This window comes from Streptomyces sp. NRRL F-5727, from assembly GCF_000719555.1.
GTDB lineage: Bacteria > Actinomycetota > Actinomycetes > Streptomycetales > Streptomycetaceae > Streptomyces.
This window is the reverse complement of the sequence record NZ_JOGX01000006.1, coordinates 1-55,961: the sequence shown is the minus strand read 5'-3', so window position 1 is coordinate 55,961 and position 55,961 is coordinate 1. Positions and strand designations below refer to the sequence as shown.

Here is a 55,961-nt window from a genome sequence, read left to right as displayed (position 1 = left end):
CGGTAGAGCGCGAGGGGGCCCTCCCGCCACTCCCAGACGGTGAGCCGCACCGCGGGCGCGCCCGCCGCGGCGGCCCGGCGCAGCGCCTCGCCCATGAGCGCCGCGGCGAGCCCCCGGCCGCGGGCCTCCGGCTCGACCCACACCCGCTTGACCTCGGGGACGGCCCCGGCCTTCAGGACGAGACAGCCGACGGCCTCGCCCGTCTCCGGGGCCGCGGCGAGCAGCACGGTGTCGGCGGCGAAGGCGGTGACGGGGTCCTCCGCCTCGGCGCGGCGGGCGGCCGGCAGATCGGCCGGCCCGGTCACCGCGGCGCCCTTCTCCGCCTCGGTGGCGAGGTGGTAGGCGGTGAGCAGGGCGGGCAGGCGCGGGTGGGCGGCGTTCTCCTCGATCAGTGCGTTCATGGCCCGAGCATCACACCGGAACATTTCCTTCTTGTGACGCGCCCGAGGGGCGGGGACGGATGCCGTCCCCGCCCCTCGGGCGTCGGAGCCGGTCAGGGGGTGTAGGTCTCGGCCGCCTCGGAGACGAAGGGCTGCCGGACCGTACGCATCCCGCCGGGGACCTTCTTGTCGGGCTGGAGGATGACCGACTGGCGGGACGACGGCGCCTTCGGGTCGCTGAAGTCGTGGGTCATGCCGAAGCCGGGGTCGTGGGCGCTGAGGATGAGGAGCGCCTTGGCGACGCCCTCGCGGCTGAGGTCGCCCTTCTCGCACGCCTTCCTCAGGATCTCGCCGAAGGCGGACACGGCGGTCCAGCCGGCGACGACGCCGTTGTCGAGGCCGTCGTCCGGGTAGGCGGCCGCGTAGTCGGCGGCGAGCTTCTTGGCGACCGGGGTGTCGGCGCCGACGGGGAGGCTCGGGGAGGCGAACCAGTACATCTTCTCCAGGGCCGGTCCCGCCTGGGTGCCGAGGAGCTGCGGGGCGAAGGCCGAGTTGTTGCCGACGACGGGGACGCGGAGGCCGGTCGCGGCGGCGACGCCGACCAGGGAGGCGGCCTGGCGGGGCCCGGCGCTGACCAGGACGGCCTTCACGCCGGCCTGCTTGAGCGCGGCGACCTGCGCCGACATGTCGTTGTCGGTCGGCTTGATCTTCTGCTCGACGACGGTGAGGCCGGCCTTCTCGGCTGCGTACTTGGAGCCCTTGAGCGCGTTCTCGCCGTAGTCGCCCTCGAAGTAGACGTGCCCGAGCTTGTCGCCCTTGGCGAGGCCCTTCTCGGTGACGAGGAAGTCGACCGCGTTGATCGTCTCGACGTCGTAGGTGGCGCCGAGGACGCGGATGTACGGGGAGCCGAGCAGCGAGGCCGACCACGCCTGGGGCATGACCAGGCCCTTGTCCTGGCCGTCGACGCGCTGCTTGACGGCGGCGACGAACGGGGAGCCGATGAACTGGGGGTAGCCGACGACCTTGGGCTCCAGCTCGGTGTAGGCGGCGAGCGCCTTCTGCGGGTCGTAGCCGTGGTCGCGGACGGTGAGCTCCAGCGTGCGGCCGCAGATGCCGCCGGCGGCGTTGACCTGCTTCACGTACAGCTGCTGGGCCTGGGTGACGCTCTTGCCGAGGGTGGCGTAGACGCCGGTCATGTCGGTGAGCGCGCCGAGCGTGATGGTGGTGTCGGTGACGCCCTCGCCGGTCTTGATCCCGCCCGCGCCGGTCTGCTTGCCGTCGCCGGTCTTCGCCTTGGAGCTGCAGCCCGCGGCGGTGAGCGCGACCAGCGTGGCGAGCGCCGCGGCGAGGCCCCGCACGGCCGCCTGTCGTCTGTGCTTCATCGTGTCTCCCCTGAGGGTCGGTGGATCGGGGTTCGCGCGACGAGCCTCGCGAGGCCGCCGGGCAGGAAGAGGACGACGCCGACGACGGCGGCGCCGTAGAGGTAGCGGGCGGCCTCGCCGGGGGCGACGCCACCGGTGCCGGGGGCGGAGACCAGCGGCAGCGCCTCGGCGTACCGGCCGAGGACCTGCGGGAGCAGGGCGACGAAGACGCCGCCCGCGACGGCCCCGGCGACCGAGCCGAGGCCGCCGATGACGATCATCGCCAGGTACTCCAGGGAGAGCGCCATGCCGAAGTACTCGGGCACGGTCCGCTGGAAGACCAGGGCGAGCAGGACGCCGGCCAGGCCCGCGTACATGGAGGAGAGCACGAAGACGGCGGCCCGGTGCCGGGCGACCGGGATGCCCATCACGCCGGCCGCGATCCGGTGGTCGCGGATGGCGTTCATGGCCCGTCCGGGGCGGCCGCGGAGCACCCCGCGGGCGAACAGCACCCCGCCGAGCAGCAGGACCAGACCCAGGTACCAGAGCTTCTCGACGGAGCCGAACGGCACCTGGAGGACGAGGAGTTCGGCGTCGTCGAAGGTGAGGCCGAAGAGGTTCAGCGGGGGGACGGCCCGGCCGTTGTAGCCGCCGGTGAGGCCGTGGGCGTTGAAGAGGACGTGCTGGCCGATGAAGATCAGCGCGAGGGTGGCGATGCCGAGGTACGCGCCGTGCAGCCGGCCCGCGATGGGGCTGAACACCCCGCCGGCGAGGCCCGCGAGGCCGACGGCGAGGACGGCGGCGAGCCAGCCGGGCAGGCCGAGGCCGGAGAGCCCGTCGGTGCCGTCGCCGGCGAGGGCGCAGTAGCCGTAGGCGCCGACGGCGAGGAAGAAGGCGTGGCCCATGGAGAGCTGGCCGGTGGCGCCGGTGAGGAGGTTGATGCCGATCGCGCCGAGGGCGGCGGCCATGGCGAAGAGCCCGGCCTGGAGCCAGAACCGCTCCAGGTAGAAGGGGAGGGCGAGGAGGACGAGGCCGCCGAGGCCGGCGGCGGCCCGGGCGTACGCCCTGGCGGGGGTCCTGCGGGGCTCAGACACGGGCGAGCTCCTTCGTGCCGAAGAGGCCGGCCGGGCGGATCAGCAGCACCGCGACCATCACCAGGTACGGGGCGAGGTCCCCGATCCCCCGGCCGAGGAAGGCCAGGTCGGACTGGTAGCCGGTGGCGAGGGACTCGGTGACGCCGACGATCAGGCCGCCGGCGAGCGCGCCGGTGGTGGAGTCGAGGCCGCCGAGGATCGCGGCGGGGAACGCCTTGAGCGCGGCGAGCGAGGTGCCCCGCTCCAGGCCGGGGGTGGGGAAGACGGTGAGGAAGAGCGCGGCGACCGCGGCCAGGGCCCCGGCGACCGCCCAGGCGCCGAGCGAGACCCTGCCGAGCCGGACGCCCATCAGGGCGGCGGTCTCCTGGCTCTCGGCGGCGGCCCGCATGGCCACGCCCCAGGAGGTGTGCCGGAAGGCGAGGAGGAAGGCGGTGATGAGGAGGGCGGCGGCGAGCAGGGCGGCGATCCGGGTCTCCGCGATCGTCACCGGGCCGAGGGTGACGACGGCGTCGCCCCACGGGTCGCCGAGCGAGAGGATGTCGGTGCCGATGCGGCGGGTCAGCTCGGTGGCGAGGAGGATGTCGACGCCGATGGTGACGATGGCGAGGACGCTGTGGTCAGCGCCCCGGTGGCGGCGCATCACCAGGAACTCGACGGCGGCGCCGACGACGGCCGCGCCCGCCGTCCCGGCGGCCAGCGCGGGCCAGAAGCCGAGCGGTTCGTGGAGGACGGCGACGAGGTAGCCGCCGGCCAGGAGCAGCGAGGCGTGGGCGAAGTTGACGACCTCCGTGGCGCGGAAGATGACGACGAAGCCGAGGGCGATGAGGGCGTAGATGGAGCCCAGGGAGAGCCCGTTGATGAGGAACTCGGCGAAGGTGCTCACGCGGCGGTCTCCTCTCCGAGGTAGGCGCGGACGACCGCCGGGTCGTTCTGTACGTCGGCGGGGCTGCCGTCGGCGATGCGGCGGCCGAATTCGAGGACGGTGACGGAGTCGGCGAGCCGCATGACGAGGCCCATGTCGTGCTCGACGAGGAGCACGGAGATGCCGAGGCCGTCGCGGACGCCGGCGATGACGGCGGCGGTGCGGCGGCGCTCGTCGGCGGTCATGCCGGCGACGGGTTCGTCGAGGAGGAGCAGGGTGGGCTCCATGCAGAGGGCGCGGGCCAGTTCGGCGAGCTTCTGCTGTCCGTACGGGAGGGAGCCCGCGGGTTTCGCGAGCTGGTCGCCGAGGCCGACGAAGTCGGCGATCTCGCGGACGCGGGCCCGGTGCCGGGCCTCCTCGCGGGCGGCGGACGGCAGCCGGAGCCCGGCGGCGAGGAAGCCGGTGCGGGTGAGCCGGTGGCGGCCGAGCATCAGGCTGTCCTCGACGGTGGCGCGCGGCGGCAGGGCCAGGTTCTGGAAGATCCGGCCGACGCCGAGGCCGGCGATCCGGTGCGGGGGCAGCTCGGTCAGCTCGTGGTCGCCGAGGCGCACGGAGCCGGAGGTGGCCCGGTACACCCCGGAGAGCACGTTGAAGCAGGTGGACTTGCCGGCGCCGTTGGGCCCGATGAGGGCGTGCACGGTGCCGGGGCGGACGGTGAAGTCGACGCCGTCGAGGGCGGTGAGTCCGGCGAAGCGGACGGTGAGGCCGGTGACGGTGAGGGCGGGCACGTCGTCGCGGGCCGGGGCGGCTCCGGGGCCGGGGGTGCGCGGGGCGGGGACGGTCGGCTCGTCCGGGGTGCTCATCGGGGGGTCTCCTTGCGGCGCGGGCCGCGGGGGGTTTCGTCCCAGCGGGACAGGACGGGGTGGGCGGCCCTGGCCCGGGCGGCGTCCTCCGCCGCGTCGGCGTCGACGACGCCGAGGTAGCGGCGGCGGACCTCGTCGGAGGCGGCGAGTTCGGCCGCCGGGCCGGAGAGGGTGACCTCGCCGACCTCCAGGACGTACGCGTGGGAGGCGAGCCGGAGGGCGAGCGCCGCGTTCTGCTCGACGAGCAGCACGGCCGTGCCCTGGGCGTTGATCTCCCGGACGGCGTCCGCGATCCGGGCCGCCATCAGCGGGGCCAGGCCGAGCGACGGCTCGTCGAGGAGGAGCAGTTCGGGGGCGGCCATCAGGGCGCGGCCGACGGCGAGCATCTGCTGCTCGCCGCCGGAGAGCAGCCCGGCGGGCTGCCGGGAGCGCTCCGCGAGGACGGGGAAGAGTTCGTGGACCCGGCGCAGGGCGGCGGCCTTCGCGGCGCGGTCGCCGCGCCGGGCGAGCCCGCCGGCCCGCAGGTTGTCCTCGACCGTCATCCGGGCGAAGACCTGCCGGCCCTCGGGGACCTGGCAGACGCCGGCGGCCACGACGCGGTCGGGCGGCAGCCCGTCGAGCGGCCGGCCGGACGCGGCGACCGTGCCGGAGACCACGGCGCCGCCGTGGAACCGCAGGGTCCGCGAGACCGCCCGCAGCAGTGTGGACTTGCCGGCGCCGTTGCCGCCGAGGACGGTGACGACGGCGCCCGCGGGCACGGTCAGCGACACGCGCCTGAGCGCGTGCACCGGTCCGTATCCCGCCGTCAGATCCGTCACCGTCAGGGCGGGTGCGGTACCTCCCATGACTCCCCTTTCCCCGGCCGCCGTTGTTACTCGTGCGTGCTACTCGGCCGTTCGGTGGCGCTCACCCCAGCACCGCGCGGACCGCCCGTCCACGCCCGGCGGGAGAATCGCTGCCGGTGACCAGCGGGGCCGCCGGGGGGCTGTGCATGCGCACAACGCTGCGCGTCAGGGCGTTGCCGTGGGGCGCGGGGCGGTGGATGCTCCCGGCATGGGACGGCGCAGACGGCGGACCGGTGACGACTGGAAGGTGCTCGCGCGGGCGTGCACGGCGCTTCTGGAGCGGGTGCCGGAACTGGTGGACGAGCATCTGACGGAGCTGCACGCGTACGAGCCCGCCTACGGGCGGATCGTGCCCTACGACCAGCACTGGCAGGAGGCTCAGGAGGCGATGCGGATCGGGATCGAGATGATCTCGGCGCCCCGGCACTCGCCCCGGCGGGACCTGGAGCACGCGGAGCTGCTGGGCCGGCGGCGGGCCGAGCAGGGCATGCCGCTGGAGCTGGTGGTGCACGCGTACCGGCACGCCGGGCATCTGGTGTGGGACGCGCTGATCGAGGGCGCGGGCCCCGACGCGGCGCAGCTCGCGGCGCTGATGCAGTCGGCGACGACGGTCTGGTCGGCGGTGGACGCGCAGGCGGACCGCGCCTCGGAGGCGTACCGGGCGACCGAGGCGGAGCTGCGGCGCCGCACGGACGAGCAGCTGCAGGCGCTCCTGGACGCGCTGCTGCAGGGCCAGCGGGCGCCGGAGATGGTGGCGCGGGCGGCGGCGGGCCTGGACCTGCCGGAGCAGGGCCGGTACGCGGTGGTGGTCCTGCGCCCGGACCGCCGGGAGGAGCGCGAGCCCTTCCACCGCCAGGTGCGGGCGGAGGGGCTGCGGTTCCTGTGGCGGATGCGGGCCGACTGCGAGATCGGGGTGGTGGCGCTGGCCGACGGCACGGGCCTGGACGCGCTGGCGGACCTCCTCGACGGGCGGGCCCCGGGCCCGGGCGGCATCAGCCCGGTCGTCACGGGCCTCACCGAACTGGGCCGTGCCCGCCGCCTCGCCGAACTCGCCCTCCGCACCTGCCCGCCCGGCTCGCGCCAGGTCGTCCGCCTGGACCGCCGCATGACGGGCGCGCTGATCGTGGGTCAGCCGGACCTGGCGGACCTCCTCGTCACGGACGTCCTCGGCGCCCTCCTCGAACTCGACCCGGCGGACCGGGCGGTGCTCCTGGAGACGCTGGACGCGTGGCTGGAGTGCGAGGGCTCGGCGGGGCGGGCGGCGGGCCGCCTCTACTGCCACCGCAACACGGTCTTCAACCGGCTGCGGCGGCTTGAGCAGTTGACGTCCCGGTCGCTGTCCCGGCCGCGGGACCTCACGGAGATGACCTTGGCACTGGACGCGTTCCGGCTGACTGCGTCAGGGTGAGCGGATGACGTCCGAGACCTCCCCTCCCGCGCCTCCTCGCCCGCGCAGACCTCCCCTGTCCCGAAGCACCCGCATGATCCTGCGGGTGACGACGGCACTGGCGGTGGCCGCCGGGGCGTTGGCATGGGTCGCCGCCGACGTGCTGATCGTCCCCGCCGATCGGCGAAGTCTGGACGTCGCGAACGTCGAGGGCGTCTGGACCGAGGAAGACGGTGGAGGGCGTCTCACCATACGCGGGGACGGCACCGCGTCCCTGACGGGAGCGTCGTTGTCCGCATCCTGCGAGTGGCTGATGGAATCGGTCGCCCAGCCGGCCGGCCTCACGTGGAAGTTCGGCGACATCGATGAGCCACGGGCGCTCTTCATGAGCTTCCAGGATCCCGCTGCCCAGAGCTGCAGCCTCTATGTCGACGTCGACGGCACCGGCGAACGGGCGACCGTTCACCCGGACCACTGGGCGGACGCCGACGGCAATCGCTACAGCGACTACGTACGCGAGCCCCGTTGACCTGGCAGGATCCCCCCGTGACCATGACGACGAACACGCGTACGACAACCATGCGGCGGCGGCCGGTTGCCGCAGTGGTGCTGATCGCCGTGGGGCTGCTGGCCCCGGTGGTCCAGACGCTGGGGTCCCTGGTGGCGGAGTCCACGCGGCTGGTGGTTCTGCTGGCCGCGTTCGGGGCCCCCTGGCCGTACTGGCTCGCCATGGCGGTGCTGTGCGCGGTGGGCGTCCGGCTGGCGGGCAGGCGGGGGTGGGCCCGTGAGGGGCTGGTCGCGGTGTGCGCGGCGGCGGCCGTGCTGCTGGTGTTCCTGCGGGTGGTCCTCGGCGACTTCCTCTCCCCCGGCTGGGAGGAGTCGGAGCGCTGGGCCGCGCCGGAAGGCGTGGAGCGGTACGTGACGGTGGAGACGGGCGCCGCGCTCATCGACCCGCTGTGGCGCGTGACGGTGGTCTCCGGGTCGGGTCTCACCGCCCGAAGCCATCCGGTGGCCATGTACGGGGAGCGCTCGGGCTTCGTCGCGGTCGCCTGGGACGGGCCGGACGCCCTCCTGGTCACCGGCAGCGACGGGACGACGCGGATCACGCTGGACCCGTCGACCGGCGCTCCGGACCGGACGGTCGACGCGGGCTGACGGCCGCCGAGGCCGGGCGTCACGGGACGCCCGGCCGTGGAAGGGCTACGCCAGGAAGTCCCGCGCGATGTGCGAGGCGACCTCCTCCAGGAGGGGGCCCGCGTTCGGGATGGACTTGGCCGGGTCGGGCTCCAGGGCCGAGAGGGGGTAGGCGCGGCGGATGCCGGCCGCGCCGAGGGTCTCCGGCGGGAGGGCCAGGCGGCCGCAGACCGCGACGACCTCCTTGCCGGCCGCGCGGGCCGCCGCCGCGACGCCCGCGGGGGCCTTGCCGTGGAGGGTCTGCGCGTCGAGGGAGCCCTCGCCGGTGATGACGAGCGTGGCGCGCTCCAGCGCGGGGGCGAAGCCGAGGACCTCCAGCATCAGCTCGATGCCGGGGCGGAAGCTCGCGCCGAGGAGGAGGGCGCCGTAGCCGATGCCGCCCGCGCCGCCCGCGCCCGGGGAGGCGGCGAGCTCGGTGGCCTTCGGGCCGATCGCCCGCTCCAGGACCTGCGCGTAGTGGGCGAGGGCCGCGTCGAGGGTCTCGACGTCCTCGGGCGTGGCGCCCTTCTGCGGGCCGTAGACGGCGGGCGCGCCCTTGGGGCCGGTCAGCGGGTTGTCGACGTCGCTGGCGAGGATGAACTCGACGCCGTCGAAGCGCGGGTCGAGGGCGGTCAGGTCGGCGGAGGCCAGCTCCGCGAGGGCCGCGCCGCCGGGGCCGACCGGGTCGCCGGCCGCGTCGAGGAAGCGGGCGCCGAGCGCGGCGAGCATGCCGGCGCCGCCGTCGGTGGTGGCGCTGCCGCCGACGCCGAAGACGATCGTGGTCGCGCCCGCGTCGAGCGCGGCCCGCAGCAGTTCGCCGGAGCCGTACGTCGTGGCGGTCAGCGGGGCGAACGTGCCGGCGGGGAGGAGCTGGAGGCCGGACGCCTCCGCCATCTCGACGACCGCGGTGGTGCCGCGCAGCGCGAACGCGGCGGTGACGGGGTCGCCGACCGGTCCCGTGACCCGTACCTCCCGCCGCTCGAACCCGGCCGCGACGGCCGCCGCGACCGTGCCGTCGCCGCCGTCGGCGACGGGCAGGGCCTCGACCGAGAGGCCGGGGACGACCCTGCGGAGTCCCGCCGTGACCCGCTCCGCGACCTGTACGGCCGTGAGCGAGCCCTTGAACTTGTCGGCCGCCACGAGCACGTGAGCGACCTGAGTTGCTGCTCCGTCCGTCACCTTGCATCCCTTGCTTTCGAACAGGCAGTCGCGCCAGGGCCGACCCTATCCGCACGGCCAGACGGCGTGCCACCCCCGGATGAGAGGAAATGTCCGACCATAGTGGGCTCACATGAGCACGGATATGAACGAACGGCCGTCCCCGGATCACGTACCGGAACGGCACGCGCCCGACGCGCAGGTCATCGGGATCGGCGTGGCCGCCGTCGTCGGGGTGGTCGCCTGGGCGGCGCTCGGCAAGGACTCCTTCGACAGCGCCTCCTCCGCCGCCCTCTCCTGGGTCCTCGACAACTTCGCGTGGCTGTTCGTGGTCGGCGCGGACGCCTTCCTGGTGCTGTGCGTGGTGCTCGCGCTGAGCCGGTTCGGCCGGATCCGGCTGGGCGCGGACGACTCGGAGCCGGAGTTCACCAATCTGGCGTGGATCGCGATGATGTTCAGCGCCGGCATGGGCATCGGCCTGATGTTCTACGGCGTCGGGGAGCCGCTCCAGCACTTCCTGGACCCGCCGCCGGGCGGCGGCCCGGCGGGCACGGGCGCGGCGGCCCGGACGGCGATGGAGTACTCCTTCTTCCACTGGACGCTGACCCCGTGGGCGATCTACGGCATCGCCGGCCTGGCGCTGGCGTACGCGGGCTTCCGCAAGGGCCGGGGCAACCGGCTGAGCAGCGCCTTCGTCCCGCTGCTCGGCGCCCGCCGGGCCGCGTCCTGGCAGGGCAGGGCGATCGACCTGCTCGCCGTCTTCGCGACCGTCTTCGGCACGGCGACTAGCCTGGGCCTGGGCGCGCTCCAGGTCTCCGAGGGGCTCGACCTCACGATGGGCGTCGAGGACTCGACGGCCACCCAGCTGATCATCATCGCCTCGCTGTCGGCGGCGTTCGTCCTGTCGGCCTTCTCGGGCCTGCACAAGGGCGTGAAGTGGCTGTCGACGCTGAACATCGTGCTCGCCGCCTGCCTGGCGCTCTTCGTCTTCCTGCTCGGCCCGACCGTCTACGTCCTGGACACGATCCCGGCCTCGGTCGGCGGCTACCTGCACCAGCTGCTGCCGATGGCGAGCCGCACCGGCGCCTTCACCGACCGCGAGTGGCTGGGCGCCTGGACGATCTTCTACTGGGCGTGGTGGCTGTCCTGGGCGCCGTTCGTCGGCACCTTCATCGCCCGGATCTCGCGCGGCCGGACCATCCGCGAGTTCCTGGTGGGCGTGCTGCTCGTGCCGTCGGGGGCGACGGTGGTCTGGTTCTGCGTGATGGGCGGCACGGCGATCCGGCTGGAGTCCACCGGTGAGGCCGATCTGGCGACCGCCGTGCAGGACGGGGCGGAGGCGTCGCTCTTCGCGATGCTGGAGGCGCTGCCGCTGGGCACGGTCACCTCGGTGATCGCGATGCTCCTGGTGATGACGTACTTCGTGACCAGCGCCGACTCGGCCTCCCTCGTCATGGGCTCGCTGACCAGCCGGGGCTCGCTGCACCCGCCGACCTGGCTGGTGGTGACCTGGGGTGTGCTGATGGCGGCCGTCGCGGCGGTGCTGCTGGTGGCGGGCGGCCTGAACTCGCTCCAGACGGCGACGATCCTGGTCGCGCTGCCGTTCGTGGTGGTGATGCTGGTGCTGTGCTGGGCGCTGGTGCGCGAGCTGCGCGAGGACCCGGGCGCGGGCCCGGCCCGGCACCACGCCCTGCACGGGATGCGGGACGCGGTACGGGCCCTGGTCGGCGAGGCGCTGACCGAGCAGGGCGGCGGGACCCGGCACCACCGGCTGCACCGCGCGGCCCGCTCCCGCGCCGACGCCGAGGGCGGCGAGCCGCCGCGGGAGGGAGGGGCGTGACGGGCTCCACGGCGCCTCGGCCGGCGCCCGCCGGACCGGATCTCGCCGACCGGATCCTCGGCGGCTGGACCGGGCGGATCGCCGGGAACATGCTCGGCAAGCCGGTCGAGCAGGGCGAGCACTGGACGCGGGAGCGGATCGACGCCTATCTGCGGCTCACCGGCGCACTGCCGCTCACCGACTATCTGCCGCCCCCGCCGCCCGGCGCGGAGGACTTCGGGCTGCGGCCCGAGTGGCCCGCGTGCGTGCGGGGCGGGATCCGGGAGAGCTGCCGGGACGACGACGTCGACTACACCCTGCTCGGGCTGCACCTGCTCGAGACGTACGGCTTCGGCTTCACCACCGAGCAGGTGGGCGAGCTGTGGCTGCTGCGGCTGCCGTACCTCCAGACGTACACCGCCGAGCGGGCCGCCTACCGGAACCTCGCCAACGGGCTGCGGCCGCCGCTGACCGCCACGTACGACAACCCCTACCAGGAGTGGATCGGGGCGCTGATCAGGGCGGACGTCTACGGCTGGACGAGCCCGGGCGACCCGCGCCGGGCGGCCGGCCTGGCCCGCCGGGACGCGGTGGTCTCGCACACCGGGAACGGGGTGTACGGGGCGATGTGGGCGGCCGCCCTGGTCGCCGCCGCCTTCACCGCGCCCGACGCCCGCTCCGCCCTGGTCACGGCCCTGGAGGTGGTGCCGCCGGGCAGCCGGCTGGCCCGGACGGTGCGGGAGACGATCGCGCTGTACGAGGCGGGGCTCGACTGGTCGGCGACGCTCGACGAGATGGCGGCGCGCACGGCGGGGCTCGGCTGGATCCACGTGGTGCCCAACGCGGCCGTGCTGACGGCCGGGCTGCTCCACGGCCAGGGCGACTTCACCCGCACGATCGCGCTGACCGTCCGCGGCGGCCTGGACACGGACTCCAACGGGGCGACGGCCGGATCGGTGGCCGGGGTGCTGTGCGGGGCGGCGGCGATCCCGCCGCAGTGGTCGGCGCCGCTGCGCGACCGGGTGCGCAGCGCGGTGTACGGCTTCGACGGCGCCGGGATCGGCGAACTCGCCGAGCGGACGCTGCGGCTGGCTACGCTGGTGCCGTGACCGTCACCGATTACGCCACGTACATCGCCGGCCTCCCCCGGGTGCTCGCCGCTGCCGCCGCGCTCTTCCGGGACGCCCGGGGCCGGGTCCTCGTCGTGAAGCCGAACTACCGCGAGGGCTGGGCCCTGCCCGGCGGCACGGTCGAGTCGGACACCGGCGAGACGCCCCGGCAGGCGGCCCGCCGCGAGACCGCCGAGGAGATCGGCCTGGACGTGCCGCTGGGGCCGCTGCTCACGGTGGACTGGGTGCAGAGCACGCTGCGGCCGCCGATCGTGGCGTACGTGTACGACGGCGGGGTGCTGTCCGAGGAGCGGTTCGCGGAGATCCGGCTCCAGGACGAGGAGTTGCTCTCCTGGAAGCTGATCGAGCGCTCCGAGGTGACGGCGCACCTGCCGGGCAGCCTGGGCCTGCGGGTGCTCGCCGCGCTGGACGTGCTGGCCGGCGGACAGGGGCCGGCGGAGCTGGAGAACGGCCTCCCGGCGGCGAACTGAGACGTCGTCAGGTCGATGTGATCAGCGGGGGTTTGGAGTCGTCGCCGTCGCGGTCGTAGAAGCCCGTGAGCGCGACGGACATCAGCAGCATGGCGACGGCCGTCAGGACGAGCGCGCCGACGAGGACCCCGAGACAGCCGCCGAGGAGCAGCCGGGTGCGCCGGTCGGGGTCCGGGTCCGGGTCCGTCGGCACCGTCATCCCTGCGGGGGCTCGGGCGGGAGCATCTCGCCCGTGCGGTTCGCCTCGTCGCGGGTCGCGGTCCGTGCCTCCGTGCGGTGGCCGCGCGCGATGTAGTCGCGGACGACCGCCTCCACGGCGTCCTGCGGACTGCCGACGCCCGCCAGGACCATGACTTCCACGACGAGTTCGGCGTCGAGCGCGATGTTCACCTTGGCCATGGGCGGAACCTAGCACCGGGAAACCCGGTCGCGGGAGCCCGTCCGGGCTGCCTACCCTCCCGGCATGACGATGGTCGCGATCCTCAGCGGTGCCGGTATCTCCACGGACTCGGGCATCCCGGACTACCGGGGGCCGAACGGACTGTGGCGGCGGGCCCCGGAGGCCGAACGGCTGGTCACCTACGGGCCGTACATGGCCGACCCGGAGGTCCGCCGCCGCTCCTGGCTGATGCGGCGGGACACCTCCGTGCTGACGGCGGAGCCCAACGTCGCGCACCGGGCGATCGCCGCGTTCGAGCGGACCGGCCACGCGCTGCGGGTGATCACGCAGAACGTGGACGGGCTGCACCAGGCGGCCGGAGTGCCGGACCGGAAGGTCCTCGAACTGCACGGCACCGTGAGGTCGGTGGTGTGCACGGCCTGCCACGCCCGCTCGCCGATGGCGGAGGCGCTGGAGCGGCTCGACGCCGGCGACCCGGACCCGGCGTGCCGGGCCTGCGGCGGGATCCTGAAGCCGGCGACCGTGATGTTCGGGCAGCGGCTCGACCCCGTGGTGCTCGCGCACGCGATGTCGGTCGCCAAGGCGGCCGAGGTGTTCGTCGCGGTCGGTACCAGCCTCCAGGTGCAGCCGGCCGCCTCGCTGGCCGGGATCGCGGCCGAGCACGGGGCCCGGCTGGTCATCGTGAACGCCGAGCCGACCCCGTACGACCCGCTCGCCGCCGAGGTCGTGCGCGAGCCGATCGGCACGGCCCTGCCGGCGCTGCTGGAGCGGCTGGCCTAGAACAGGGCCCCGGGGAGGCCCCCCGACTCGAAGGCGAGCAGCCGCTGCTTGCGGTCCAGGCCGCCGCCGTACCCGGTGAGGCTGCCGCCGGAGCCGATGACGCGGTGGCAGGGGACGATGACGCTGACGGGGTTCTTGCCGTTGGCGAGGCCGACCGCGCGGGAGGCGCCCGGACTGCCGAGGGCCTCGGCGAGCTCGCCGTACGTGCGGGTCTCCCCGTACGGGATGAGCCGGAGCTGCTCCCAGACGCGCAGCTGGAACGGGGTGCCCTCCAGGTGGAGCGGCAGGTCGAAGTCGGTGAGCTCGCCCGCGAAGTACGCGTCGAGCTGGCGGATCGCCTCGCCGAAGGGGCGCGGGTCGGGCGCGCCGAAGGTCTCCTCGGGCGGGCGGTGGCGCTGGCCGGTCATGTGGACGCGGCTGAGGACGCCGTCGACGGCCACCAGGGTCAGCGGCTCGTAGGGGCTGTCCACGACCGTGTGCACGACCGTGCGGGACGCCGCGGTGCGGGGCATGGCGGAACTTCCTTACGCGGGGAGGTGGTTGATCGGGTGGGAGTCGGTCGCCCACAGGTACTGGACGGCGTAGGCGCGCCACGGCGCCCAGTGGGCGGAGCGGGCGGTGAGCGCGGCGGGGCGGCCGGGCAGGCCCAGGCCCTCGGCGGCGCGGCGGACGCCGAGGTCGCCGGGGAGGAAGGCGTCGGGGTCGCCGAGCGCCCGCATGGCGATGACCTCGGTGGTCCAGGGGCCGAAGCCGGGCAGGGCGAGCAGCCGGGCGCGGGTCTCGGCGCGGTCCGTGTCGGGGCCGAGGGCCAGCTCGCCGTCGGCGAGGGCCCGGACCAGGGTGAGCAGGGTGGCGCGCCGGCTGCGGGGCAGGGCCAGGGTCTCGGGGTCGAGCCCGGAGAGCGCCTCGGGGGTCGGGAAGAGGTGGGTGAGGCCGCCCTCGGGGTCGTCGACGGGGACGCCGTGGGCGGTGACGAGCCGGGCGGCGTGGGTGCGGGCCGCGGCCGTGGAGACCTGCTGGCCGAGGACGGCCCGGACGGCGAACTCGGCGGGGTCGACGGTGCCCGGGACGCGCCGCCCGGGCGCCTTGTCGACGAGCGGCGCGAGCAGCGGGTCGGCGCGGAGCCGGTCGTCGACGGCGACGGGGTCGGCGTCGAGGTCGAGGAGGCGGCGGCAGCGGCTGATGGCCTGGGTGAGGTCGCGGGGGTCGGTGAGCGAGAGCCGGCAGGCGATGTGGTCGGGGCGCGGGGCGAGGGCGACGATCCCGTGCCCGTACGGGAGGGCGAGGGTGCGCCGGTAGGCGCCGTCGCGCCACTCCTCGACCCCGGGGACGGCGGTGGCGGCGAGGTGGCCGAAGAGGTTGGACGGTTCGAGCGGGGCCCGGAAGGGCAGCCGCAGGCTGATCACGCCCGGGGTGTGCGGCGCGGCGGGCCGGGCGGCGCGGGCCCGCAGTTCGCCGGGGGTGAGGGCGAAGACCTGGCGGACGGTGTCGTTGAAGGAGCGGATGGAGGAGAAGCCGGCGGCGAAGGCGATCTCACCGAAGGGCAGCGCGGTGGTCTCGACGAGGGTGCGGGCGGTCTGCGCGCGCTGGGCGCGGGCCAGGGCGAGCGGGCCCGCGCCCAGCTCGGCGAGGAGCTGGCGCTCGATCTGCCGGGTGGACCAGCCGAGCCGGCGGGCGAGCCCCGGCACCCCCTCCCGGTCCACCACCCCGTCCTGGATGAGCCGCACGGCGCGGGCGACGGCGTCGGCGCGCACGTTCCACTCCGGGGAGCCGGGGCTGGTGTCGGGGCGGCACCGCTTGCAGGCCCGGAAGCCGGCCCGCTGGCAGGCGGCGGCGCTGGGGTGGAACTCCATGTTCTCGGGCTTGGGCGGGACCGCCGGACAGCTCGGCCGGCAGTAGATCCGAGTGGTGCGGACGGCGGTGAAGAAGACGCCGTCGAAGCGGGCGTCCTTGGACTGGACGGCCCGCACGCAGCGCTCGGTCTCGGTGTGCATGGATCCAGGATCGGGGATCGGCGGGCGCCCGGCTGGCAGAAAAGCGACATGGACGTTCAGCCGGCGACGGGCACCGTCCGGTAGTGGGTGGTGAGCCGCCCGTCGTCACCGAGGACGTGGAAGGCGACCCCGGGCGGGGTGTCCAGGTGGACGTACGGGCTGTCCGGGCCCGGGGGCTCCCAGGGCAGCCGGGTCGTGGAGACGGTGCCGGGGGCGACGAGCAGGGGGCGGCCGGCGAAGGTGGTGGCGGCGGCGGTGTGGGCGTGGCCGGCGAGGAAGGCGGTGAGGTGCGGGTGGCGGTCCGCGAGCGCGGCGAGCCGGTCCTCGCCGAACTGGCGGATCTCGTCCACGTACGGGAGGTGCAGCGGCACCGGCGGGTGGTGGAAGGCGACGAGGACGGGGATGTCGCGCGGGGTGTCGGTGAGGACCCGGTCCAGCCACTCCAGGGTGCCGTCCTCCAGGTGGCCGTCGTGCTTGCCGGGGATGGAGGAGTCGCAGACGGCGAGGACGAAGCCGTCGCCGCGCAGCACCTGGTCGACGGGGGCGGCCGGGGCCGGGTCGCCGTCCTCGTGGAGCAGCGGCCCGAGGCCGGCCCGGAAGGCGGCGCGGTCGTCGTGGTTGCCGGGGCAGACGACCAACGGGTGGCGGCCGGTGAGGAGTTCACGGGCGCGGTCGTACTCGGCGGGGGCGCCGTGGTCGGCGATGTCGCCGGAGACGAGGACGGCCGCGAGGTCGTACGGCAGCTCCTCCAGGTGACGCAGGACGGCGCGGGTGCGCGCGGTGGCGCGCTCCTCCGTGTCGATGTGGATGTCGCTGACATGGGCGATGACGATCACGCGGTGGCCTCCGGCGGTCGGGTGAACGGACGTTCACCCGACGGTACGGCGATCCCGCGCCGGCGCGTAAGGGCCACTCGGCGACGGGTGGCCGGCCGCTCACTCGAAACGGGCGGGGTCCCCGGCGCCGACGCGGACGACCTCGGGATCGCCGCTGGAGAAGTCGACGACGGTGGTGGGGACGGTGCCGCAGTCACCGGAGTCGAGGACGGCGTCGACCTGGTGGTCGAGCCGCTCCTTGATCTCCCAGCCCTGGGTCAGCGGTTCCTCCTCGTCGGGCAGCAGGAGGGTGCTGGAGAGCAGGGGTTCGCCGAGTGAGGCGAGCAGCGCCTGGGTGACGACGTGGTCGGGGATGCGGACGCCGACGGTCTTCTTCTTGGGGTGGAGGAGCTGGCGGGGCACCTCCTTGGTGCCCGGCAGGATGAAGGTGTACGCGCCGGGGACGGCGGCCTTGACGGCGCGGAAGACCCGGTTGTCGATGTGCACCAGCTGCCCGAGCTGGGCGAAGTCGGCGCACATGAGGGTGAAGTGGTGCCGGTCGTCGAGGCGGCGGATCTCCCGGATGCGGTGGAGCCCCTCGTGGTTGCCGATGCGGCTGCCGAGGGCGTAGCAGGAGTCGGTGGGGTAGGCGATCAGCCCGCCCTTGCGGATCGAGTCGGCCACGCCGTCGATGATGCGCGGCTGCGGGTTCTCGGGGTGCACGTCGATGTACTTCGCCATGGGCCGAGTCTAGGTTCCGCGGAGGTCCTGGTTCCTGAGGTGGCGCCAGACCGCCTTGGCGGCGTTGTGCCCCGACATGCCGTGGACGCCGGGCCCCGGCGGCGTGGCGGCCGAGCAGAGGAAGACCGACGGGTGGGGGGTGCGGTACGGCCACGGGGAGAGGGTGGGGCGCAGGACGAGCTGGAGGCCGCGGGCGGCGCCGCAGGCGATGTCGCCGCCGATGTAGTTGGCGTTGCGCGCGGCGAGTTCGGGCGGTCCGGCGGTGGCGCGGGCGAGGATCCGGTCGCGGAAGCCGGGGGCGAAGCGCTCGATCTGCCGCTCGATGGCGTCGGTGAGGTCGCCGCGCCAGCCGTTGGGCACGTGCCCGTACGCCCAGAAGACGTGCTTGCCCTCGGGGGCGCGGCTGGGGTCGACGAGGCTGGGCTGGGAGGTGATCAGGAACGGCGCGTCGGGGGCGGTGCCGGAGGACGCCTGGCGCAGCGCGGTGTCGATCTCGCCGGCGCTGGGGCCGACCTGGACGGTGCCGGCCCGGCGGGCGGCCTCGGCGGTCCAGGGCACGGGGCCGTCCAGGGCGTAGTCGATCTTGAAGGCGGAGGCGCCGTACCGGTAGTGGGCGTAGTGGTGGGCGCCGAAGCCGGTGATGCGGGCGAGGGCGGTGGGCGAGGTGTCGAAGAGGTAGGCGCGGGCGGGCGGCAGGTCGTCGAGGCGCTTGACCTCGAAGCCGGTGTGGACGGTGCCGCCGAGCTCGGTGAGGTACGCGGTGAGGGCGTCCGGGATCGCCTGGGAGCCGCCCCGGGGCACGGGCCAGCCGACGGCGTGCGCGGCGACCGCGAAGACCAGGCCGACGGCGGAGGTGGCGAAGCCGTCGAGGGGCGCGATGACGTGCCCGACCAGCCCGGCGAAGAGGCCGCGGGCCTTCTCGTCGCGGAAGCGGCGCAGCAGCCAGGTGGAGGGCGGCAGTCCGGCGAGGCCGAAGCGGGCGAGGCCGACCGGGTCGCGGGGCAGCGCGGTGAGCGGCAGCTGCATGAAGTCCCGGAAGAGCGTCTCCCACCGGCCGAGGAAGGGGGTGACGAGCCGGCGGTACGTGCCGGCGTCGCGCGGTCCGAGGGAGGCGGCGGTCTCGGCGACGGAGCGGGACAGGACGGCGGCGGTGCCGTCGTCCCACGGGTGGGCCATGGGCAGTTCGGGGTGGAGCCACTCCAGGCCGTACCGGTCGAGCGGCAGCGTCCGGAAGACGGGCGAGCCGGCGCCGAGCGGATGGACGGCGGAGCAGGGGTCGTGGCGGAAGCCGGGGAGGGTGAGCTCCTCGGTACGGGCTCCGCCGCCGACGGTCTCCTTGGCCTCGAAGACGGCCACGGAGTGGCCGCGCCGGGCCAGTTCGACGGCGGCGGTCAGACCGTTGGGTCCCGCCCCCACGACGACGGCATCGAGCAGCGACGTCACCTCGGACTCCTCCCGTCGGCCGCCGGTTCGGCAGGCCCAGGATAGGCCCGTGTCCCCCGGTGGCGGAGCGGCCCCTCGGGAGCCGCCGGTTCCGCCGCCGGACCGGCGTGGCGGCCCCGGTGCGGGAAGGACCGGTTCCGCGGCTCGGCGGCGTGGCGGCCCCGGCCGGGGGCGGGCCGGTTCCGCGGCCGGGTGGGCCTGGTGAGCATCCGTCAGCCCTCGGCGGGGGCGCCGACGAGGAGGGCGCGGATCCGCTCGGCGGTGGCCGCGTCCCGCGCCACCGTGAACGGCAACGTGTTCCCCCCGGAGATGCGGAACGGCTCGCCGGTGACGGTGGTCTGCGCGCCGCCCGCCTCGGCGACCAGCAGCAGCCCGGCGGCGTGGTCCCACGCGAGCTCCCAGCTGAAGGCGGTGGCGTCGAGGGTGCCGCGGGCGACGGCCAGGTACTCCAGGCCGGCCGAGCCGCACGGCCGGGGCCGTACGCCCTCGGTGACCAGGCCGAGCAGGGCGCGCTTCTGGTCCGGGGTGGTGTAGTCCGGGTGCGAGGTGGCGACCTCCAGGACGGCGCCCGGGGCGGGCGAGCCGGACCGGAGCGGCCGCCCGTCGAGCGTCGCGCCGCGCCCCCGCACGGCGACGGCCAGCTCGCCGAGGGCGGGCGCGTACGTCCAGGAGGCGAGGATCTCGCCGCGCCGGGCGAGCGCGACCAGGGTGCAGAAACCCGGATCGCCGTGGACGAACTGACGGGTCCCGTCCACGGGGTCCACGATCCACACGGGCGCGTCGCCGCGCAGCGCGCCGTACAGCTCCGGGTCGTCGTGCACGGCCTCCTCGCCGACCACGACGGAGCCCGGCAGCAGGGCGGTCAGCGCCCGCGTGAGGTGCTCCTCGGCGGCCCGGTCGGCGACCGTCACCAGGTCGTAGGGCCCCTTCTTCTCGGTGATCTCGTGGTCGGCGAGCTGTCGGAAGCGCGGCATGATCTCCGCCGCGGCCGCCTTGCGGACCGCTTCCTCCACCTCGGTCGTACCGCCGTCGAGGACGTGCTCAAGGAAGGATTCGATCATGCGTCCAGCTAAGCACGCGCCTCCGACAACCGGTACGGGGCCTCGGGGGTCCGGCTCGGGGAGGACCGCGGCGCGGGGGATGACCAGGCGGGCGACGCGCGTTATACGCAGGTCTGTCCGAGTCGCGGGGCCGAGAGACCAGGGTCCCGGCCACATCTGGGAAGGGAACGAGACCGTGCACGGTGAGTACAAGGCGCCCGGCGGCAAGCTCGTCGTCGTCGATCTGGACGTCGAGGACGGGGTGCTGCGCGACGTGCGGGTGGCCGGGGACTTCTTCCTGGAGCCCGACGAGGCGATCCTCGCGATCAACGGCGCTCTGGAGGGCGCCCCTTCCGCCGCGGACGCCACGGAGCTCGCGGCCCGGATCACCGCGGCGCTGCCCGAGTCGACCGTGATGTTCGGGCTGACGGCGGAGGGGATCGGCATCGCCGTCCGGCGGGCCCTGGCCCACGCGACCGAGTGGAGCGACTACGACTGGCAGCTCGTGCACGCGGGCCCGCAGGCGCCGGCCCTGCACATGGCGCTGGACGAGGTGCTCACCGCCGAGGTCGCCGCGGGGCGGCGGGCGCCGACCCTGCGGGTCTGGGAGTGGGCCTCGCCGGCCGTGGTCATCGGCAGCTTCCAGTCGCTGCGGAACGAGGTGGACCCCGGCGGGGCGGCGAAGCACGGCATGACGGTGGTGCGGCGCGTCTCCGGCGGCGGGGCCATGTTCGTGGAACCCATGAGCACGATCACCTACTCCCTGTCCGTGCCGGAGTCCCTGGTGTCGGGCCTCTCCTTCGCCGACAGTTACGCCTACCTCGACGACTGGGTGCTGGGCGCGCTCGGCGACATGGGGATCAGGGCGTGGTACCAGCCGCTCAACGACATCGCCACCGAGGCCGGGAAGATCGCGGGCGCCGCGCAGAAGCGGATGGTCGGTCCGGACGGCGGCCCGGGGGCCGTGCTGCACCACGTGACCATGTCGTACGACATCGACGCCGACAAGATGCTGGAGGTCCTGCGCATCGGCCGGGAGAAGATGTCCGACAAGGGCACCAGGAGCGCCAAGAAGCGCGTCGACCCGCTCCGCCGGCAGACCGGCCTCGCCCGGGAGCAGGTGATCGAGAACATGATCGCCTCCTTCCGCGAACGCTACGGGCTGACCGCCGGGGAGGTCACCGAGGAGGAGCTGGCCCGGGCGGAGGAGCTGGTGCGGACGAAGTTCGCCACCGAGGAGTGGACCGCCCGGGTGCCCTAGCCGCCGGGCGGGCGGGGGCGGTTCCGGCCGGTGCCGCCGCCCTCGGCCGGTGACCCGTCCGTCATCGGCTCGTTGACGTCGTGGACACGCTGCGTCGACGGCCACGGAGGGCACATTGGGACGGGCGAGAGCACTGACGGCGGCGCTCCTGGGGCTGTTCCTCGCGACGGCGCCGGTCGCGCCGCGCGAGGCCGGGGCGATCGTCGGCGGCCGGGAGGCCGCCCCCGGGGCGTACCCGTACGCGGCGGCGCTGGTCGACGTCGAGCGGCACCGCCAGTTCTGCGGCGGCGCGCTGATCGGCCCGCGGCACGTCCTGACGGCCGCGCACTGCCTGACCGGCTCGTACGGCGACACCGGCCGGGTCGCGGTGCTGCTCGGCGAGCACGACCTGCGGACGGCGACCGAGTCCCGCCACGCACGCGTGGCCCGCCCGGCCCGCTTCACGCTGCACCCCCGCTACGACCGCCGCACCCAGCACGACGACCTCGCCGTGATCACCCTGGCGGACCCGGTCCGGCCGGACGCCGGCGTCCGCCCCGTCCCGCTCCCCGCACCTGACGAATCGTTCACCCACACCCGCCTGGAGGCCGTCGGCTGGGGCGCGACCTCCTTCGGCGCGGACCCCTCCCCGGTGCTCCGCGCGGTCACCCTCGACACCCTCGCCAACCCCGCCTGCGCCCTCCGCGGCGTCGACGGCCTCACCCCGGCCCAGCTCTGCACCTGGACCCCCGGCCGCGACACCTGCGTCTACGACTCCGGCGGCCCCCTGGTCCACCGCTCCCCCACCGGCCGCCCCACCCTGGCCGCCCTGGTCTCCTACGGCCGCGGCTGCGCCACGGACACCCCCGCGGTGAACACCAGGATCACGGCCCACCTCCCCTGGCTCACCCGCGTCACGGGCCTGCGCCCGCCGGCGTCCTGAGCGGTTCCGGGCATACGGCGACGAGCCGTGCACTCCGGTGGTCACCGGCCTGCACGGCTCGTCGTCGATCGTGTCCGAGGGGGGACTTGAACCCCCACGCCCGATAAAGGGCACTAGCACCTCAAGCTAGCGCGTCTGCCATTCCGCCACCCGGACAAGGTGTTGGCCGCTGCTCGTTCCCTCGCGGCGACGAACATCAATCTACCAGGTGTCCGAGGTGCTTCTCACCCACGTTTCCGGTGGTCAGGACGTCAGGAGGGCTGCCCCGCGATGTTGACCATCCAGTTGATGCCGAACTCGTCGGTGCACATGCCGAAGACGTCGCCCCACATCTGCATCTCCAGGGGGACGGAGACCGTGCCGCGTGCGGCGAGCTTGTCCCAGTAGCCGCGGAGCTCGGTGTCGTCGTCGCCGCTGAGGCTGATGCTGATGTTGTTGCCGACCGTGTGCTCCATGCCCGGCGGGTTGTCCGAGACCATCAGCGTGAAGCCGGCGGGCGTCTCCAGCATGCCGTGCATGATCTTGTCCTCGTACCCGGGCGGCGCCTGGTCGAACTGGGCGAAGGTGTTGATCTCCGGCGAGCCGCCGAACACCTCCTGGTAGAAGTCGAGGGCCTGCTTCGCCGTGCCGGTGAAGCTGATGTACGGGTTGAGCCGGGACGCCATGGGTCACTCCTCTGCGGAACGCGGGGGGGGGAGGGAGGGGGACAGGTGGACTCGGGCACCTCGGGTGACCGACGTGCGCACCGACCCTAGGCACCCCTTCCCGCCCCGCGGGCGTGCCGCGCCGGAGGGGCGCGGCACGGCCACCGGAGCGGCCGAGCGGGGGCGGGGGGCCTCAGCTCTCCCGGTAGGCGACGCGCGAGGCCGCGGCGGCGAGTTCCCGCTGCCACCCGGGCGGGAGGGCGGAGCCCGCGAGGGCGGCCCGGGCGCGTTCGACGAGCCGGTCGATCCGCGCCTCGACCCGCGCGTGCACGGCGCCGCCGGACAGCAGCTCGCGCAGCGGCTCCGCGTCGCCCCGCTCGACCAGCTCGCGGACCCGCGCGTCGGACCGCATCGCCAGGGCGAGCAGCAGCGTCGTCTTGCCGCGCCCGAAGTCCTGGCGGACCGGCTTGCCGCTCGCCGTCGCGTCCCCGAAGGCGTCGATCAGGTCGTCCCGCAGCTGGAACGCCTCCCCCAGGGCCTCCCCGTACGCCTCGAAGACCGGAGCGAGATCGGTGCGGCCGGCCAGCAGCGCCCCGAGGGTCAGGGGGCGGTGGACGGTGTACCGGCCGGACTTCAGCAGCGCGATGTGCCGGGCGAGTCCGGCGTCGGGGGTCGGCTCCGCCGCGGCCGTCACGTCCATGGCCTGGCCCGCGATCAGCTCGCCCTTGAGCGCGAACCACTCCTCGGCGACGGCCCGGGAGGTGCCGGACATCAGGTGGTCGGCGTACGCCCAGGCGAGGTCGCCGGCGAGGATCGCCACCGACTCGCCGTACCGCCGGGACTCGCCGAACCAGCCCCGGTCGCGGTGGAGGCCGGCGTGCAGCGCGTGCACCGTCGGCCGGGCGCGGCGGCGGTCCGCGTCGTCCATCACGTCGTCGTGGACGAGGGCGGAGACGTGCAGCAGTTCCAGCGCCATCGCGGCACGGACCGGGACCTGCGCGGGACTGCCCCCGGCCGCGAGGTAGCCGCTGAGCAGGAAGCGCGGCCGCAGCCGTTTGCCGCCCGCCGCGACCAGCTCGGACACCGCGAGGGCCGGCTCGGCGCCCCGGCCGTCCTTCCGCGCCCAGCGGAACCGCTCCCGCGCGAGGTAGCTCCGCAGCCCGTCCTCCACCTGCTCCATCAGCGCCCGCAGCTCTTCCGGTCCGGACGCGTCCCGGGCGGCGGGGACGGTGTGCGGCAGGGTGCCGGTGTCGCCGGTCACCGGCGGCGCTCTTCCACGCGCATCCGGGACTCCCGCGGCCGCAGGGTGGAGCCGGCCACCGGGCGGGGCGGCCGGCCCGTGAGGGACCGCATCCGCCAGCGGCCCATGAGCGAGGCGAGGGTCAGCGTGATCTCGGCGTAGGCGAGGGACTCGCCGATGCACTTGCGCACGCCGGCGCCGAACGGCAGATAGGCGTGGCGCGGGACGGAGGCCGCCCGCTCGGGGAGCCAGCGGTCCGGGTCGAACCGGTGGGGGTCGGCGAAGACCGCGGGGTCGCGGTGGAGGGCGTACGGGCTGAAGAACACGTCCGCGCCCGCCGGGATGCGCCAGCCGCCGAGGTCGACCTCGCGGGTGGCCCGCCGGGTGAGGATCCAGCCGGTCGGGAACATCCGCAGCAGTTCCTGCACCACCTGGCCGAGGTACGGCAGCCGGGGCAGGTCCGCGTACGCCACCGGCTCGCCCTCCAGCACCTCCTCGAGTTCGGCGTGCACCCGGCGTTCGACGTCCGGCCGGGCGGCGAGCACCTGGAAGGCCCACAGCAGCACGGTGGCGGAGGTCTCGGTGCCGGCCACCATCATCGAGCGGACCTCGTCGTGGATCTGTTCGGTGGTCATGCCCTCGCCGGTCCGCTCGTCCCGCGCCGACATGAGCATCGACAGCAGGTCGCCCTGGTCGAGATCGCCGGCCCGGTAGTCGGCGATGATGGCGTCGACCACGTCGTACAGGCTCCGCAGGGCCTCCGCCTCGCGCCGGTTGACCGGCAGCGGGAGGCGGTGGACGAACTCGACCGGGATGAAGGCCCGCCGTCCCACGCCGGCCACCAGGGCGGGCAGGCAGCGGCGGATCTCGGCCGCGGCCTCGGGGGTGACGGCGGAGAAGAGCGTCCTGGACAGGATGTCCATGGTCATGTCGTTGAGCTGCGGGCCGAGGTCCACGACCTGGCCGTCGCGCCAGGTCGCGGAGACCGCGTCGGCGGCGTCGAGCGCGGCCCGGGCGTACAGGCCCATCCGGGTGTGGTGGAAGGCCGGCTGGGACAGGCGGCGCTGCCGCAGGTGGAACTCCCCGTTGGAGGCGGCGAGTCCGTTGCCGAGGAGCTTGGTGGCCTGCTCGAAGAGCGGCCCGCCCTTCTCGAAGCCGCTCTGGTGGGTGATGAGCAGGTCCTTCATCAGCTCCCCGGTGCTGACCATGTAGGCGGGCCGGGGGCCGATCAGGAAGCGGGTGACGGCGCCGTGGTCGCGCAGCCGCTCCACGAAGTCCAGCGGTCGCAGCGCGAGCCAGGGGGCGTGCCCGACCAGCGGGAGGCCGCCCGGGAGGGTGCGCGGCGGGGCCGGGGTGGAGGTGGTCCGGGTCATGAGGTCCGTCCTGTCCGGTCGGCCACGAGGAGGAGATCGTCGCGTTCGGCGTCGCGCACGCTCAGGTAGTCGGGCCGTCGGCCCGATCCCGATCGCGGGGTGTAGCGGGTCGTGGCGAGGGACCAGTCGTAGGTCACCCGCATCTGGCGGGTGAGGGCGGTCAGATGGCGCAGGGCCGCGGTCCGCTCCGCGGGGTCGCAGGCGAGCCGGTCGCACACCCCGGGCACCGTGCCCGCGGTGTGCCGGAAGCGGGCGACGAGGCCGTCCACCCGGCGCCGGACCTCCTCGATCACCTCGGCGCGCGGGCGGCGGGTCTCGTGTTCCAGGACGAGGACCAGGTTGTGGGTGTCTCCCCGGGCCTCCTCGTGCTCGATCGAGTGGACGTCGTTGCAGTGCGCGATGATGTCGATCTGGAGTTCGGCGAGCCGGCGCACGGCCGGGTCGGCGAGGACCCGTTCGGGCACCTCGTAGCGTCCGGCGCGCTCGGCCGCGTCCAGGTAGACGTACATCGCCATGGTCTCCCGGCGCAGGGCCAGGTAGCCGGCCAGGTCGGGTACGGTCCCGGCGCGGCGGGCGGCGGCCTCGGCGAGGAAGGAGCGCAGGAAGCGGCCCCAGCCGTGGCCGGCCCGGGTCCGCCACGCCGGGGACATGGGTGCCCGCATCCGGGCCCACAGGTCGGCGGTGGCGCCGGCGAGGGCCTCGGCCCCGGCGGGGGCGGCGGTCGGCCCGGTGGCCGTGGTCACCGAGGTGAGCGCGGCGACCGCGGCGGCGGCGAACTCCGGGTCGTCCCCGGCCGGTCCGTCGAAGAAGTCGTCGCAGACCGCGGTCCAGGTGATGAGGTCGGTCATCACGTCCAGGTCGGTTCCGTCGGCCTCGGGGGCGAAGCCCGTGGCGACGTCGGCGAGGCGCATGGCGAGGAAGTACTCGCCGGCGGCCCGGGTGGGCGGGATCAGGCCCTGCGCGGTGGCCCAGGCAACGCCTCGGCGCCGGGCCCGCCCGAGGGCCCCGGGGCGGACGGCGACGGCCGGGAAGGGCAGGAGGAAGTCCACGTCGGTCGGCATGGGTCAGCCCTCGGCGCCGACGACGGCCCGGGCGGCGGCGGACCGGCGCGGGAGGCGTATCGATCCGCGAGTGACATCTCGGTCGATCTCGGACATGAGCGGGAAGAGGAGGACGGCGCGTGTCACAGAGGGTCTCCCAGGGATGGTGGTCGCGTGCGCGGGCACGCGTCTCCGGCCGGTCGCGCCTCGCGCTCCGGCGGTGTGGTGGTTGAGGAGGGCGGGGACGGGCGCGTCGCGGGCCCCGGAGCCGGCGGTGGGACGGGCGCGTCGCGGGCTGCCGGAGCCCGGGCGGCGGGGACGGCCGCGCCGTGGGCCGCCGGAGCCCGCGAAGGACGGCTGGAGCCGGTGGCCCCGGCCGGTCGGGTGACCGGCCGGGGCCCTGGCGTCGGACGCGGGGCGGGGCGGGACGCGCGGGGCGGGACCGCTACGGCACGGTCACGGCGCGGGTCAGCTCGGTGTACGCCTTCGACAGCGTCGAGGTGACCTCTCCGACCTTGTAGGTCCGATCGTCCACGGCGCACACCGGCTGCACCTCGTAGGCCGTGCCGGTGAGGAAGAGCTCGTCGGCGCGGTCCAGTTCCTCGGGCCGGATGTGCCGTTCGTGGACGGCGATCCCCAGGCCCTCGGCGAGGGACAGGACGGTCTGCCGCGTGATGCCGTCCAGGAAGGTGTCCGGGGTCGGCGTGTGCAGGGCCCCGTCGATCACCAGGAAGAGATTGGCTCCGGTGGCCTCCGCCAGGTGGCCGCGGAAGTCCAGCAGGAGCGCGTCGTCGTATCCGGCCGCCTCCGCCTCGTCCCGGGCGAGGGTGCAGATGTTGTACAGCGACGCCGCCTTCGCCCGTACCGGCGCGGTGTCGGGGGACGGACGCCGCCAGCGGGACGTGCGCAGCCGGATGCCGCGGCTGCGCGCGTCGTCGGAGAACACGTGCGGCCACTCCCACGCGGCGATCGCGACGTGGACGGACGTGCCCGCTCCGGAGACGCTGATCTGCTCGCTGCCCCGCCAGGCCACGGGCCTGATGTACCCGTCGGCGATGTCCTGGCGCCGGATGGTCTCCCGCATGGCGGCGTCCAGCTCCGTGGCGTCGAAGGGGACGCGGAAGCCCAGCTCCCGTGCGGAGGCGTGGAACCGCTCGAAGTGCTCGCGGGGCTTGAAGGCCCGGCCGTCGTAGACGCGGATGCCCTCGAAGACGCCGCCGCCGTAGTGCAGTCCGTGGGACAGGACGTGCAGGCGGGCGTCGCGCCAGGGCACGAACGCCCCGTCCAGCCAGATCACGCCGTCACGGTCGTCGAACGCGGTGGTGGTCATGCCTGCCCCTCGTGGCCGTGGTCGGCGACCTCGGCGTACTCGATGCGAATGGACCGCTCCAGGAACCGGTGGAACTCCTCGGTCTCGGCGGGGCTCCCGTGCCGGGACAGCACGAACGCCGGATAGCCGGTGAAGTCGGGGTAGGGCCGCACGACGTCGCCGGGGAAGAGCATCTGCACGACGTGGTCGACCCTGGGGTCGTCGCGCAGTTCGTCCAGGCCGTGGATCGCGGTGATCCGTCCGTACCCGCCGCAGGGGACGATGTAGTTGGCGGCGGCCCCCACCGGGGTCGGCAGCCCGCCGGAGACCGGCGTCCCGGTGTCGATCCCGGCGGCGATACGCAGGGCCTGCGCGGCGAAGTCGATGCCGGTCACCCCCGAGACGACGTGGTGGGAGACGCCCGAGCCGCCGATCCGGGCGCCCATCTCCAGCAGGTACGGCGTCGTGCCGCCGCGCAGCCGCAGCTCGGTGTGGGTGGGGCCGTCCGTGATGCCGAGGGCCTTGTGGGCGGCGGTCACCTCCCGCAGGATGTCGTCCCGGACCGCCTCCGGCAGCACGGCCGGCGCGCGGTAGACGCCCTCCTCGAAGTGCGGCCCCTGCGGGTCGCCCTTGTAGCCGATGGTCAGGATCCGTACGTCACCGCCCCGGGCGAGCGACTCGACGGCGAACTCGGGGCCGTCCAGGTACTCCTCGACCACCAGGCCGTCCGCCTGCCCGAACCTGCCCGCGCTGGTCCGCCACACCTCGTCCACGACGCTCCGCAGGCTCTGCGGGGTCTCCGCCTTGGTGACGCCGAGGCTGGAGAAGCCGTGGGCCGGCTTCACCACGACGGGGAAGGTCAGCCGTGCCGCCTGCTCCCAGTCGTCCGGCCGGTCCAGCCGGACGAAACCGGGCACGTTGAGGCCCGCCGCGGCCAGGCGCTCCCGCATGACGCGCTTGTCCTGCGCGCCGAGCGCCACGTCGCGGCCGATGCCGGGCAGCCCGAGGAGTTCGGCGGCCTCGGCGACGAACGGCACGGCGGGGTCGAAGAGGGTGACGATGCCCTGGAAGGGGCTCTCCTCGTGCCGCCGCCGCAGGGCGTCCAGCGCGTCGGCCCGGTCGGCCTCGATGTCCAGTCGCAGGAGCTCCACCACGGCGGGCGGCAGCCGGTCCTCTGACACGGTCTCGTCGGGCCGGGGAACCAGCACGAGGTCGATGCCGGCCCGCTGCGCGCCCTCGAAGATCCAGGGGAGGGAGGCGCGCTGGTAGACCAGCACCAGGGTGGGGTGGGGGCTGTCCGTCGTCATCTCAAGGTCCTTTGCCGTCACGATGTTTCCTGCCGGGCGCGCGTCCCGGCCGTTTCCCCGGTGGACTCCTCGTCCGCCGCCGCCCCGGTCGGGGCGCGCCCGGTCGCGGGGGCGCCGCCGATGGTGAGCCACACGCCGCCCGCGCACAGCAGGAGCAGCAGGAGCACGAGGGGTCCCGGCGCGGTCTCCCGGCCCAGGGCCCACTCGCCCAGTCGCACCAGGAACGGTACGGCGAGCGCGACGGCGGAGGTGAACAACGGCCCCTTGCGCCGGATGAGTTCGTGCGAGACGAGGAAGACGGGGGCGGTGAGGAGCACGCCGAGGGCGGCGATGCCGCCCCAGTCGGCCGCGGAGACTCCGCCGAGCGGGACGAACAGGGCGACCGCGAGACCCAGCATGACCGTGCCCGCGCCGGTGATGGCGGGCAGGGACGCGACCGGTGACAGGTCCGCCATGCGCCGCCGGTAGACGTAGCCGTACACCGCGTAGGTGAAGGTGCCGCCGAGTGCCAGCAGTCCCCCGCTCACCAGGGCGCCTCCGCCGGTCCCGGAGCCCCCGCCGTCGCCGGCGGAGGCGTCGGCCAGGGCGTATCCGACGGCCGCGACCACGGCGAGCACCGTGCCCAGGACCTTGCGCCGCGTGGACGGCTCGCGGAACGCGACGGCGCCGATCACGAAGGTGAGGCAGGGCAGCAGGGAGACGATCAGGCCGACCCGGGAGGCTCCGATGAAGCCGGTGCCGAGCAGGGTCCCGGAGTAGTACGCGAAGAAGCCGAGGAAGGCCAGCAGCGCGACGCTCCCGCCGCGGGCGGTCGCGGTCCGGGCCTCGGACCGCAGCCGCGGGTGCAGCAGGGCGACGACGGTGATGGCCGCGAAGCTGGCCGCCGTCCGCCCCGCCGCCACGAGCAGCGGCGGGGCGCCGTCGACCAGGTGGCCGGCCAGCAGCCAGCCGGCCGCCAGCAGGACGATCATCAGCACCGACAGGGCGGGCACCACGAGGGGCCCGCCCCGGCGGGTGCGCGGGGACGCTTCCGTCACCATTCCGCGCGCTCGAACTCCAGCGCGGGCATCCGGTCCAGGCCCTGCTTGGCCCGCAGCAGCACCCGCTGGTCCTCGGTGAAGGCGTACCGCTGCCGCGGCGCGCCGGCGGGCGCGGGCTCGGGGGCCGGCAGGTACCGGCGTACCAGCTCCCTGGCCGCCGTGCGGTACTCGTCGTCGGTCGTGACCTCCGCCTCCAGCTTCTCGACCGTGGTGACGAACTCCCGCAGCGCGTCGAGGGCCTTGGCCCGGTCGAAGCGGAGGAGGGCGCCGTCGGCCGGTGAGCCGGCCAGGGCGCCGTGCTCGCGCAGCCAGGAGTAGAGGAAGACCCCGGTGCCCGAGTCGAAGTTGCGGGTGGCGTCGTCCGCCTGCGGGTAGCGGAAGATCCGCTCCAGCAGGATCATGTCGGTCTGCTCGGCGGCGAACGGGACGACGTCGCCGTCCTGGCAGGCGAGGACGGTCTTGGCGTCGACCTTGATCTCCTCCAGCAGGCCGACGAACCAGTTCATCTTCAGCGAGATGTGCTCGTCGAACGGCCAGAGCCCCTGGTAGTGCATCGAGTCGTGCAGATAGCCCCAGATGGCGCGTGCCTCGAAGCACACGTCCGCGTCCAGACCCGTGGACGCCCGGGGCAGGGAGTCCGGCGTCAGGACGGCCTCCGCTCCGGTGAGCGCGTACGTCTCGTGGATCTTCCGCATCTTGTTGTAGAAGAACATGGCGTACGGCTGCTCGGTGATCTTGTCGTGAGCGGCCACGTTCTCCGGGAAGAACACCAGGCAGTTGCCCTGCCGGAAGCCCGCGCTGCCGGTGATCAGCACCAGGGATTGGCAGTTGTTCTTGGGGTGCGGGTACGACACGGCCAGCTCGGGCAGGGCGGCGGGCTCCTTGCGCAGCGCGAAGAAGCAGTCCAGCCGCTTGCCGACGGGCGGTGCGCTGTTGGTGCTCTGCAGCGGCGCGAGGAAGAAGACGGCCTCGCCGTCCTCGGGGACGCGCAGGGCGTCCCGCGAGCGGGCGAAGTGGGGCCGGGTGTCCAGGCCGGCCGCGAGCCAGTCGTCGACGTCGGCCGCAAGGGCGCTCGCCTGCTCGTCGCCGCCGCGCCGTCCGTACCAGGCGCACGCCTCGTCGCGGATGCGGCCGAGCAGCGCGCGGTCCGCCTCGGTGGCGTCGGGGACGGTTCCGTCGTCCGCCTGCCGTTCCCGGAAGCGGTCGACCATCGGGATGAGGGAGCCGGTCAGTTCGTCGGCGTCGGCCAGCAGGCCGGCCGGGACCGGAGCGGTCGCGAGGGTCACAGCGCGGCTCCCACCGGGACGGGCCGCTCGCTCTCGGCGTCGACCGCCAGCACCTGGTGGACGGTGAACACCATGGGCACGGCGCCGAAGTCCCGTACCACGCGCAGTCCGTGGTTCTCGGCCGCCACGATGGTGGTGATGCAGCCCTCGACGCGCCCCTCGGCGCAGTCGATGGCCGCCTGGGAGTTGCTCAGCACCTCCCGCACCTCCGCGCCGGCGGGGATGAGTCCCTTCGGGGCCGGGTGGGAGGCGACGGTCGCCGGCCGGGCCGTGCCGCTGGTGGCGAGCACCATGTTGTGCGTCGGCATGACGAAGCTGTCGATCATGTGCAGGCGGTGCAGGTTGCCGAAGACCAGCGTGTGCAGCGCGGGGTAGACCGCGCAGGCGACCAGCGCGTGCTCTCCGTCGTCCGGAACGGCGTCGAGCGCGGACTCGATCGACGCGTGCAGCTCCACCGTCCCCTCGATGCCTTCCCGACGGAGCCATTCGTGGGACGCGGCTTCCAGGTTGGTGCCGTGGGGACCGAGTGTGTGTAGGTGCCGGACGCGTTCCGACTGATTCTTCGCGGGCCTCATGGGCTCCCCCGTAACAAGCGGAAAATCAACGTCCTCATCAGGTGTCTCCTGTGAGGCTTGCGCAGGCAGGCAACCATGCCGCACGAGAATGATCAAGTGTTGCCTAACGCGATCTCGGATGGCGAGATTAGCGCCGTGAAGTGTCGTCTTTGCCTCAACTCGACTACAGAAGAGGGTGGTTGAGGTGCGCGTGTGTCCACCGCATTAGCCGACCTGACAAACTATCGGATCGCCGGTCTCGCCATGTGAAATCTGTCAGGTGAAGTCGGCCGAATCCCCTCCCCCGTGTGTTTTGATCTCCGGCGATCACTCCGTCGGTGACATACGGATATGACTTTGGGGGGCCGCTCTTGGTGGCAAACAAATCAGGCGGCGCAATCACCCGGAACTTCGACGAATGGCTCCATCTCGCCGGTCTCGACCGGCCCGGTCTGGCCGCGCTCGTCGCCGGCCTCGCCAACGCCCCGGACGTGGCGCACGAGCGGAGGGAGCTGGCGCGCGCGGCGATGGTGTGGCTGTGCGCCCCCACCGACGGCCGGATCCCGCTGCTCCTGCTCGACGTGCTGAAGGAGCACAGCCGCACGGTCAGCGAGGAGGCCCGGCGATCCGTCCTCCACGCGGGCCGGCTGAGCCGGGCCACCTCGGCCCTCGTCGCCCGCGCCACGGCGGACGAGCGCCCGGCCCCGGATCCCCGCGCGGACAACCTGACCAGCCGCGAGTACGACATCCTGCGGCTGATCGGCAGCGCCCGGACGAACCGTCAGATCGCCACGCTGCTGCGCATCTCCGAGAAGACGGTGAAGAACCACATCACCTCGCTGTTCGCCAAGCTCCAGGCGTCCGACCGCACCGAGGCCCTGGTCATCGGGCTGCGCCGGGGCCTGCTGTCGGTGGAGGACCGGCAGGGCGGACAGGACCGGCCGGGCGGGCAGGACCAGGGTCCCAGCGGGCCGGGCGGGAACGTCCTCGCCCTGGAGCCGAGAGCCGCCGACTGGGACTCCCGTCCCATGGCCGGCTGACGTGCCGGGTCACCACACTGGGACCCGTTCCGCGCAAGCCGACCAGGAGGGGGACCGCGTGGCCCAGGGGGAGCAGTACGTGGTCATGGTCAACGACGAACTGCAGTACGCGACCGTCCCGGTCACCTGGCCGGCCTCCCGCGGATGGCGCGCGGTCGGTCCCGCCGGCACCGCTGAGGAGTGCGCGGCCCGGGTCGACGCCCTGTGGACGGACATGCGTCCGCTGTCGCTGCGCCGCGCCATGGCGGACGACGCCGCCGCCCGGGAGGGGCGGTGACGCGGACCGCCGTACCGAAGCTCGCCGACACCGACCTCACCGACCCGGTGGTGCACGCGGAACGGGACCTGCGGCCGCTCTGGCGGCACCTGCGGCGCCACCGGCCCGTCGCGCACCACGCCACGCCGGACGGCCGGGGCTTCTGGGTCGTGACCCCCCACCAGCTGGTCGAGGAGGTCTGCGTCTCCGCCGAACGCTTCACCTCGGTCCGGGGCAACACGCTGGGCACGCTGCTCGCGGGCGGCGACCCGGCGGGCGGCGGCATGCTCGCCGTCTCGGACGGCCCCCGGCACCGGAGCGTCCACCGCGAGCTGATGCGGGCGTTCACCGCGCAGGCGCTCGCGCCGTACCGGGAACGGATCGTCGCGCGGATCGACGGCCTGGTCCGCGCGGCCGTGGCCCGCGGCGAGGCCGACTTCGCCCGGGAGGTCGCCCGGCCGATACCGATGGCCGCGGTCTGCGACATGCTGGGCGTGCCGGAGGGGGACCGGGAGGCGCTGTACGCGGACGCCAGCCACACCCTCGCCTCGGAGACCCCGGTCACCGACGACGTCTCCACCCGGCTGGCCCGCCAGGAGATCCTGCTGTACTTCGCGCGGCTGGTCCGCTCCCTGCGCGGGGAGCCCGGCGACGACCTCCTCGGCCTGCTGGTCCGGATGACCGAGAGCGAGATCGGGCTCACCGAGGACGAACTGCTCTACAACTGCTACAGCCTGCTCCTCGGCGGCGAGGAGACCACCCGCTACACCATGAGCGGCACCGTCCAGGCGCTCGCCGACCACCCCGACCAGTGGCGCCGGCTCGTCCGGGGCGAGGTCGCCCTCGACACGGCCGTCGAGGAGCTGCTGCGCTGGACGACGGCGCCGATGCACGTGGGCCGCACGGCGGTGCGCGACACGGAGCTGGGCGGCGTACGGATCGCCGAGGGCGACATCGTCACGGCCTGGATCAGCGCCGCCAACGACGACGAGACGACGTTCGACGAGCCGCGGCGGCTCGACCTGGGCCGCACGCCCAACCGTCACCTCGCCTTCCTGCGTGGACCGCACACCTGCCCGGGGGCCCGGCTGGTCCGGATCGAGATGACCGCCCTCCTGACGGCGCTCGTCACCCACGCCGACGGCTGGGAGATCACCGGGAGGGCCGTCCCGGTCTACTCGACCTTCATGCAGGGGCTGAGCAGCCTGCCGGTACGGTTCGTGCCGCGCGTCGGCCCGCGCCCCCGGCCCCCGAAGCACGCCGACGACGCGGAGTGAGAGCCCCATGACGACAGACAGCCCGCTGCTGCACGAGCGGTTCGCGGCGGTGGCCGCGGCCCACCCCGACGCGCCGTCGGTCACCTGCGGGGACCGGACCCTCACCTACGCCGAGCTGCGCCGGCGGGTGGAGCGGCGCGCCGCGTGGCTGCGCTCGCTCGGCGCGGGCCCCGAGCAGATCATCGGAGTCCACCTGGACCGGGGCATCGAGGCCGTGGTCTCGATGCTGGCCGTGGTGGAGGCGGGGGCCGCGTATCTGCCGCTGCCGCTGGACTACCCCGAGGCCCGGCTGACGCTGATGGCCGGGCAGTGCGCGGTGCGACTCGTGCTGAGCAGCGCCGACGGACCGGACACCCCTTTCACCGACCCGGTACGCACCCTGCTCGTCGAGGACGAGCCCGCCGAGCCCGCCGGGCCGTCCGCCGCGTCCGCGGCGCCGCGCCCGCACCCCGACAACCTGGCGTACGTCGTCTACACCTCGGGCAGCACCGGCACCCCCAAGGGCGTGGGCGTGACGCACCGCGGCGCCGTCAACCTCGTCGACCCGCGGCAGACCTACGTCGACTTCGGCCCCGGCGAGTCCTTCCTCCAACTCGCCCCGCTCGCCTTCGACGTGGCCGCCTTCGAGATCTGGGGAGCCCTCGCCTCCGGCGGGCGGCTGGTCGTCGCCGCCCCCTCGTACCAGGCCATCGAGGAGCTGCCCGACCTGCTGGTCCGGGAGCGGATCACCACCGCGCTGATCACGACCACGCTCTTCCACGTGCTGTGGGACGCCCGCCCCGACGCCTTCGACAGCGTGCGCCGCCTGATCGTCGGGGGCAGCGTCATGTCCATGGACCGGGCCCGCGCCTTCACCGCCCGGCACGCCGCACGCGGCGCGGACCACCTGCTCATCAACGGGTACGGCCCCTCGGAGGCCACGACCTGCGTCAGCGCCCACGCCATGGGCCCCATCCCCGACGACGAGACCAACCCGCCGCTCGGCACTCCGCTCGACGGCGTCACGCTGCGGCTGCTCGACGAACACGGCCGCGAGGTCGGCCCGGGCGGCGAAGGCCAGATCCACACGGGAGGCGTGGCCGTCACCCGCGGCTATCTGGGCCGCCCCGGCGCGACGAGCCTGCGCTTCCTGCCCGACCCGTACGCGGACGAGCCCGGCGCCCGGATGTACGCGACCGGGGACCGCGGCCGCATGCGCGCCGACGGCCTCATCGAGTACCTGGGGCGCTTCGACGACCAGGTGAAGGTCCGCGGCCACCGGGTGGAACTGGGCGAGGTGGAAGCGGCCGTCAACAGCCATCCGGACGTACGGGACGCCTGCGTGGTCCTGGTCCGGGAGGACTCCGGCGCCGAGCGTCTGGTCGCCCACCTCGTCCCGGCCGGCCCGCTCGGCGAGCCCGGCCGGCGCGCCTCCCTGGCCGCGCACCTCGCCCGGCTCCTCCCGGAGTACATGCGGCCCGGCGGCTACGTCGAGCACGACGTCCTGCCCCGGGGGCTGCACGGCAAGGTGGACCGGGAGGCCCTGGTCCGCCTCGGCCACGCGCCGGCCACGCCGGACGGGGAGCACAACGAGCCCGCCTCGTGGGTCGAGTCCGCCATGGCCGAGGTCTGGAGCGAGCTGCTCGGCGTGGCGCAGGTCTCGCGCGACGACGACTTCTTCCAGCTCGGCGGAGACTCCCTGCTCGCGGTGAAGGCGGTGATGCGCGCCGAGGACCACGGGCTGCCGCTGACCCTGACGCTCGTCCTCACCCGTCCCGTGCTCGGCGACCTGTGCGCGGAGCTGGAGAAGAGGCTCGCCGACGGCCCGGGCCCGGGGCGTGGACCGCACACCGGCTGAGGCTCCCGTGACACGGCTGCGGCGCACACTGGGACTGCGGGAGGCCCTCGCGATCGGCATCGGGGGCACCGTCGGCGGCGGCATCTTCACCCTGGTCAAGGTCGCCGCGGACACCGCGGGCCCCGCCGCGCTCGTCGCCTTCGTCCTGGCGGCCGCCGTCTCCGTGCTGATCGCCCTCCCGTACGCCGAACTGGCCTGCCGGCTGCCCGTGGCCGGCGGCGGCTACGCCTTCGCGCGCGAAGTCCTCGGCGAACGCTGGGGATTCGCCATGGGCTGGATCTACTGGGGCGGCTATCTGATCGCCTCGGGCTACATCACCATCGGCTTCGGCGAATACCTGCACGCCGCCACGGGACTGCCCGCGCCCCTCGGCGCGGTCGGCCTGGTGGCGCTGTGCACGGGGATCAACCTGCTCGGCGCCCGCCTCGCCGGATGGGCCCAGACAGGGGTGCTGCTCGTGGCGGTCGGCGGCTTCACGGCCTTCGCCCTGTGGGGACTCGGCGAGGTCGGCACCGCGACCCTCACGCCGTTCGCCCCCCAGGGCGTGTCCGGGATCCTGCTGGCCACCCCGGTGGTCTTCCTGGCCTTCGGCGGCTTCGACATGGTGGCCGCGGCGGGCGAGGAGATCCGGCGCCCGGAGCGCAATCTGCCGCTGGCGATCCTGCTGACCCTCGCCGTCGTGCTCGCGCTGTACCTCCTGGTCGCCCTGGTCGCCTTCGGCACCACCCCGACCCGGGTGCTCGGGTCCTCGGCCTCACCGCTGGCGGACGTGGCCCGCGGCTTCGGCGGCGAGCCGGCCCGGTGGACGATGCTCGGCTGCGCCCTGCTCACCCTCGCGGCGGCCGGCAACGCCCTCCTCATGGTGACCTCCAGGGCCCTGTTCGCCATGGCGCGGGACGGGCTGCTGCCCCGCCGCCTCGCGGCCGTCGGGCCGCGCTCCGGCGCACCGCGCGCGGCGGTCGCCGTCGACGGCGCGCTGCTCGCCGCCGTCGCCCTCACCGGCAGCGTCTCGCTGGCGGCGACGGCCGGCGGATTCCTGTACGTCCTGCACTTCCTGCCGCCGCTCCTCGCGCTGGTGCGGCTGAGACGCGATCCGACGGCCCCCGCGCCCGCGTTCCGCACCCCCGCGCCCCGGGTGCTGCTGCCGCTCGCCTTCCTCGCCGTCGTCGGCATGCTGGCGGCGACCGGGCCGCGCGGGGCCACCGCCGGTCTGGTGTGGCTCGCGCTCGGAGCCTGCGTGTACGGGGCGCGCCGCGCCCTGGCCGGCCGGGACCAAGGTCCCGGCCGGGGCGACCGCGCGCGCCCGACTCCCCCCGGCGGCGGGGCGGCAGGGACCTGAGTCCCATGGCACCGCCGACGCCCCGTCACCAGACTTGACGGTGCGGCGCTCCGACGCCCACGAGGCCGGAGCCGCGCCCCCTCACCCCACCCATCACAGCGGGCGTCGGCCCGCGCAGCTGTCAGGAGGCAGTGGAGTGCTCGAAGCGGTCCCGGAAGCAGCCACTCCACCCCTCGGACTTCCGCCCCTGGTCCGGATGCTGGCCGAGCACGCGACCCGGCGCCCCGGGCACGTGGCGGTCCAGGACGCGACCGGCGCCGTGAGCTACGCCGACCTGTGGGCCCGGTCGGCCGCGCTCGCGGACCGACTGCGCTCCGCCCGGGTGGCGCGGGGGGACGTCGTCGCGGTCTGCCTGGAGCGCTCCGCCGACACCGTGACGGCCTGCGCCGGGGTGCTCGCGGCGGGTGCCGCGTATCTGCTCCTCGACCCGGACCAGCCGCCCGGGCGGGTACGGGAGCTGCTGGCGCGGAGCTCGGCGACGGCCCTGGTGAGCCGGCCGGAGCACGTGCGGCGGCTGGGCCTGGAGACGTACGACCCCGTGGACGTCGAGGCGTTCCGTGACGTCGTCGGCTCCGACGCCGCCCCGCCCGCCGCCGTGGGGACGCCGGACGGCCCCGACTCCCCCGCGGACGAGGACGACTCGCTCGCCTATGTGAACTTCACCTCGGGATCGTCCGGCCGCCCCAAGGGCGTGCTGATCGGCCACCGCGGTCTGCGCAACCTCGTCGACTGGTACCGGGAGCGCTACCGGGTCGGGCCCGGCGACCGGACGACCCAGCTCGCCCGGCCCACGTTCGACGCGTTCGTCCTGGAGACCTGGACGGCGCTGGCGGCCGGCGCCTCCCTGCACATCGTGCCGTCCGAGGCGATCACCGATCCCGAACGCCTGCGGGACTGGTTCCGCGCCGAGGGGATCACCGTCGCGTTCGCCCCCACCGCCCTGGCGGAACAGCTCCTCGCCCTGGAGTGGCCCCGTGCGGAGGAGGGCTGCGCGCTGCGGGACCTCCTGGTCGGCGGCGACCGGCTGACCCGCCGGCCGCCGGCCTCGCTGCCCTTCCGGGTGCACAACAACTACGGCCCGACGGAGAACACCGTCGTCGCCACCGTCGGCCTCGTCGAACCGGAGCCGCACCCCGGTCCGCCGTCCATCGGCAGGCCGCTCCCGGGGGTCACCGCGCACGTCCTGGACGCCGCGGGAGCACCCGTCGCCGACGGCGAGCCCGGACGGCTCCATCTCGGCGGCGTGGGGGTGGCCCTCGGCTGTCTGGACGACGAGGACGCCTCCCGCTTCACGCCCGACCCCTGGGCCGCGGCTCCCGGCGGGCGCCTGTACGACACCGGCGACCGGGTCGTCCGCGACCCCGACGGCCGGCTCCACTACCTGGGCCGCGAGGACGACCAGGTGCAGATCCGCGGCTTCCGCGTCGAACCCGCCGAGGTCGAGGCGGCGCTGCGCGCCGACGAGGCGGTCGACTCGGCCGTGGTGGTCGCCACGACCGGGTCGGAGCCCCGGCTGATCGCGTACGCCGTCCTGCGCGACGCCGCCGCGGACCCGCGGGAGATCCGCGCCCGGCTGGCGGACCGGCTGCCCGACTACCTGGTACCGGCCCTGGTCACCCCCGTGGCCGCGTTCCCGCTGACCTCCCGGGGCAAGGTGGACCGCGCGGCGCTCGCCGCACGGCCGGTGAGCACCGGCGCCGAGCGGGCCGAGCGGCCCGAGGCCGGTCCGCTGTCGCTGCTCGCCACGCTCTGGGCCGAGGTGCTCGGCGTGCCGTCGGTCGCCCCCGACGACGACTTCTTCGAGATCGGCGGCGACTCGCTGCGGCTCATCCGGCTCGTCGGCAAGGCCCGCCGTGAGGGCCTGAAGATCGACGCCGAGGACGTGTACACCCACCCCGTCCTGTCCGACCTGGCCCGTGCCCTCTCCCCGGCACGGCCTGGCGCACAGGGCACACCTGCTTCCGCGGAGGATTCCCCCCGGTGAACACCGCCACCCGTACAGCCAAGGTGACGTTCGTCGAGCTGTCGGTCTACGAGAACACGGTCCCCCTCGTCTCCGGATACCTCCAGGCGTACGCGGCCCAGGACCGTGCCGTCGCCGAGGCGTGCGACTTCTCCTTCTTCGCGCGCGGGCTGTCCGAGGACCCGGACGCGCTCCTCGCCGACCTGCTGGCGTCCGACAGCGACGTGTACGCGTTCAGCTGCTACATCTGGAACGCCGGCCTGGTGCGCCGGCTGCTCGCCGGACTCCTGGAGCACCGCCCGGACGCCTGGTTCATCCTGGGCGGCGCCCAGGTCATCAACCACGGCGAGCAGTACATCCCGGCCGGGGCGCGCCGCGTCGTCGTCTGCAACGGCGAGGGCGAGCAGCCGTTCTACGAGTTCCTCCGCCAGATCCTGCTCCCGGAACCGGATCTCGCCGAGGTGTCCGGGGTGAGCTACCGCGCTCCGGACGGGGAGCTCGTCACCAACGACAAGCCGCCCCGGATGAAGACCCTGGACGACGTGCCGTCGCCGTTCACGACCGGCCTCTTCGACGGCGGCGAGTACACCTTCACCGTCCTGGAGACCAACCGCGGGTGCCCCTTCCACTGCGGCTTCTGCTTCTGGGGCGCGGCCACCAACTCCAAGGTGAACAAGTTCGAGGAGGAGCGGGTCCTCGGCGACATCCGGTGGATCGCCGAGCACGGGGTGTCGAGCGTCTTCATCGCGGACGCCAACTGGGGGCTCTCGCCGCGGGACGTGGAGCTGAGCCGCCACATCGTGCGCTGCAAGGAGGAGTTCGGCTTCCCCACGTCGCTGGTGATCGCGGCGGCGAAGAACCGCCCCGAGCGGGTCGCGGAGATCACCGAGATCCTGGTCGGCGGCGGTCTGGTGACCAGTCAGCCGATCTCGCTGCAGACGGTGAACTCCGAGGCGCTGGAGCTCATCGACCGGAAGAACATCCGCGAGTCCACGTACACCGACCTCCAGGCGAAGCTGAACGCGAAGGGCATCAGCTCCTTCATCGAGCTGATCTGGCCGCTGCCCGGCGAGACCCTGGAGACCTTCAGGGAGGGCGTGGCCCGGCTGTGCCGGCTGGAGGCCGACACCCTCACGGTCTACCCCCAGCTCCTGCTGCACAACACGGCGCTGTACGACCAGCGGGAGATCCTCGGCATCGAGACGGAGCGGGCCCCCGACCCGGTCGCCGAGGCGGACGTGGTGGTGGCCACCAAGTGGGTGACCCGCGAGGAGTGCGCGGCGGGGACCTGGTTCTACTACCTGGTGCAGAGCCTCTACAACGCCCGGGGCGCCTACTGGCTGGCACGCCATCTCGACCGGTCGGGCACCCAGTCGTACGAGGACTTCTTCTCGGCGGCGACCGAGCACTGGCAGCGCTCGGAGAACGGGCTGAGCCGGTTCGTGGCCGAATCGGTGTCGACGGACGACCACTACGACCTGCTGAACATCGGCAAGGCGGCCCATCTGGTGCTGCACTCGCACCGGGAGGAGTTCGACCGGCTGCTGGTCGACTTCGCCCGGAGCCAGCCTTGGTGGTCGGACCCGAAGGCGCGGCTCGCCCTCGACCTGGACCTGGTCGCGCGGCCGTACATCTACCGCGAGGCGGTGCGGGCACCCGGTGTCCCGCTCAGCGAGGCGCGGGTGGTGGAGGTCACCGACACCTCGCTGACGATCGCCCTGCCGGAGGCGGGCCGGGAGCTGCCGGCGGAGCTCGGGCTGCTGCCGGCCGGGGCGGGCCCGGCCGAGGGGCTGCACTTCGAGCACCCGGCGTACGGCAAGATGCCGGTCCCGCGCCGGCGCACGATGGAGCAGAACGCCGGCTACTGCCATGTGATGATCCAGCGGCTGCGCACGCTGCTGCCCGTCTGCCGGGTCACCGGTGAGGGAGGGGACGGCGGTGCGGCGTGACATCTTCGGCCCGGACCACGAGGCGTTCCGCCGGACGGTCCGGGAGTTCGTCGCGCGGGAGATCACTCCGCACCTGGCGGCCTGGGAGGAGGCCGGGGTCGTCGACCGGTCCGCCTGGCTGGCCGCCGGCCGGCAGGGGCTGCTCGCCCCGGACATGGACGCCGAGCACGGCGGCGGCGGGGTCGACGACTACCTCTACCACGTGGTCCGCACCGAGGAGCTGGCCCGGGCCGGCACGCTCAGCCCGGCGTTCAACCTGCACAGCGAGGTGGCGGGCGGGTACTTCGCACAGCTCGCCACGGACGCGCAGAAGGCGCGCTGGCTCCCCGGCTTCTGCTCGGGAGAGCTGATCGCGACCGTCGCCATCAGCGAACCGGAGGCGGGCAGTGACGTCGCCGCGATCCGTACGACCCTGACGGAGGCGGCGGACGGCTCCTTCCGCCTCTCGGGCCGGAAGAGCTTCGTCACACACGGCCTGCTGGCCGGTCTGGTCATCGTCGCGGCGCTCGATCCGGCCGTACGGAAGCCGGACGGGCGGCCCGCCGCGACGCTCGTCGTGCTCCGGCCGCCGGCCCCCGGACTCGCCGTCGGCCGCCCCATGGACAAGATCGGGATCCATTCGCTCGACACCGTCGAGCTGTCCTTCGACGGGGTCCGCGTCGAGGCGTCGGACATCCTCGGCCGCCGCGGCCTGGGCTTCCTCTACCTGATGCAGAACCTTCCCCGGGAGCGCCTGTCCATCGCCGTCACCTCGCTGGCGCTGGCCGAACGGGTCTTCGAGGAGACCCTGAGGTACTGCGGGGACCGGGAGGCGTTCGGCCGACCCATCGGGCAGTTCCAGCACAACCGCTTCCAACTCGCCGAGATGGCCACCGCGTTGCGCGTGGCTCGGGCCTTCACCGACCGCTGTGTGCTGGAGCACGGCCGCGGCGAACTGGAGGTGGACGAGGCGTCCATGGCCAAGTGGTGGAACTCCGAGCTGTGCAACGACGTCATCGGGCGCTGTCTGCAACTGCACGGGGGCTACGGCTTCAGCTCCGAGTCGCTCGTCGGCCGGGCCTACACACAGGCCAGGGTCCAGACGATCTACGGCGGCACCACGGAGATCATGAAAGAGATCATCGGCCAGTCGCTGCCCCTCTGAGGGCCGGGCCACGTCAGGAGTCAGCTGTGCTCACCGTCGACGCCACCACCGTCCGCGGGCTCTATCCGATGGCCCGGGCCGTCGAGGACATGCGCCGCGCCTTCACCCAGTTCAGTTCCGGCCGGGTCCGCCAGCCGCAGCGCACGCTCACGCCGGGCGACGCCGAGGGCGAGGTCCTCGCGACGATGCCCGCCCACGTTCCGCTGGGGCCCGGCCCCGGCCCGGGCGCGTTCGGGCTGAAGGTGATCGCCGTACAGCCGGGGAACATCGCCCGGGGACTCGATCCGCACGTCGGGGTCGTGCTGCTCCTCGACCCCGACACGTGCGAGCCCCTGGCCATGGTCGACGCCACGGTGATCACCGAGATCCGTACGGCGGCCGCCTCGGCGGTGGCCACCGACCTGCTCGCCCTGCCGGACGCGGAGGTGATCGCCGTGCTCGGCACGGGCGCCCAGGCGCGCTCGCACATCGAGGCGGTGTCCCTGGTGCGGCCGCCCCGGGAGATCCGGGTGTGGGGCCGCACCGGCGCGCACGCCCGGGCGCTGGCCGCCGAGTTCGCGGGCCGGCTGCCGGTCCGCGCGGTGTCCTCGGTGCCCGAGGCGGTCGCCGGGGCCGACGTGATCTGCACGGTCACCTCCAGCGCGGAGCCGGTCCTGGACGCGCTGGACGTACGGCCCGGAGCGCACGTCAACGCCGTCGGCGCGGTGTTCTCCGGCCGGCGCGAACTGACCTCCGAACTCGTCGCCGCGGCTACGGTGCTGACGGACAGCCGGCAGTCCGCGCTCGTCGAGGCGGGAGATCTGCTGTTCCCCATGGGAGAAGGCCGCTTCGGCGCGGAACACGTGCGCGGCGAGATCGGCGAGGTGCTCCTCGGCCGGTGCGCCGGGCGCACCGCGACGGAGGAGATCACGGTCTTCGAGTCGCTCGGGCTCGCGGTCCAGGACGTCGTCGCCGCCCGCAGCGTGTACGAGCGTGCCGCGGCGGAGGGCCTGGGCACCCGGGTCCGCCTCACGGGCACGGAACACGAAGGGACGGAACGATGAGCGAGACGAAGAGGCCGGGCGCGCGCCCCACCCCCTGGCTGGTGTGCCGGCACCGGCGCCCGGGGGCGCCGGTACGGCTCTACTGCTTCCCGCACAGCGGCGGTTCGCCGGGCGAGTACGTGCGCTGGGCCGACGACCTGCCGGACGTCGAGGTGCTCGGCGTCCAGCTGCCCGGACGCGGATCCCGGCTGATGGACGAACCGCTGACGTCCCTGCCGGACGTGCTGGACCGGCTGCTGGACAGCGCGGTCTTCGAGCCGCCGTTCGCCTTCTTCGGCCACAGCATGGGAGGGCTCACGGCGTACGAGACGGCCCGCCGCCTGGCCGAACTCGGCCTTCCTCAGCCGCGGTTCGTCATGACGTCGGCCTGCACCCCGCCCGGACACCCCCGGGACAACGGGCTGCGCGCGCTCCCGGACGCGGAACTCCTCGCCGCCGTCGACGGCCGGTTCGGCGGCGGACTGCCTCCGGACCTCGGCGAGGACGCCGCCCTCCGCGACCTGATCATGCGGTCCATGCGCGCCGACATCACCCTGTCGGAGACGTACGTACCGCTGCCCGGCCCGTCCTGGAGCGGCCCGCTCCACGCGGTCGGCGGACGCCAGGACCTCCCGGAGGAGGTCCTGGCCCGCTGGAAGGAGTTCACGCCCGGCCCGTTCTCACTGACGATGCTGCCCGGCGGTCACTTCTACTTCAGGGACCCGGCGCAGCGGCGCTCGCTCCTCAGCCACCTGGCCGGACTGCTGGCCGAAGCGCGGGAATGATCTCGGCGCCGTAGGCGTCGATGGTGCCCTCGCGGTCGTCGTGCATGGCGTAGACGGCGAACTGGTCGACGCCGAGGTCCTTGAGCCGGCGGAGCTTGTCGATGTGGGCCTCGGCGGGGCCGAGGAGGCAGAAGCGGTCGACGATCTCGTCGGGGACGAACGCGGTGTCGGGGTTGTCGGCGCGGCCGTGGTGGGAGTAGTCGTACCCCTGGCGGTCCTTGATGTAGGCCGTGAGCTCCTCGGGGACCATCGAGGAGTGCTCGCCGTACTTGGCGACCAGGTCGGCGACGTGGTTGCCGACCATGCCGCCGAACCAGCGGCACTGGTCGCGGGCGTGGGCCAGGTCGTCGCCGACGTAGGCCGGGGCGGCGACGCAGACGGTGAGGGCGTCGGGGTCACGGCCGGCGTCGGTGGCCGCCTGCCGGACGGCCTTGACCATCCACTCGGTGAGGAAGGGGTCGGCGAGCTGGAGGATGAAGCCGTCGGCCTTCTGCCCGGCCAGCGCGAGCGCCTTGGGCCCGTACGCGGCCATCCAGACGGGCAGCTTGCCGTTCTTGATCCAGGGGATGCGGATCGGGTTGCCGTCGACCTCCGCCTCGCGGCCTTCGGCCAGGTCGCGGATGACCTCGATGGCCTCGCCCAGGCGCGCGAGGGTGTTGGGCCTGCGGCCGGCGACGCGCATGGCCGAGTCGCCGCGGCCGATGCCGCAGACGGTGCGGTTGCCGTACATGTCGTTGAGGGTGGCGAAGGTGGAGGCCGTCACCTCCCACGTCCGCGTCCCCGGATTCGTCACCATGGGTCCGACGTGGAGCTTGGTGGTGTGTTCGAGGATCTGGCTGTAGATGACGAAGGGTTCCTGCCACAGCACGGCGGAGTCGAAGGTCCAGCCGTAGCGGAAGCCGTTGCGTTCCGCCCGGCGCATCAGGCCGACGACCTGCGACGCGGGCGGGTCGGTCTGCAGGACGAGTCCGAAGTCCACGGGGCGGCCTCCTAGTTCAGGTACTGGCAGGTGGAGCGGGGGATGAAGGCGCCGTGGCCGGCGTGGCCGACGTACTTGCGCTGGTCGATGACGGGCTCGCCGCGCGAGAGGACGGTCTCGACCTGGCCGGTCACCGTCTTCCCCTCGTACGCCGAGTAGTCGACGTTCATGTGGTGGGTCTCCGCCGACAGGGTCTGGGTGGTGTGCGGGTCGTAGATGACGACGTCCGCGTCCGCGCCGGGCGCGATCGTGCCCTTCTGCGGGTAGAGGCCGAACATCCTCGCCGGGGTCGCGCAGGCGATCTCGATCCAGCGGCGGCGCGAGATGTGCCCGTCGACCACCGCCTGGTGGAGGAGGTCCATGCGGTTCTCCACCCCCGGCAGGCCGTTGGGGATCTTCGAGAAGTCGCCCCGGCCCAGCTCCTTCTGGCCCACGAAGCAGAACGGGCAGTGGTCGGTGGAGACCACCTGGAGGTCGTTCGTCCGCAGCCCGCGCCACAGCGCCGCCTGGTGTTCCTTCGGGCGCAGCGGCGTGCTGCACACGTACTTGGCGCCCTCGAAGTCCGGCTCCGCCAGGTTGTCCGTGGACAGGAAGAGGTACTGCGGGCAGGTCTCGCCGAAGACCGGAAGCCCCATGTCCCGCGCCGCCGCCAGCTCCGCCACCGCCTCCTGCGCCGACACGTGCACCACGTACAGCGGCGCGCCGGCGACCCGGGACAGCTGGATCGCCCGGTGGGTGGCCTCCGCCTCCAGGAGCGCCTTGCGGACCTCCCCGTGGTAGCGGGGGTCGGTCTCGCCCCGGGCCAGGGCCTGCTCGACCAGGACGTCGATCGCGATGCCGTTCTCCGCGTGCATCATGATCAGCCCGCCGGTCCCTGCGGCCACCTGCATGGCCCGCAGGATCTGTCCGTCGTCCGAGTAGAAGACGCCCGGGTAGGCCATGAAGAGCTTGAAGGAGGTGATGCCCTCCTGGATGAGGAGGGGCATCTCCCGCAGGGTGGCCGGCGTGACGTCCGACATGATCATGTGGAAGGCGTAGTCGATCGCGCAGTTGCCGTCGGCCTTGGCGTACCAGGCGTCCAGGCCCTCGCGGAGGGGGCGGCCGACGGACTGGACGGCGAAGTCGACGAGGGTGGTGGTGCCGCCCCAGGCGGCGGCGCGGGTGCCGGTCTCGAAGGTGTCGGAGGCGAAGGTGCCGCCGAAGGGCAGTTCCATGTGGGTGTGGGCGTCGACGCCGCCCGGGATGACGTAGCGGTCGGTGGCGTCCAGGACGCGGTCGGCGGTCCAGCCGGCCGCCGCGTCGGAGCCGTGGGCGGCGAGCGCGGCGATGCGGCCGTCCTCGATGAGGACGTCGGCGTGGAGTTCGTCGGAGGCGGTGACGACCAGGCCGCCCCGGATGAGGGTTCGGGTGCTCACGGGACTTCTCCCCTGCGAACTAGAGGGATCGGAGGGCCTGTTCGAGGATCGCCGCGCCCTCCTCGGCCTCGGCGACGGTGAGGGAGAGCGGGGGCGCGACGCGCAGGGCGCTGGTGTCGTGGCCGCCGCCCTTGCCGATGAGGAGGCCGCCCTCTCGGGCCGCCTCCAGGACGGCGGAGGCGGCTTCGGGCGCCGCGTGTCCGCTGACCGGGTCGGCGAGCTCGATGCCGATCATGAGACCGCGGCCGCGGACCTCGCGGACCGTGTCGACGCCCGCGGCGGCGGCCCGGATCCGCTCGATGAGCAGGCCGCCGACCCGGCGGGCGTTGCCCTGCAGGTCGTGGTCGAGGAGGTAGCCGAGGTTGGCGAGGCCGGCGGCCATCGTGACGGGTGAACCGCCGAAGGTGGAGATGGAGTTGGCGTCGAGACAGTTCATGATCTCGGCGCGGGCGACCACGCCGCCGATCGCCATGCCGTTGCCGATGCCCTTGGCGAAGGTGAGCAGGTCGGGCGGTCCGGCCTGGGCGTGCGCCTGCCAGCCCCAGAAGTGGTCGCCGGTGCGACCCCAGCCGGTCTGCACCTCGTCGGAGATCCAGAGGATGCCGTGCCGGTCGAGGACGCGGCGGAAGGCGGCGTAGAGGCCGTCGGGCGGGGAGGTGAAGCCGCCGACGCCCTGGACGGGTTCGGCGATCAGGGCGGCCACCCCCGAGCGGGTCTGGCCGAGCAGGTCCTCCAGGTCGGCGACGGCGGCCTCGGTGAACCGCTCGTCGGTGAGCCCGGCGAAGGGGCCCCGGGTGCGGACCGCGCCGTGCACGTACAGGGTCTGGAGCGGCGAGAGGCCGGTGGGCGACCAGGCGCGGTTGCCGGTGACGCCGACGGTGGAGAAGGAGCGGCCGTGGTAGCTGTTGCGCATCGCCAGGATCTGGTTCGAGCGGCGGTACGTGGTGGCGAGCAGCAGGGCCGCGTCGTTGGCCTCGGTGCCGGAGGTGGTGAAGAAGACGCGGGCGTCGGGGATGCCGGAGAGGGTGGCGATCCGCTCGGCGAGCTCCACCATCGGCCGGTTGAGGTAGAGCGTGGAGGAGTGGACGATCCGGCCGGCCTGCTCGGCGACCGCCTTGGTGACCTCGGGGAGGGCGTGGGCGGTCATGGTGGTGAGGATGCCGCCGAAGAAGTCCAGGTAGCGGCGGCCGTCGGCGTCCCAGACGTGCCGGCCCTCGCCGTGGGTGATCTCGATCGGCCGGTCGTAGTAGAGCGCCAGCCAGTCGGGGAGGACGGCACGGTGGCGGGCGTACAGGCTGTTCACGGCTGGACCAGCCCGTCGTACGCGTCGGGTCGGCGGTCCCGGTAGAAGGCCCACTGCTGCCGGACCTCCTCGATGAGTCCGAAGTCCAGGTCGCGGACGACGAGCTCCTCCTCCTTGTCGGAGGCGACGTCGCCGACGAACCGGCCGCGCGGGTCGACGAAGTAGCTGGTGCCGTAGAAGTCGTTGTCGCCGTACTCCTCGACGCCGACGCGGTTGATGGCGGCGACGAAGTACTCGTTGGCGACGGCGGCGGCGGGCTGTTCCAGCTGCCACAGGTAGGAGGAGAGGCCGCGGTGGGTGGCCGACGGGTTGTAGACCAACTGGGCGCCGTTGAGGCCGAGTTGGCGCCAGCCCTCGGGGAAGTGGCGGTCGTAGCAGATGTAGACGCCGACCTTGCCGACGGCGGTGTCGAAGACCGGCCAGCCGGCGTTCCCCGGGCGGAAGTAGTACTTCTCCCAGAACCCCTTGACCTGCGGGATGTGGTGCTTGCGGTACTTGCCGAGGTAGCTGCCGTCGGCGTCGATGACGGCCGCGGTGTTGTAGTAGAAGCCCTCGGACTCCACCTCGAAGACCGGGACGACGATCACCATGCCGGTCTCGCGGGCGAGCTCCCGCATCCGCGTGACGGTGGGGCCGTCCGGCACGGGCTCGGCCCAGCGGTAGTGCTCGGGCTCCTGGACCTGGCAGAAGTAGGGGGCGTTGAACACCTCCTGGAACCCGATCACCTGGGCGCCCTGGCGGGCCGCCTCGCGGGCGTGCTCCTCATGCTTGGCGATCATGGACTCGGTGTCGCCGGTCCAGGTCGCCTGGACGAGGGCGGCGCGTACGACGGTCATGAGCTGCTCCTTCGGCACGGCGTCAGAGAGCCTCTACGCCCGTAGACACGATGCGTAGGAGGAGAACGTAAGCCCCGTCACACCGCGGAGCAAGACTGCCGCCCGGAAGCAGCACAGTCGATCATGTTTCATACCGGAGTGGTCCACACCGGGCACGTACCGACACGTGCCGACTGCTCCCCGCTCGTACGGTTCCGCTGCCGGAACCCTCGCCCCGGCTCAGGCGCCGAAGACGCCGGCGACCCGCAGCGCGTGCCGCAGGGCGCGGTCGACGGCGGGCGACAGGCCGCGGGCGGCCGCGCCCAGCCGGGGCAGGAGCAGCGCGGGGTCCACGGCCGCGAGCCGGGCCGCCTCCTCGGGGGTGCGGACCCGGATGAAGGCGGTGAGCAGCGCGTGCGCCTCGCGGTCGTGGCCCTCGGCGACCAGGGCGGCGACGGCTCCGGCCAGCTCCTCGACGGGCCGGGCGACCCCCTGCCGCAGCAGTTGTTCGCAGTCGTCGGCGCGGCCGGCGTCGGCGAGCGCCCCGGCGACGGCGGCGAGCCGGGCGGGCGGCAGCGAGGCGGCCTCCCAGAGCAGGGTGTCCCAGTCGGCGCCGAACCCGGCGCGGTGGAGCTCCCCGGCGAGCGCGGGCAGCCGGCCGGGCGGCCCGCCGAGCGCCTCGCAGAGCAGTTCGTGCGCCTGGCCGGTCCGGCCCTGGGCGCGCAGCCGCTGGAGGGCGTAGACGGCGTTGGCGGCGGCACGGGCGGCTTCCGCGGCCTCGTCCGGGGGCGCGGCGGCACCGCCGGCCGCGGGCGCGGCCAGGCCACCGCCCCGGGACCCGCCGGCGGGACGCGAGGCGCCCCGGGTCCGGAACCGGGCACCGCGCGGCTCCGCACCGCCGGCGGGCAGGCCGGGTACGACGGCGGGCGCGGGCCCTTCGGTGGCGTCGGCGTCCGTCCAGGCGTACCGGGCGCCACGGGGCCGGGCCCGCGCCGGCGCGGGGGCGGCCGCGGCGGCCGGCGGCGGGGCGGCGTGGAGCCGGTCGAGGCGGTCGGTGAGGTCGACGATCCGGGCGGTGGCGCGGGCGTGGTCGTCGCGGGTCCAGGCGAGGTCGTGCGCGAGCCGGGCGGCCTCCTCGGGGCCCGCGGTGCGGATCCACTCGCCCAGCTCCCGGACGCGGGTCTCGGCGTGCCGGCGTTCGCGTTCCATCAGCTCGCGGCGGGTGGTCAGCGCCTCGGCGCCGCCGGGTCTGCGGTCGTGGGCGGCGGCGGCCGCGGCGTACAGCTCCCGCCCGTGCTCCGGCGCCTCGCCGACGTCCTGGAGGAGGGACTCGACGACGTCCCAGGGCGGCAGTTCTGCGCCGTCGAGGCAGGCGCCCAGCCCGTCCGGGTCCCGTTCGGCGAAGACGGCCCACCAGCCGCCGGCCTGCTCGGCGCGGGCCGTGAGCCCGCCCAGCCATCGGGTGAACTCCGCCATCTCCGACGGAGTGTGAGTGACCGTCATGCGCGCACCTGCCCTGCGGTAGAGGGGGACCTTCCGGTCCGCCGCAGGGCATTGCACCGCAGTCGTGTTACGGGACGGCTACGGACCGTTTTCCTTTCCGTGCCCCGGAGACCACATCGGTGGCGTACCCGCCGGTCACAGCGTGACGACGATCCCGGTGTGGGGGCGCTTGCCGAGGCGGGCGATCATGGCCGGCCAGTCGACGAGCCAGAACTGGTAGGTGTACTTGCGGGAGAGCAGCCCGCGGACGTGCCGCAGCTCCTCGCCGGTGACGAGCCGGGCGGTGCCGGGGGTGCGGACGGCGCCGTCGGGGACGTTGCCGCGCACGTCGCAGACGGCCACCTCGACCCTGGGGTCGTTGCGGAGCCGCTTGACCTTCCAGGAGTCGGTGCGGGTCCACACGTACAGCTTCCCGCCCTCGGCGGCGTACCAGACGGGGGTGGCGACCCCGCTGCCGTTCTTCCGGAAGGTGGTGAGGCTGAGGTAGCGGGCGCGCCGCAGCTCTTCGGGGATTCGTCCGTCGGTCGTCATGACCGCCGAGCCTATGCCGGGTGGGGTCGCGCGCGTGGCACCGTACCCGCTGTCGGCCCGGGAGCCGGACCGGCCCTACGCCGGCGGGCGGTCCCCCGCGTGCGCCGCGCGGGCGTCGCGGATCTCGGTGCCGTGGGCGCGGGCCCAGGCGCAGGCCGTGTCGAGCGGGCCGAGGAGGGAGCGGCCGAGCGGGGTGAGGGCGTACTCGACGCGCGGCGGGTTCTCGTCGTACGCGCTCCGGGCGAGGAAGCCGCTGCGCTCCATCGAACGCAGGGTCTCGGTGAGGACCTTGGGGGTGATCCAGGGGAGCACGGCGCGGAGTTCGCCGAAGCGGCGGGCGGCGCCGTCCTCCAGGCAGCGCAGCACGACTCCGGTCCACTTGTCGCCGACGCGGAACGGCTGGACGGCGCCGTCGGCGCACGCCGGGCCGTCGAACCGGGCGACGATCGGGGGCAGTTCGCTCATGGGTCCGACGGTAGCCGCGCCGGTACCGTTGAAGTAACCGGGTGCCTCCGTCCTACGGTCCCGGCCATGGACGAGAACAAGAACGAGAACGCGAACGCGAACGGGAACGGGACCGAGAGCGGCGGCGGCCGGCGGATCGTGGTCTTCGGCGCCGGCGGGCGGGTCGGCCGCGCGGCCGTGGCGGAGGCGGTGGCCCGGGGCCACCGGGTGACGGCGGTGGTACGGGATCCGGCGCGCCACCCGGACCTGGGGCGGGCGGGTGTGACGGTGGTACGGGGCGACGCGACGGACCCGGGGGCGGTGGCGGCGCTCGCCGCCGGGCACGACGCGGCGGTGCACGCCTCCGTCCGCCTCGACGTACCGTCGGAGGAGTACTTCGCGGCGACGACGAAGGCGCTGGTCGCGGGGCTCACGGAGGCCGGGGTGGGCCGGCTGCTGACCCTCGGGATCGCCACCACCCTGGCGGACGCGGCGGGCGTGCGGCTGATGGACGCGCCGGGCTTCCCCGGGAAGTGGCGGGCCTTCGCGCAGGGTCACGTGGTGGAGTTCGAGCTGCTGGCGGCGACGGCCGGCCCGGAGCTGGACTGGCTGATGGTGGTGCCGCCGCTGGACCTGAACGCGGAGGCCGGGCCCACCGGCGGCTACCGGACGGCGGTCGGCTCGGTCGTGGACGGCCCCGGCCGGATCGCGCACGCCGATCTGGCGCTCGCGCTGCTGGACGAGATCGAGGAGCCCCGGCACAGCCGGGTGCAGCTGGCGGTCTCGGCCTGACGCGAAGGGAGGGGGCCGGCTCAGCCGCGGCCGGAGATCCGGCCCAGGCCCTCGGCCAGCTCCTCCTGGTTCATCACCGGCGAGTAGTGGACCTTGGCGCCGAGCCGCATGAAGAACGGCTCCGAGATCGACGGCAGGTCGGAGGTCTCGTTCAGGTCGAAGAAGAAGTAGCCGGTGCGGCAGCCGTTCTCGACGGTGAAGTAGGCGGCCTCCGGGCGGATCCGCCCGAGCGCCTCCTTGATGACGCCCTCGGCGGTGCCCTGCCGGATGAGCTCGTTCGAGGACTCGGTGTTCATCTCGACCTTCAGAAGCATGCGCATGGCAGGGCCCCTTTCCCGGCCGGGCGGAGGCTTCCCGTGCGGTACGCCCTCGTTCCACCCGGACGCACTCACCTCCAGCCTCCTCCCCCGGCCCGGCCGGGGCCATTCGGAGGCGGGGGCGGGGCGGTCGCCGTCCGGCTCAGGCGGGCAGCGGCGCGCAGCGGACGAGCAGCTCGTCCAGCGACAGGTCGAGGACGCCGGCGAGGGCCGCGACGGTGAAGAAGGCCGGGGTGGGGGCGCGGCCGGTCTCGATCTTGCGGAGGGTCTCGGCCGAGAGGCCGGCCGCCGCGGCGACCTCGACCATCGACCGGCCGCCGCGGGCGTCGCGCAGCAGCCGCCCGAGCCGCTCGCCGCGCTCGCGCTCTTCCGGGGTCAGGGGGGTGCGCACCATGGGCCCCACTCTACCGGCTCGACCCGATTCTTATACCGGTATAGTAATGGGCATGGTGGAGATCAAGACCGAAGAGAACCTGGCGGCCATGCGCGAGGCGGGCCGGATCGTGGCCCGCGCCCTGGCCGCGGCGCGGGAGCTGGCGGCGCCCGGCGTGCCCGCCGTCGCCCTGGACCGGGCGGCGCGGGAGGTGCTGGACGGGGCGGGCGCCGGCTCGCCCTTCCTGGGCTACCACCCGGACTGGGCGCCGGTGCCCTTCCCCGGCGTCACCTGTGTGTCGGTCAACGACGCGATCGTGCACGGCATCCCGGACGGGACCGTCCTCCGGGACGGCGACCTGGTCTCCGTGGACTGCGGGGCGCTGCTCCACGGCTGGGCCGGGGACGCGGCGGTCAGCTTCACCGTCGGCCGCGCCCGCCCCGAGGACACCCGGCTGATCGGGGCGGCCGAGGAGGCCCTGGCGGCGGGCATCGAGGCGGCGGTCGTCGGCAACCGGATCGGGGACATCGCGCACGCCGTGGGCACGGTGTGCCGGAAGGCCGGGTACGGCATCCCGGACGGCTTCGGCGGGCACGGCATCGGCCGCGCCATGCACGAGGACCCGGGCGTGCCCAACGAGGGGCGCCCCGGGCGCGGGATGCGGCTGCGGCCCGGCATGGTCCTGGCGATCGAGCCGATGCTGGTCGGGGGCGGCGGCGACGGCCACTACACGGCGCGGGACGGCTGGACGATCCGTACCCTCGACGGCTCCCGCGCCGCCCACGCCGAACACACGGTCGCCGTCACCGACGCGGGCCCCCGCGTCCTGACGGCCCTGTAGAGCGGGACGGGGCGGTGCCGGAGGCGGCTCCTAGACTCGCCGCATGACAGAGGATCGCACCGTGGGGACGGGATCGCTCGACGTGCTGGCGGCCGCCGTGGGCGGGCGGCTCGGGGCGGAGCTGTCCGCGACCGCCGGGGACGTGCCGACGCTGGTCTGGACGGACGGGCCCACGGTCCGTCAGGTCACCGAGGCGGCCCGGGCCTTCGCCCCCGAGCGGGCCGGGCGGCTCGCGTTCCGGCGGGATCTGTCGGAGCGGTCGGTCGCCCTGGGGGCGATCCGCCTGGCGCAGTCGACCGGCTCGCTCGCCTGCGGGCTGCCCGTCCCGGTGTGCCCGGACGCGGTCGCCGAGCTGTGGCGGGACACCCCGCTGCCGGCCCCGGCCACCGAGCGCGAGGATCGGCTCGTCTACGCGCTGCTGTACGAGGTGCGCGACGACCACCGCAGCAACCACGTCACCCCGGGGCAGATCTGCGACGGCCTGGCGGTCCGGGGCGTCGCCGCGCTGGCGCGGCGGATGGGACTGGACGGCGCGGACCGGCCCTGACGCCGGGCCACCCGACGGGCCCTCACCGGTCCGGCCGGACGACCATCGCGGAGCCGCCGCCCCGGCGGACGGTCTCCGCGGCGGCGAGCCAGCGCCCGCCGGGGAGGCGCTGGACGCCGGTGGCGGCGCCGATCTCCGGGTTCCGCAGGAAGGTGTGTCCGAGGGCTTCGAGCGCGGGCCTCAGGGGACCGTCCCAGAGGGCCGGTTCGAGCTCGGTCGCGGCCCGGTCGCGCTGGCTGGCCCGGGGCGCGGCGATGGCGTCGACCAGCGGCAGGCCCCGGTCGAGGAAGCCGGTGAGGGTCTGGAGGACGGTGGTGACGATGGTGGCGCCGCCCGGCGAGCCGAGGGCCACCACCGGACGGCCGCGCCGGTCGAGCACGATCGTCGGCGAGATCGAGGAGCGGGGGCGTTTGCCGGGGCCGGGCAGGTTGGGGTCGGGCACGGCGGGGTGGGCCGGCGTGAAGGAGAAGTCGGTCAGTTCGTTGTTGAGCAGGAAGCCGCGGCCGGGGACGGTGATGCCGCTGCCGCCCGTGAACTCGATGGTGAGCGTGTAGGCGACGACGTTCCCCCACCGGTCCGCGACGGTCAGATGGGTGGTGCTGTCGCCCTCGTACGTCGCCGGCACCACGGCCCCGCCGGTGGCGCACGGCACCGGGTTCCGGGGGTCGCCGGCGGCGAGGGGGCTGCGGAGGACGGCGTCGTCCCGGATCAGACAGGCGCGGGAGTCGGCGTACCGCTGGGAGAGCAGGCCCCGGACGGGCACCGGCGCGAAGGCGGGGTCCCCGACCCAGCGGCCCCGGTCGGCGAAGGCGATCCGGCTCGCCTCGATGAAGCGGTGGAGGTACCGCTGCTCCGTGGCGGCGGCAAGGTCCGTGCTCTCCAGGATGTTGAGGGCCTCCCCGACGGTCGTGCCGCCGGACGACGACGGGGGCATGCCGAGGACCCGGAGGCCCCGGTAGACGGTCTCGGTGGGCGCGCGCCGGACCGTCCGGTACGCGGCGAGGTCCCGCTCCGTCAGGTCCCCGGGGCGGACGACACGGCCCGCGCCCGCGCGGACCGGCGGGGTGCGGACGGTGCGGACGATCTCGCGGGCGAGCGCGCCGCGGTAGAGCGCGCCGACGCCCCGCTCGGCGAGGAGGGCGTAAGTACGGGCCAGGTCGGGGTTCTTCACCACCGTGCCGACCTCGGGGAGCCGGCCGCCGGGCAGGAAGAGGGCGGCGGAGGCCGGGAAGTCGCGGAAGCGGGCCTCGTTGGCGGCGGTCTGGGCGCGGTAGGTCGCGTCGACGGTGAAGCCGTCGCGGGCCAGCCGCTCGGCGGGGGCGAGGAGTTCGCGGAGCGGCCGGGTGCCCCAGGCGTCGAGGGCGGTCGCCCACGTGGCGGGAGTGCCGGGGGTGCCGACGGCGCGGCCGCTGGTCATCGCCTCCTCGAAGGGGAGCGGCGCGCCGTGCTCGGTGAGGAGGTCGGCGCCGGCGGAGACCGGGGCGGTCTCGCGGCCGTCGACGGTGGAGACCGTACGGCTCCCGGCGTCGTAGTGGACGAGGTAGCCGCCTCCGCCGATGCCCGCCGAGAAGGGCTCGGTGACGCCGAGGGCGGCGGCGACGGCGACGGCCGCGTCGACCGCGTTGCCGCCCCCGCGCAGGACCTCGATTCCGGCGGCGCTCGCGTCGGCGTCGACGCTGGCGACGGCGCCGCCGTGCCCGACGGCGACGGGCACCTTCGCGGGCGGGGCGGTCCCGGACGGGCCGGTGGGGGCGGCGG

The 55,961-nt window shown here is 74.4% G+C and carries 55 protein-coding genes, 1 tRNA gene and 1 pseudogene (1 of these 57 running past the window's edge); 22 read left to right on the top strand and 35 right to left on the bottom strand.

Going from position 1 to position 55,961, the window contains the following annotated elements; all coding sequences use genetic code 11:
* From IF73_RS41885 to IF73_RS0106615, 6 genes and pseudogenes are all read right to left on the bottom strand, one after another.
* Positions 1–401: pseudogene (locus IF73_RS41885) on the bottom strand (GNAT family N-acetyltransferase) (its annotated part extends 46 nt beyond the left edge of the window); the annotation flags it as partial.
* 92 nt (positions 402–493) lie between these two features.
* Entirely contained in the window at positions 494–1,762 is a 1,269-nt protein-coding gene (locus IF73_RS0106635; RefSeq protein ID WP_031004470.1) for an ABC transporter substrate-binding protein, read from the bottom strand.
* Positions 1,759–2,835, bottom strand: coding sequence for a branched-chain amino acid ABC transporter permease (locus tag IF73_RS0106630; protein ID WP_037878428.1), 1,077 nt, complete (start codon positions 2,833–2,835; stop codon positions 1,759–1,761). Before IF73_RS0106630 ends, IF73_RS0106635 begins: the two co-directional genes overlap by 4 nt.
* Entirely contained in the window at positions 2,828–3,718 is an 891-nt protein-coding gene (locus IF73_RS0106625) for a branched-chain amino acid ABC transporter permease (RefSeq protein WP_031004466.1), read from the bottom strand. Before IF73_RS0106625 ends, IF73_RS0106630 begins: the two co-directional genes overlap by 8 nt.
* Complete coding sequence (locus IF73_RS0106620) at positions 3,715–4,560, bottom strand: ABC transporter ATP-binding protein (protein ID WP_051716586.1); 846 nt, start codon at positions 4,558–4,560, stop codon at positions 3,715–3,717. Before IF73_RS0106620 ends, IF73_RS0106625 begins: the two co-directional genes overlap by 4 nt.
* Positions 4,557–5,405 (bottom strand): ABC transporter ATP-binding protein, encoded by an 849-nt coding sequence (locus IF73_RS0106615; RefSeq protein WP_051716585.1) that lies wholly within the window; start codon positions 5,403–5,405, stop codon positions 4,557–4,559. Before IF73_RS0106615 ends, IF73_RS0106620 begins: the two co-directional genes overlap by 4 nt.
* A gap of 208 nt (positions 5,406–5,613) precedes the next feature.
* On the opposite strand from IF73_RS0106615, the gene IF73_RS0106610 reads away from it, so the two are divergent.
* The 3 genes from IF73_RS0106610 (at position 5,614) to IF73_RS0106600 (ending at position 7,947) form a co-directional block, all read left to right on the top strand.
* Entirely contained in the window at positions 5,614–6,813 is a 1,200-nt protein-coding gene (locus tag IF73_RS0106610) for a PucR family transcriptional regulator (protein ID WP_031004460.1), read from the top strand.
* Between the two features lie 85 nt (positions 6,814–6,898).
* Positions 6,899–7,321: a hypothetical protein gene (locus IF73_RS0106605; RefSeq protein WP_158821943.1), complete on the top strand. Its 423-nt coding sequence runs from the start codon at positions 6,899–6,901 to the stop codon at positions 7,319–7,321.
* 23 nt (positions 7,322–7,344) lie between these two features.
* Positions 7,345–7,947, top strand: coding sequence for a hypothetical protein (locus tag IF73_RS0106600; RefSeq protein WP_158821941.1), 603 nt, complete (start codon positions 7,345–7,347; stop codon positions 7,945–7,947).
* A gap of 45 nt (positions 7,948–7,992) precedes the next feature.
* Here IF73_RS0106600 and IF73_RS0106595 read toward each other — a convergent pair whose 3' ends face one another.
* Positions 7,993–9,144, bottom strand: a complete 1,152-nt coding sequence (locus IF73_RS0106595; RefSeq protein ID WP_031004455.1) for a glycerate kinase — start codon at positions 9,142–9,144, stop codon at positions 7,993–7,995.
* A 112-nt stretch (positions 9,145–9,256) separates the two neighbouring features.
* Here IF73_RS0106595 and IF73_RS0106590 point away from each other — a divergent pair, with 112 nt between their 5' ends.
* Genes IF73_RS0106590 through IF73_RS0106580 form a run of 3 tightly spaced genes read left to right on the top strand, consistent with a single transcriptional unit; the run spans position 9,257 to position 12,542 of the window.
* The gene (locus tag IF73_RS0106590) at positions 9,257–10,963 is read left to right on the top strand and encodes a BCCT family transporter (protein ID WP_031004453.1); all 1,707 of its coding nucleotides are present in this window, start codon (positions 9,257–9,259) and stop codon (positions 10,961–10,963) included.
* The gene (locus IF73_RS0106585) at positions 10,960–12,051 is read left to right on the top strand and encodes an ADP-ribosylglycohydrolase family protein (protein WP_031004450.1); all 1,092 of its coding nucleotides are present in this window, start codon (positions 10,960–10,962) and stop codon (positions 12,049–12,051) included. The genes IF73_RS0106590 and IF73_RS0106585 overlap by 4 nt, the downstream gene beginning before the upstream one ends.
* On the top strand, positions 12,048–12,542 hold the full coding sequence (locus tag IF73_RS0106580; protein ID WP_031004439.1) for an NUDIX domain-containing protein: 495 nt from the start codon (positions 12,048–12,050) through the stop codon (positions 12,540–12,542). The genes IF73_RS0106585 and IF73_RS0106580 overlap by 4 nt, the downstream gene beginning before the upstream one ends.
* 7 nt (positions 12,543–12,549) lie before the next feature.
* On the opposite strand, the gene IF73_RS0106575 is transcribed toward IF73_RS0106580, so the two are convergent.
* Both IF73_RS0106575 and IF73_RS0106570 read right to left on the bottom strand, forming a co-directional pair.
* Entirely contained in the window at positions 12,550–12,741 is a 192-nt protein-coding gene (locus tag IF73_RS0106575; RefSeq protein ID WP_158821939.1) for a hypothetical protein, read from the bottom strand.
* The gene (locus IF73_RS0106570) at positions 12,738–12,941 is read right to left on the bottom strand and encodes a type II toxin-antitoxin system VapB family antitoxin (RefSeq protein WP_030497067.1); all 204 of its coding nucleotides are present in this window, start codon (positions 12,939–12,941) and stop codon (positions 12,738–12,740) included. The genes IF73_RS0106575 and IF73_RS0106570 overlap by 4 nt, the downstream gene beginning before the upstream one ends.
* A 64-nt stretch (positions 12,942–13,005) precedes the next feature.
* On the opposite strand from IF73_RS0106570, the gene IF73_RS0106565 reads away from it, so the two are divergent.
* Entirely contained in the window at positions 13,006–13,722 is a 717-nt protein-coding gene (locus IF73_RS0106565) for an SIR2 family NAD-dependent protein deacylase (RefSeq protein WP_031004435.1), read from the top strand.
* Here the strand turns inward: IF73_RS0106565 and IF73_RS0106560 are convergent.
* The 6 genes from IF73_RS0106560 to IF73_RS0106535 form a co-directional block, all read right to left on the bottom strand.
* Complete coding sequence (locus tag IF73_RS0106560; protein WP_031004433.1) at positions 13,719–14,234, bottom strand: methylated-DNA--[protein]-cysteine S-methyltransferase; 516 nt, start codon at positions 14,232–14,234, stop codon at positions 13,719–13,721. The genes IF73_RS0106565 and IF73_RS0106560 overlap by 4 nt on opposite strands.
* 12 nt (positions 14,235–14,246) lie before the next feature.
* The gene (locus IF73_RS0106555; RefSeq protein ID WP_031004431.1) at positions 14,247–15,716 is read right to left on the bottom strand and encodes an AlkA N-terminal domain-containing protein; all 1,470 of its coding nucleotides are present in this window, start codon (positions 15,714–15,716) and stop codon (positions 14,247–14,249) included.
* 56 nt (positions 15,717–15,772) lie between these two features.
* Entirely contained in the window at positions 15,773–16,552 is a 780-nt protein-coding gene (locus IF73_RS0106550; RefSeq protein ID WP_031004429.1) for a metallophosphoesterase, read from the bottom strand.
* Between the two features lie 99 nt (positions 16,553–16,651).
* Positions 16,652–17,272, bottom strand: coding sequence for an L-threonylcarbamoyladenylate synthase (locus tag IF73_RS0106545; RefSeq protein ID WP_031004427.1), 621 nt, complete (start codon positions 17,270–17,272; stop codon positions 16,652–16,654).
* Between the two features lie 9 nt (positions 17,273–17,281).
* Positions 17,282–18,715 (bottom strand): phytoene desaturase family protein, encoded by a 1,434-nt coding sequence (locus IF73_RS0106540; RefSeq protein WP_031004425.1) that lies wholly within the window; start codon positions 18,713–18,715, stop codon positions 17,282–17,284.
* Between the two features lie 212 nt (positions 18,716–18,927).
* On the bottom strand, positions 18,928–19,776 hold the full coding sequence (locus IF73_RS0106535) for an inositol monophosphatase family protein (protein WP_031004423.1): 849 nt from the start codon (positions 19,774–19,776) through the stop codon (positions 18,928–18,930).
* Positions 19,777–19,951: 175 nt separating this feature from the next.
* Here IF73_RS0106535 and IF73_RS0106530 point away from each other — a divergent pair, with 175 nt between their 5' ends.
* Together IF73_RS0106530 and IF73_RS0106520 are read left to right on the top strand one after the other, a co-directional pair.
* Entirely contained in the window at positions 19,952–21,016 is a 1,065-nt protein-coding gene (locus IF73_RS0106530) for a lipoate--protein ligase family protein (RefSeq protein ID WP_031004421.1), read from the top strand.
* A 115-nt stretch (positions 21,017–21,131) separates the two neighbouring features.
* The gene (locus IF73_RS0106520) at positions 21,132–21,938 is read left to right on the top strand and encodes a S1 family serine peptidase (RefSeq protein WP_234338176.1); all 807 of its coding nucleotides are present in this window, start codon (positions 21,132–21,134) and stop codon (positions 21,936–21,938) included.
* 71 nt (positions 21,939–22,009) lie between these two features.
* Here the strand turns inward: IF73_RS0106520 and IF73_RS0106515 are convergent.
* The 10 genes from IF73_RS0106515 to IF73_RS0106465 form a co-directional block, all read right to left on the bottom strand.
* A tRNA-Leu gene (locus tag IF73_RS0106515) sits at positions 22,010–22,094 on the bottom strand.
* Positions 22,095–22,189: 95 nt separating this feature from the next.
* Positions 22,190–22,603 (bottom strand): VOC family protein, encoded by a 414-nt coding sequence (locus tag IF73_RS0106510; RefSeq protein WP_031004417.1) that lies wholly within the window; start codon positions 22,601–22,603, stop codon positions 22,190–22,192.
* A gap of 172 nt (positions 22,604–22,775) precedes the next feature.
* Complete coding sequence (locus IF73_RS0106505) at positions 22,776–23,843, bottom strand: polyprenyl synthetase family protein (RefSeq protein ID WP_234338175.1); 1,068 nt, start codon at positions 23,841–23,843, stop codon at positions 22,776–22,778.
* Complete coding sequence (locus IF73_RS0106500) at positions 23,840–25,195, bottom strand: cytochrome P450 (RefSeq protein ID WP_051716584.1); 1,356 nt, start codon at positions 25,193–25,195, stop codon at positions 23,840–23,842. The genes IF73_RS0106505 and IF73_RS0106500 overlap by 4 nt, the downstream gene beginning before the upstream one ends.
* Positions 25,192–26,256, bottom strand: a complete 1,065-nt coding sequence (locus tag IF73_RS38565) for a terpene synthase family protein (RefSeq protein WP_051716583.1) — start codon at positions 26,254–26,256, stop codon at positions 25,192–25,194. The genes IF73_RS0106500 and IF73_RS38565 overlap by 4 nt, the downstream gene beginning before the upstream one ends.
* 424 nt (positions 26,257–26,680) lie before the next feature.
* On the bottom strand, positions 26,681–27,565 hold the full coding sequence (locus IF73_RS0106485) for a branched-chain amino acid aminotransferase (RefSeq protein WP_031004409.1): 885 nt from the start codon (positions 27,563–27,565) through the stop codon (positions 26,681–26,683).
* On the bottom strand, positions 27,562–28,851 hold the full coding sequence (locus IF73_RS0106480) for an ATP-grasp domain-containing protein (RefSeq protein WP_037878424.1): 1,290 nt from the start codon (positions 28,849–28,851) through the stop codon (positions 27,562–27,564). Before IF73_RS0106480 ends, IF73_RS0106485 begins: the two co-directional genes overlap by 4 nt.
* A 17-nt stretch (positions 28,852–28,868) precedes the next feature.
* Entirely contained in the window at positions 28,869–29,891 is a 1,023-nt protein-coding gene (locus IF73_RS0106475) for a DMT family transporter (RefSeq protein WP_031004405.1), read from the bottom strand.
* On the bottom strand, positions 29,885–31,177 hold the full coding sequence (locus IF73_RS0106470; RefSeq protein WP_031004403.1) for a DUF6421 family protein: 1,293 nt from the start codon (positions 31,175–31,177) through the stop codon (positions 29,885–29,887). Before IF73_RS0106470 ends, IF73_RS0106475 begins: the two co-directional genes overlap by 7 nt.
* Positions 31,174–31,632: a bacilysin biosynthesis protein BacA gene (locus IF73_RS0106465; RefSeq protein WP_234338174.1), complete on the bottom strand. Its 459-nt coding sequence runs from the start codon at positions 31,630–31,632 to the stop codon at positions 31,174–31,176. The genes IF73_RS0106470 and IF73_RS0106465 overlap by 4 nt, the downstream gene beginning before the upstream one ends.
* A 473-nt stretch (positions 31,633–32,105) precedes the next feature.
* Between IF73_RS0106465 and IF73_RS38560 the strand changes: the two genes are divergently transcribed.
* The 10 genes from IF73_RS38560 to IF73_RS0106415 all read left to right on the top strand — a co-directional run bounded on the left by IF73_RS38560 (position 32,106) and on the right by IF73_RS0106415 (position 44,343).
* Positions 32,106–32,771: a helix-turn-helix transcriptional regulator gene (locus tag IF73_RS38560; RefSeq protein WP_051716581.1), complete on the top strand. Its 666-nt coding sequence runs from the start codon at positions 32,106–32,108 to the stop codon at positions 32,769–32,771.
* A 58-nt stretch (positions 32,772–32,829) separates the two neighbouring features.
* Positions 32,830–33,048 carry an MbtH family NRPS accessory protein gene (locus IF73_RS0106455; protein ID WP_031004397.1) on the top strand — a complete coding sequence of 73 codons (219 nt, stop codon included), beginning with the start codon at positions 32,830–32,832 and terminating at the stop codon, positions 33,046–33,048.
* Entirely contained in the window at positions 33,045–34,304 is a 1,260-nt protein-coding gene (locus IF73_RS0106450) for a cytochrome P450 (RefSeq protein WP_051716580.1), read from the top strand. The genes IF73_RS0106455 and IF73_RS0106450 overlap by 4 nt, the downstream gene beginning before the upstream one ends.
* Positions 34,305–34,311: 7 nt before the next feature.
* On the top strand, positions 34,312–36,141 hold the full coding sequence (locus IF73_RS0106445; RefSeq protein ID WP_051716579.1) for a non-ribosomal peptide synthetase: 1,830 nt from the start codon (positions 34,312–34,314) through the stop codon (positions 36,139–36,141).
* 7 nt (positions 36,142–36,148) lie between these two features.
* Entirely contained in the window at positions 36,149–37,480 is a 1,332-nt protein-coding gene (locus IF73_RS0106440) for an APC family permease (protein WP_234338173.1), read from the top strand.
* A 196-nt stretch (positions 37,481–37,676) separates the two neighbouring features.
* The gene (locus IF73_RS0106435) at positions 37,677–39,464 is read left to right on the top strand and encodes a non-ribosomal peptide synthetase (protein ID WP_051716578.1); all 1,788 of its coding nucleotides are present in this window, start codon (positions 37,677–37,679) and stop codon (positions 39,462–39,464) included.
* Entirely contained in the window at positions 39,461–41,392 is a 1,932-nt protein-coding gene (locus tag IF73_RS0106430) for a B12-binding domain-containing radical SAM protein (protein WP_031004388.1), read from the top strand. The genes IF73_RS0106435 and IF73_RS0106430 overlap by 4 nt, the downstream gene beginning before the upstream one ends.
* Entirely contained in the window at positions 41,382–42,536 is a 1,155-nt protein-coding gene (locus tag IF73_RS0106425; protein ID WP_031004387.1) for an acyl-CoA dehydrogenase family protein, read from the top strand. The genes IF73_RS0106430 and IF73_RS0106425 overlap by 11 nt, the downstream gene beginning before the upstream one ends.
* A 26-nt stretch (positions 42,537–42,562) precedes the next feature.
* On the top strand, positions 42,563–43,579 hold the full coding sequence (locus tag IF73_RS0106420; protein WP_031004385.1) for an ornithine cyclodeaminase family protein: 1,017 nt from the start codon (positions 42,563–42,565) through the stop codon (positions 43,577–43,579).
* On the top strand, positions 43,576–44,343 hold the full coding sequence (locus tag IF73_RS0106415) for a thioesterase II family protein (protein ID WP_051716577.1): 768 nt from the start codon (positions 43,576–43,578) through the stop codon (positions 44,341–44,343). Before IF73_RS0106420 ends, IF73_RS0106415 begins: the two co-directional genes overlap by 4 nt.
* On the opposite strand, the gene IF73_RS0106410 is transcribed toward IF73_RS0106415, so the two are convergent.
* The 7 genes from IF73_RS0106410 to IF73_RS0106380 form a co-directional block, all read right to left on the bottom strand.
* Complete coding sequence (locus IF73_RS0106410) at positions 44,303–45,322, bottom strand: TIGR03842 family LLM class F420-dependent oxidoreductase (RefSeq protein ID WP_031004381.1); 1,020 nt, start codon at positions 45,320–45,322, stop codon at positions 44,303–44,305. The two genes, IF73_RS0106415 and IF73_RS0106410, sit on opposite strands and share 41 nt — an antisense overlap.
* An 11-nt stretch (positions 45,323–45,333) precedes the next feature.
* Entirely contained in the window at positions 45,334–46,737 is a 1,404-nt protein-coding gene (gene hydA / locus IF73_RS0106405; RefSeq protein ID WP_031004379.1) for a dihydropyrimidinase, read from the bottom strand.
* Positions 46,738–46,756: 19 nt separating this feature from the next.
* Entirely contained in the window at positions 46,757–48,040 is a 1,284-nt protein-coding gene (locus IF73_RS0106400; protein ID WP_031004377.1) for an aspartate aminotransferase family protein, read from the bottom strand.
* Positions 48,037–48,876, bottom strand: a complete 840-nt coding sequence (locus IF73_RS0106395) for a nitrilase-related carbon-nitrogen hydrolase (RefSeq protein WP_031004376.1) — start codon at positions 48,874–48,876, stop codon at positions 48,037–48,039. Before IF73_RS0106395 ends, IF73_RS0106400 begins: the two co-directional genes overlap by 4 nt.
* Before the next feature lie 219 nt (positions 48,877–49,095).
* Positions 49,096–50,358, bottom strand: coding sequence for a hypothetical protein (locus tag IF73_RS0106390; protein WP_031004374.1), 1,263 nt, complete (start codon positions 50,356–50,358; stop codon positions 49,096–49,098).
* 135 nt (positions 50,359–50,493) lie between these two features.
* A complete protein-coding gene (locus IF73_RS0106385; protein WP_031004372.1) occupies positions 50,494–50,889 on the bottom strand; it encodes a PPOX class F420-dependent oxidoreductase in 396 nt (131 codons plus the stop codon).
* 75 nt (positions 50,890–50,964) lie between these two features.
* Positions 50,965–51,354 carry a winged helix-turn-helix transcriptional regulator gene (locus tag IF73_RS0106380; RefSeq protein ID WP_031004370.1) on the bottom strand — a complete coding sequence of 130 codons (390 nt, stop codon included), beginning with the start codon at positions 51,352–51,354 and terminating at the stop codon, positions 50,965–50,967.
* A gap of 66 nt (positions 51,355–51,420) precedes the next feature.
* Between IF73_RS0106380 and IF73_RS0106375 the strand changes: the two genes are divergently transcribed.
* Positions 51,421–52,125, top strand: a complete 705-nt coding sequence (locus IF73_RS0106375) for an NAD(P)-dependent oxidoreductase (protein ID WP_078867962.1) — start codon at positions 51,421–51,423, stop codon at positions 52,123–52,125.
* A 20-nt stretch (positions 52,126–52,145) separates the two neighbouring features.
* Here IF73_RS0106375 and IF73_RS0106370 read toward each other — a convergent pair whose 3' ends face one another.
* Both IF73_RS0106370 and IF73_RS0106365 read right to left on the bottom strand, forming a co-directional pair.
* Complete coding sequence (locus tag IF73_RS0106370) at positions 52,146–52,445, bottom strand: hypothetical protein (protein ID WP_031004366.1); 300 nt, start codon at positions 52,443–52,445, stop codon at positions 52,146–52,148.
* 139 nt (positions 52,446–52,584) lie between these two features.
* The gene (locus IF73_RS0106365; RefSeq protein ID WP_031004364.1) at positions 52,585–52,836 is read right to left on the bottom strand and encodes a helix-turn-helix domain-containing protein; all 252 of its coding nucleotides are present in this window, start codon (positions 52,834–52,836) and stop codon (positions 52,585–52,587) included.
* A 52-nt stretch (positions 52,837–52,888) separates the two neighbouring features.
* Here IF73_RS0106365 and map point away from each other — a divergent pair, with 52 nt between their 5' ends.
* Both map and IF73_RS0106355 read left to right on the top strand, forming a co-directional pair.
* Entirely contained in the window at positions 52,889–53,656 is a 768-nt protein-coding gene (gene map / locus IF73_RS0106360) for a type I methionyl aminopeptidase (protein ID WP_031004362.1), read from the top strand.
* A gap of 43 nt (positions 53,657–53,699) precedes the next feature.
* Entirely contained in the window at positions 53,700–54,203 is a 504-nt protein-coding gene (locus tag IF73_RS0106355) for a hypothetical protein (protein WP_158821937.1), read from the top strand.
* Positions 54,204–54,225: 22 nt separating this feature from the next.
* Here IF73_RS0106355 and ggt read toward each other — a convergent pair.
* On the bottom strand, positions 54,226–55,961 hold a 1,736-nt coding region (ggt, locus tag IF73_RS0106350; protein WP_031004359.1), incomplete at its 5' end, for a gamma-glutamyltransferase.

Coding starts and splice junctions, on each gene's coding strand:
- IF73_RS0106475 (WP_031004405.1), bottom strand. CDS start 29,891: ATGGTGACGGAAGCGTCCCCGCGCACCCGCCGGGGCGGGCCCCTCGTG.
- IF73_RS0106610 (WP_031004460.1), top strand. CDS start 5,614: ATGGGACGGCGCAGACGGCGGACCGGTGACGACTGGAAGGTGCTCGCG.
- IF73_RS0106560 (WP_031004433.1), bottom strand. CDS start 14,234: ATGCCCCGCACCGCGGCGTCCCGCACGGTCGTGCACACGGTCGTGGAC.
- IF73_RS0106635 (WP_031004470.1), bottom strand. CDS start 1,762: ATGAAGCACAGACGACAGGCGGCCGTGCGGGGCCTCGCCGCGGCGCTC.
- IF73_RS0106570 (WP_030497067.1), bottom strand. CDS start 12,941: ATGGCCAAGGTGAACATCGCGCTCGACGCCGAACTCGTCGTGGAAGTC.
- IF73_RS38565 (WP_051716583.1), bottom strand. CDS start 26,256: ATGCCGACCGACGTGGACTTCCTCCTGCCCTTCCCGGCCGTCGCCGTC.
- IF73_RS0106480 (WP_037878424.1), bottom strand. CDS start 28,851: ATGACGACGGACAGCCCCCACCCCACCCTGGTGCTGGTCTACCAGCGC.
- IF73_RS0106385 (WP_031004372.1), bottom strand. CDS start 50,889: ATGACGACCGACGGACGAATCCCCGAAGAGCTGCGGCGCGCCCGCTAC.
- IF73_RS0106575 (WP_158821939.1), bottom strand. CDS start 12,741: ATGACGGTGCCGACGGACCCGGACCCGGACCCCGACCGGCGCACCCGG.
- IF73_RS0106565 (WP_031004435.1), top strand. CDS start 13,006: ATGACGATGGTCGCGATCCTCAGCGGTGCCGGTATCTCCACGGACTCG.
- IF73_RS0106615 (WP_051716585.1), bottom strand. CDS start 5,405: ATGGGAGGTACCGCACCCGCCCTGACGGTGACGGATCTGACGGCGGGA.
- map (WP_031004362.1), top strand. CDS start 52,889: ATGGTGGAGATCAAGACCGAAGAGAACCTGGCGGCCATGCGCGAGGCG.
- IF73_RS0106445 (WP_051716579.1), top strand. CDS start 34,312: ATGACGACAGACAGCCCGCTGCTGCACGAGCGGTTCGCGGCGGTGGCC.
- IF73_RS0106355 (WP_158821937.1), top strand. CDS start 53,700: ATGACAGAGGATCGCACCGTGGGGACGGGATCGCTCGACGTGCTGGCG.
- IF73_RS0106375 (WP_078867962.1), top strand. CDS start 51,421: ATGGACGAGAACAAGAACGAGAACGCGAACGCGAACGGGAACGGGACC.
- IF73_RS0106600 (WP_158821941.1), top strand. CDS start 7,345: ATGACGACGAACACGCGTACGACAACCATGCGGCGGCGGCCGGTTGCC.
- IF73_RS0106370 (WP_031004366.1), bottom strand. CDS start 52,445: ATGCGCATGCTTCTGAAGGTCGAGATGAACACCGAGTCCTCGAACGAG.
- IF73_RS0106380 (WP_031004370.1), bottom strand. CDS start 51,354: ATGAGCGAACTGCCCCCGATCGTCGCCCGGTTCGACGGCCCGGCGTGC.
- IF73_RS0106555 (WP_031004431.1), bottom strand. CDS start 15,716: ATGCACACCGAGACCGAGCGCTGCGTGCGGGCCGTCCAGTCCAAGGAC.
- IF73_RS0106535 (WP_031004423.1), bottom strand. CDS start 19,776: ATGATCGAATCCTTCCTTGAGCACGTCCTCGACGGCGGTACGACCGAG.
- IF73_RS0106485 (WP_031004409.1), bottom strand. CDS start 27,565: ATGACCACCACCGCGTTCGACGACCGTGACGGCGTGATCTGGCTGGAC.
- IF73_RS0106590 (WP_031004453.1), top strand. CDS start 9,257: ATGAGCACGGATATGAACGAACGGCCGTCCCCGGATCACGTACCGGAA.
- IF73_RS0106500 (WP_051716584.1), bottom strand. CDS start 25,195: ATGACCCGGACCACCTCCACCCCGGCCCCGCCGCGCACCCTCCCGGGC.
- IF73_RS0106435 (WP_051716578.1), top strand. CDS start 37,677: ATGCTGGCCGAGCACGCGACCCGGCGCCCCGGGCACGTGGCGGTCCAG.
- IF73_RS0106510 (WP_031004417.1), bottom strand. CDS start 22,603: ATGGCGTCCCGGCTCAACCCGTACATCAGCTTCACCGGCACGGCGAAG.
- IF73_RS0106545 (WP_031004427.1), bottom strand. CDS start 17,272: ATGGCGAAGTACATCGACGTGCACCCCGAGAACCCGCAGCCGCGCATC.
- IF73_RS0106365 (WP_031004364.1), bottom strand. CDS start 52,836: ATGGTGCGCACCCCCCTGACCCCGGAAGAGCGCGAGCGCGGCGAGCGG.
- IF73_RS0106390 (WP_031004374.1), bottom strand. CDS start 50,358: ATGACGGTCACTCACACTCCGTCGGAGATGGCGGAGTTCACCCGATGG.
- IF73_RS0106415 (WP_051716577.1), top strand. CDS start 43,576: ATGAGCGAGACGAAGAGGCCGGGCGCGCGCCCCACCCCCTGGCTGGTG.
- IF73_RS0106620 (WP_051716586.1), bottom strand. CDS start 4,560: ATGAGCACCCCGGACGAGCCGACCGTCCCCGCCCCGCGCACCCCCGGC.
- IF73_RS0106395 (WP_031004376.1), bottom strand. CDS start 48,876: ATGACCGTCGTACGCGCCGCCCTCGTCCAGGCGACCTGGACCGGCGAC.